Origin of the sequence: Nonomuraea sp. NPDC050691 (assembly GCF_040654455.1) — a bacterium.
GTDB lineage: Bacteria > Actinomycetota > Actinomycetes > Streptosporangiales > Streptosporangiaceae > Nonomuraea.
Genome location: NZ_JBFAIA010000052.1, coordinates 1 through 47,201, shown reverse-complemented (window position 1 = coordinate 47,201; position 47,201 = coordinate 1). Strand labels below are relative to the sequence as shown.

The 47,201-nt window shown below is 72.1% G+C and carries 32 protein-coding genes and 1 pseudogene; 12 read left to right on the top strand and 21 right to left on the bottom strand.

The features are described 5' to 3' along the window. From AB0H81_RS20550 to AB0H81_RS20515, 8 genes are all read right to left on the bottom strand, one after another. On the bottom strand, nucleotides 1–1,335 hold a 1,335-nt coding region (locus AB0H81_RS20550), incomplete at its 3' end, for a condensation domain-containing protein (protein ID WP_358376612.1). Next, entirely contained in the window at nucleotides 1,332–4,364 is a 3,033-nt protein-coding gene (locus tag AB0H81_RS20545; protein WP_358376609.1) for an amino acid adenylation domain-containing protein, read from the bottom strand. The genes AB0H81_RS20545 and AB0H81_RS20550, both read right to left, overlap by 4 nt. Continuing rightward, nucleotides 4,357–7,479 (bottom strand): amino acid adenylation domain-containing protein, encoded by a 3,123-nt coding sequence (locus AB0H81_RS20540; RefSeq protein ID WP_358376606.1) that lies wholly within the window; start codon nucleotides 7,477–7,479, stop codon nucleotides 4,357–4,359. Before AB0H81_RS20540 ends, AB0H81_RS20545 begins: the two co-directional genes overlap by 8 nt. After that, on the bottom strand, nucleotides 7,476–10,616 hold the full coding sequence (locus AB0H81_RS20535; protein ID WP_358376603.1) for an amino acid adenylation domain-containing protein: 3,141 nt from the start codon (nucleotides 10,614–10,616) through the stop codon (nucleotides 7,476–7,478). Before AB0H81_RS20535 ends, AB0H81_RS20540 begins: the two co-directional genes overlap by 4 nt. Then, nucleotides 10,609–10,806: an MbtH family NRPS accessory protein gene (locus tag AB0H81_RS20530; RefSeq protein ID WP_358376600.1), complete on the bottom strand. Its 198-nt coding sequence runs from the start codon at nucleotides 10,804–10,806 to the stop codon at nucleotides 10,609–10,611. Before AB0H81_RS20530 ends, AB0H81_RS20535 begins: the two co-directional genes overlap by 8 nt. Next, nucleotides 10,803–16,202, bottom strand: a complete 5,400-nt coding sequence (locus AB0H81_RS20525; protein WP_358376597.1) for an SDR family NAD(P)-dependent oxidoreductase — start codon at nucleotides 16,200–16,202, stop codon at nucleotides 10,803–10,805. The genes AB0H81_RS20530 and AB0H81_RS20525 overlap by 4 nt, the downstream gene beginning before the upstream one ends. Next, nucleotides 16,199–20,821, bottom strand: coding sequence for an amino acid adenylation domain-containing protein (locus AB0H81_RS20520; protein WP_358376594.1), 4,623 nt, complete (start codon nucleotides 20,819–20,821; stop codon nucleotides 16,199–16,201). The genes AB0H81_RS20525 and AB0H81_RS20520 overlap by 4 nt, the downstream gene beginning before the upstream one ends. After that, entirely contained in the window at nucleotides 20,818–22,275 is a 1,458-nt protein-coding gene (locus tag AB0H81_RS20515) for a thioesterase domain-containing protein (RefSeq protein ID WP_358376591.1), read from the bottom strand. The genes AB0H81_RS20520 and AB0H81_RS20515 overlap by 4 nt, the downstream gene beginning before the upstream one ends. A gap of 762 nt (nucleotides 22,276–23,037) precedes the next feature. On the opposite strand from AB0H81_RS20515, the gene AB0H81_RS20510 reads away from it, so the two are divergent. Then, a complete protein-coding gene (locus tag AB0H81_RS20510) occupies nucleotides 23,038–23,934 on the top strand; it encodes a serine hydrolase domain-containing protein (protein WP_358376589.1) in 897 nt (298 codons plus the stop codon). Between the two features lie 81 nt (nucleotides 23,935–24,015). Here AB0H81_RS20510 and AB0H81_RS20505 read toward each other — a convergent pair whose 3' ends face one another. After that, nucleotides 24,016–24,360, bottom strand: a complete 345-nt coding sequence (locus tag AB0H81_RS20505; protein ID WP_358376586.1) for a VOC family protein — start codon at nucleotides 24,358–24,360, stop codon at nucleotides 24,016–24,018. Between the two features lie 125 nt (nucleotides 24,361–24,485). Further along, the gene (locus AB0H81_RS20500) at nucleotides 24,486–24,911 is read right to left on the bottom strand and encodes a VOC family protein (RefSeq protein WP_358376583.1); all 426 of its coding nucleotides are present in this window, start codon (nucleotides 24,909–24,911) and stop codon (nucleotides 24,486–24,488) included. Between the two features lie 93 nt (nucleotides 24,912–25,004). Between AB0H81_RS20500 and AB0H81_RS20495 the strand changes: the two genes are divergently transcribed. The 3 genes from AB0H81_RS20495 to AB0H81_RS20485 all read left to right on the top strand — a co-directional run bounded on the left by AB0H81_RS20495 (nucleotide 25,005) and on the right by AB0H81_RS20485 (nucleotide 28,625). Beyond that, entirely contained in the window at nucleotides 25,005–25,544 is a 540-nt protein-coding gene (locus AB0H81_RS20495; protein ID WP_358376580.1) for a cupin domain-containing protein, read from the top strand. 406 nt (nucleotides 25,545–25,950) lie between these two features. Further along, nucleotides 25,951–27,195, top strand: coding sequence for an acyltransferase (locus AB0H81_RS20490; protein ID WP_358376577.1), 1,245 nt, complete (start codon nucleotides 25,951–25,953; stop codon nucleotides 27,193–27,195). A 107-nt stretch (nucleotides 27,196–27,302) separates the two neighbouring features. Then, the gene (locus AB0H81_RS20485; RefSeq protein ID WP_358376574.1) at nucleotides 27,303–28,625 is read left to right on the top strand and encodes a cellulose binding domain-containing protein; all 1,323 of its coding nucleotides are present in this window, start codon (nucleotides 27,303–27,305) and stop codon (nucleotides 28,623–28,625) included. Nucleotides 28,626–28,635: 10 nt separating this feature from the next. On the opposite strand, the gene AB0H81_RS20480 is transcribed toward AB0H81_RS20485, so the two are convergent. From AB0H81_RS20480 to AB0H81_RS20465, 4 genes are all read right to left on the bottom strand, one after another. Further along, entirely contained in the window at nucleotides 28,636–29,769 is a 1,134-nt protein-coding gene (locus tag AB0H81_RS20480) for an FAD-binding oxidoreductase (protein WP_358376571.1), read from the bottom strand. A gap of 73 nt (nucleotides 29,770–29,842) precedes the next feature. Next, nucleotides 29,843–30,607 (bottom strand): amino acid ABC transporter ATP-binding protein, encoded by a 765-nt coding sequence (locus AB0H81_RS20475; protein WP_358376568.1) that lies wholly within the window; start codon nucleotides 30,605–30,607, stop codon nucleotides 29,843–29,845. Further along, nucleotides 30,604–31,455, bottom strand: a complete 852-nt coding sequence (locus AB0H81_RS20470; RefSeq protein WP_358376565.1) for an amino acid ABC transporter permease — start codon at nucleotides 31,453–31,455, stop codon at nucleotides 30,604–30,606. Before AB0H81_RS20470 ends, AB0H81_RS20475 begins: the two co-directional genes overlap by 4 nt. Continuing rightward, nucleotides 31,452–32,339: an ABC transporter substrate-binding protein gene (locus tag AB0H81_RS20465; RefSeq protein WP_358376563.1), complete on the bottom strand. Its 888-nt coding sequence runs from the start codon at nucleotides 32,337–32,339 to the stop codon at nucleotides 31,452–31,454. The genes AB0H81_RS20470 and AB0H81_RS20465 overlap by 4 nt, the downstream gene beginning before the upstream one ends. A 231-nt stretch (nucleotides 32,340–32,570) precedes the next feature. Between AB0H81_RS20465 and AB0H81_RS20460 the strand changes: the two genes are divergently transcribed. From AB0H81_RS20460 to AB0H81_RS20445, 4 genes are all read left to right on the top strand, one after another. Continuing rightward, complete coding sequence (locus tag AB0H81_RS20460) at nucleotides 32,571–33,497, top strand: LysR family transcriptional regulator (RefSeq protein ID WP_358376560.1); 927 nt, start codon at nucleotides 32,571–32,573, stop codon at nucleotides 33,495–33,497. A 555-nt stretch (nucleotides 33,498–34,052) separates the two neighbouring features. After that, nucleotides 34,053–35,060, top strand: coding sequence for a hypothetical protein (locus AB0H81_RS20455; RefSeq protein ID WP_358376557.1), 1,008 nt, complete (start codon nucleotides 34,053–34,055; stop codon nucleotides 35,058–35,060). A 12-nt stretch (nucleotides 35,061–35,072) separates the two neighbouring features. Next, nucleotides 35,073–35,228 (top strand): hypothetical protein, encoded by a 156-nt coding sequence (locus AB0H81_RS20450; protein WP_358376555.1) that lies wholly within the window; start codon nucleotides 35,073–35,075, stop codon nucleotides 35,226–35,228. 44 nt (nucleotides 35,229–35,272) lie between these two features. Continuing rightward, the gene (locus AB0H81_RS20445) at nucleotides 35,273–36,571 is read left to right on the top strand and encodes a hypothetical protein (RefSeq protein ID WP_358376552.1); all 1,299 of its coding nucleotides are present in this window, start codon (nucleotides 35,273–35,275) and stop codon (nucleotides 36,569–36,571) included. A 6-nt stretch (nucleotides 36,572–36,577) separates the two neighbouring features. Here the strand turns inward: AB0H81_RS20445 and AB0H81_RS20440 are convergent. The 3 genes and pseudogenes from AB0H81_RS20440 to AB0H81_RS20430 all read right to left on the bottom strand — a co-directional run bounded on the left by AB0H81_RS20440 (nucleotide 36,578) and on the right by AB0H81_RS20430 (nucleotide 38,503). Continuing rightward, nucleotides 36,578–36,890, bottom strand: a pseudogene (locus AB0H81_RS20440) (FCD domain-containing protein). Nucleotides 36,891–37,002: 112 nt separating this feature from the next. Further along, entirely contained in the window at nucleotides 37,003–37,443 is a 441-nt protein-coding gene (locus AB0H81_RS20435; protein WP_358376549.1) for a hypothetical protein, read from the bottom strand. 169 nt (nucleotides 37,444–37,612) lie between these two features. Beyond that, nucleotides 37,613–38,503, bottom strand: a complete 891-nt coding sequence (locus AB0H81_RS20430) for a diacylglycerol kinase family protein (protein WP_358376546.1) — start codon at nucleotides 38,501–38,503, stop codon at nucleotides 37,613–37,615. 98 nt (nucleotides 38,504–38,601) lie between these two features. On the opposite strand from AB0H81_RS20430, the gene AB0H81_RS20425 reads away from it, so the two are divergent. Beyond that, a complete protein-coding gene (locus AB0H81_RS20425) occupies nucleotides 38,602–39,351 on the top strand; it encodes a phosphatase PAP2 family protein (protein ID WP_358376617.1) in 750 nt (249 codons plus the stop codon). Next, nucleotides 39,335–40,045, top strand: a complete 711-nt coding sequence (locus AB0H81_RS20420) for a phosphatase PAP2 family protein (RefSeq protein WP_358376543.1) — start codon at nucleotides 39,335–39,337, stop codon at nucleotides 40,043–40,045. Before AB0H81_RS20425 ends, AB0H81_RS20420 begins: the two co-directional genes overlap by 17 nt. Here the strand turns inward: AB0H81_RS20420 and AB0H81_RS20415 are convergent, their stop codons facing one another. From AB0H81_RS20415 to AB0H81_RS20405, 3 genes are all read right to left on the bottom strand, one after another. Beyond that, the gene (locus AB0H81_RS20415; RefSeq protein ID WP_358376540.1) at nucleotides 40,046–40,927 is read right to left on the bottom strand and encodes a hypothetical protein; all 882 of its coding nucleotides are present in this window, start codon (nucleotides 40,925–40,927) and stop codon (nucleotides 40,046–40,048) included. A 72-nt stretch (nucleotides 40,928–40,999) separates the two neighbouring features. Further along, nucleotides 41,000–41,893, bottom strand: a complete 894-nt coding sequence (locus tag AB0H81_RS20410; RefSeq protein ID WP_358376538.1) for a diacylglycerol kinase family protein — start codon at nucleotides 41,891–41,893, stop codon at nucleotides 41,000–41,002. Between the two features lie 77 nt (nucleotides 41,894–41,970). Then, nucleotides 41,971–44,076: a protein kinase gene (locus AB0H81_RS20405; RefSeq protein ID WP_358376535.1), complete on the bottom strand. Its 2,106-nt coding sequence runs from the start codon at nucleotides 44,074–44,076 to the stop codon at nucleotides 41,971–41,973. Nucleotides 44,077–44,275: 199 nt separating this feature from the next. Between AB0H81_RS20405 and AB0H81_RS20400 the strand changes: the two genes are divergently transcribed. Next, complete coding sequence (locus tag AB0H81_RS20400) at nucleotides 44,276–45,256, top strand: hypothetical protein (RefSeq protein ID WP_358376532.1); 981 nt, start codon at nucleotides 44,276–44,278, stop codon at nucleotides 45,254–45,256. An 86-nt stretch (nucleotides 45,257–45,342) separates the two neighbouring features. Here AB0H81_RS20400 and aztA read toward each other — a convergent pair whose 3' ends face one another. Beyond that, on the bottom strand, nucleotides 45,343–46,068 hold the full coding sequence (gene aztA / locus AB0H81_RS20395) for a zinc ABC transporter ATP-binding protein AztA (protein ID WP_358376615.1): 726 nt from the start codon (nucleotides 46,066–46,068) through the stop codon (nucleotides 45,343–45,345). A 144-nt stretch (nucleotides 46,069–46,212) separates the two neighbouring features. On the opposite strand from aztA, the gene aztB reads away from it, so the two are divergent. Continuing rightward, complete coding sequence (aztB, locus tag AB0H81_RS20390; RefSeq protein WP_358376529.1) at nucleotides 46,213–47,031, top strand: zinc ABC transporter permease AztB; 819 nt, start codon at nucleotides 46,213–46,215, stop codon at nucleotides 47,029–47,031. The last annotated feature ends 170 nt before the right edge of the window (nucleotides 47,032–47,201 follow it).

The following is a 47,201-nucleotide window of genomic DNA, read 5'->3' as shown; positions in this document are numbered from 1 at the left end:
GGCCAGCTCGCGGTAGGTCAGCCGCTCGCCCTCGAAGACCAGCGCCGTCGCCTCCGGCGTCCGCTCCGCCTGCTCGAAGACCAACTCGTGCAGGGTCCCGCCCGGATGCTCCCGGGCGGTGGAGTTCCAGAGCGCGAGCTGAGCCGCGTCCTGCGGCGAGATACCAATATGTCCTGACAAGGCGCGGAGGTAGTGATCCCGGATCTCCGCGATCTGGCAGGAGGGGAACTGCGTGGTGTCGTAGGAGATGGTCAGCGTCAGTCCCTGGCCGGGCGTCCGGACGAAGGCCGCACTGAAGGCGAAGTCGGTCTGCTCGAAGAAGTCCTGGCCCTCGATGGGCGTGGCGGCGCCGCCGTCCACGTGGAAGTCGCGGAAGTCCACGTGCGTGTCCAGCAGGCGCGCGCGACCGCTGGCCCGCTGGATCTCGAAGAGCGGGAAGTGCCGGTACGGCAGCGCCGCCACCTCCGCCTGGAAGACCCGCTGGACCAGTTCGGGAGCGTCGGCGCGCACACGCAGCGGGAGGGTGTTGAGGAACAGGCCGAGCACCTCGGCACCCGCCTCGCTCTCCGGGCGGCTGTGCGTGAGCATCCCCGTGAGGACGTCCGGGTCGCCGGTCAGCAGCGCCATGACGCGCACGTGCGCCGCGAGCAGCACCGAGCGCAGGGGCACCCGGGCGGCGGCCGCCTCCTCGGCCAGCGCTTTCGCCAGGTCGGCGGGGAGTGCCGTGGCGAGGACCTCGACCTTGCGCGGTCCGCCGGTGGGGTAGCCGGGCATCCGGGGCAACCGGCCCTCCGGTGCCTCGGCGATCGTCTCCCGCCAGAACTCCGCCGCCTCCGGACGGGCGAGCACGGCCTTCTCGGCCGCCACCAGGTCACGGAAGCGCGCCCCCGGCGGTTCCACCGGCAGCCCTGGCGTCGCATAGCGCGCCAGCAGCTCGCTGACCAGCGTCGCCACGCTCCACCCGTCGAGGATCGCGTGGTGGAAGTAGACGGTCAGCGCGAACCTGCCGGCTTCGGGCCGCACGTGGACGCGGAGCAGGGGAGCCTGCGTCCAGTCGAACGGCCCGTACTCCGGCTCGCCGCCGGAAACGGTCAGCGGGATCTCCGCGCGGTCGTGCACGAGCTGGACGGGCTCGCTGAACCCGGTCAGGTCGAAGGAGGTCCGCAGGACCTCGTGCCGCGCCGACAGCTCGTCCAACGCCCTGACCAGCGCCGCCTCGTCGAACGTGCCGCGCAGTGTGAGCGTGGTGTGGTCATGGAAGGTCACGCCGTCCAGCTCGCTGTGGTACAGCATCCCCGCCTGGAGAGCGCTGAGCGGGTAGGCGTCGATGATCATCGCGTGAGCCTCTCTCGGTCCGCCGGGCTGAGCAGGTCGAAGGCTCCCGCCGTGGATTCCGGTACGGCCTGACGCGGCCGCAGGGCGGTGGCCAGTTCAGCGACCGCCTGATGGGTGAACAGGTGCTGCAGTTCCACGCCGTAGCCCATGGCGCGCAGCCGGGCCACGACCTTGAGGCTGCTGATCGAGTCGCCGCCCACGGCGAAGAAGGTGTCGTTCCTGCCGACCCGGCCGAGGCCGAGAACCTCCTGCCAGACCTGCGCGACGGCGCGTTCCGCTTCGCCGCGTGGCGGCTCCCAAGGCTGGTCGGCCGGGCGGCTGGGGGCGGGAAGGGCGGCGCGGTCGAGCTTGCCGTTGGGAGTGACGGGCAGGCGGTCCAGCCGCACCCACGCTGTCGGGATCATGAAATCCGGCAGCAGACCGGACAGGTTGGGGATGTCGCCGACGACGTATCCGACCAGGCGGCCGTCCACGAGCTTGGCCGCCGCTCCCGTGACGCCGGGCTGTTCGCGCAGGACGGCCTCGATCTCGCCGAGCTCCACGCGCATGCCGCGGATCTTGACCTGGTGGTCGGTGCGGCCGAGGTATTCGAGTTCGCCGGAGGGCAGCCAGCGGGCCAGGTCGCCGGTTCGGTAGAGGCGTTGGCCGTTGGGTGCGGGGAGGAAGCGTTCGGCGGTCAGGCCGGGCCGGTTGAGGTAGCCGCGGGCGAGTTGGATGCCGCCGATGTAGAGCTCGCCGGGTGTGCCGATGGGGACTTCGCGCAGGTGCTCGTCGAGGACGTGGAGGGTGGTGTTGTCGACTGGTTTGCCGATGGGCACGGTCGGTTCGCCGGGGTGGCAGGGGTGCCAGGAGACGTCGACGGCGGCTTCGGTGGGCCCGTAGAGGTTGTGCAGGCCGGGGAGGTCGATGCCGGTGGGGAGGGCTTCGCCGGAGCAGATGATGCGTGGCGGGGGCTGGATGTCGTCTTCTTCGAGGAAGGCTTGGAGCATGGAGGGGACGAAGTGGGCGGTGGTGATGTTTTCGTTTTTGATGAGGTCGCGGAGGTAGGCGGTGTCGCGGTGGCCGTCGGGGCGGGCGATGACCATGGTGGCGCCGGTGATGAGGGGCCAGAAGAGTTCCCAGACCGAGACGTCGAAGGTGGTGGGGGTTTTGTGCAGGACGCGGTCTTGGGGGGTGAGCTGGAAGGTGTCCTGCATCCAGCGCAGCCGGTTGACGATGGCGCGGTGGGAGACGCCCACGCCCTTCGGCCGTCCGGTGGAGCCGGAGGTGAAGATGACGTAGGCCAGATTGTCCTCGCGCACCCGTACGACGGGCGCCGGGCCCGCATGCCTGTCCGCTGCCGTGAGCACCAGGTCGGCACCCGCGTCGGCCAGCATGCCGCGCGTCCGCTCGGCCGGATGGCCGGGATCGAGCGGCAGGTAGGCGCCGCCGGCCGCCAGCACCCCGAGCAGCACGACCGGGAGGTCCAGCCCGCGCTCCATGCAGACGCCGACCGGCTGGTCCACCCGCACGTCAAGCCCGGCCGCCACTTCGCGGGCCCGCTCGGCCAGCTCGCGGTAGGTCAGCCGCTCGCCCTCGAAGACCAGCGCCGTCGCCTCCGGCGTCCGCTCCGCCTGCTCGAAGACCAACTCGTGCAGGGACCCGCCCGGATGCTCCCGGGCGGTGGCGTTCCACCGTGAGATCTGCTCCCGCTCCTCGGCCGGCAGGATGTCCAGGCGCCCCACGGGCACGTCGGGCGCCGCCACCACAGCACGCAGGAGTGCGGCGAACCGCCGCGCCAGCCGCTCGATCGTCTCCGGCTGGAACAACTCGACGTTGTAGACGAAGCGCCCCTGCACCAGCTCACCGCGCTCGGCGGCGTAGAGCTCCAGGTCGAACCGGGTGGTCGTGCTGTCCGGCTCGAAGCCCTCGCCGCCGTCGCGATAGCTCTGCAGCGCGAACAGCACCTGTACCAGCGGCGGGCGGCTGACATCGCGTTCGGGGTCCAGCTCGGCGACCAGCTTCTCGAAGGGCAGCTCCTGGTGGTCGTAGACCTCGAGCGCCCCGTCCCGCGTACGGCGAAGCAACTCGGCGAACCCGGGATCGCCCGCCAGCCGCGCCCGCAGCGGGAGCAGGTTGACGAACAGCCCCACCATCTCCTCGAACTCCGGCCTGGTCCGCCCGGCCACCGGCGACCCCACCGCGAAGTCGGTCATGCCGGACCAGCGGGCCAGCAGCACCTGGAAGGCGGCGAGCAGCCCCATGTAGAGCGTCGCCCCCTCGGCCCGGCACAGCTCGCGGAAGGCCGCCACGTCCAGCTCCAGGTCGTGCCAGCCGCCCCGGAAGCCCTGCCGAGGCGGGCGTGGCCGGTCCAGGGGCAGCTCGAGCACCTGCAACCCGTCCAGCTCGCCGCGCCAGAACTTCAGGTCATCGGCCAGACGCGCGCCGCTCAGCCGCTCTCGCTGCCACAACGCGTAATCGCCGAAACCCAGCCGCGGTCCGCTCTCCGGTGGCGCCAGGAGTTCGCGGAGGATGAGGTCGGCCGACCAGCCGTCGGCGACGATGTGATGGACGGCGACGAGCAGCGCGTGGTCGTCGGGCGCCAGCCGCACCAGCGTGGCGCGCAGCAGCGGACCGGTCGCCAGCTCGAAGGGCAGCGCGGCGTCGGTGCTGAGCACCTGTCTGGCCGCCGCCTCCGTCGTCACGTCCACGACGCGCAGCGGGACACGTACCCGGTCTGTCACCCGCACCTCCGGCCGCCCATCGGGGCCGGCGGGGAAGGTCATGCGCAGGCTCTCGTGCCGGGCGACCACGGCGTCGAGCGCCTGCCGCAGCCGCTCGACGTCGAGCGGGCCGCGGAGCCTGGCCGACACGGGCAGCACGTAGGCGCTCGTCCCGGGGGCGAACTGCTCCATGAACCACAGCCGCTCCTGCGCGAACGACAGCGGCGGATCGCTGCCCTCGGCACGTCGCGGGATCTCCTCCGCAGCGCCCAAGCCCGCCACCGCCTTGCGGAAACGGGACTCCACGCGCGCACGCCGCTCATCCACGCTCGTCGGCCTCCTCGGCCAGGTGCTCCAGCGCCGCCGCCAGCAGGCGTGGCGTCGGGTGGGTGAAGGCCAGCTTGAGCGGCACCTCCAGTTCGGCGGCCGCGGCGATGCGGGCCGTGGTCCTGGTGGCCAGCAGCGAGTGGCCCCCGAGCTGGAAGAAGTCGTCCAGCACGCCCACCCGCTCCAGCCCCAGCACCTCGGACCAGACCATGCAGACGAGCTCCTCGGCCGCGCTGGCCGGCGGCTCGTACGCCGTGCTCAGCTGCTGGCCCGGTGCGGGCAAAGCATCCTGGTCGACCTTGCCGCCGGGGGTCAGCGGGATGCGGTCGAGCGAGACGATCGCGCCGGGCACCATGTGCGGGGGGAGCTCGGCGATGAGGTGATCGCGTAACGCGGCTCCGGCGTCGTGGACGGCGTAGGCGATCAGGCGGTCGTCGCGGACCACCACGGTGGCCTGCCGTACTGACGGGTGGGCGAGCAGCACGGATTCCACCTCGCCCGGCTCCACGCGGAAACCGCGCACCTTCACCTGCCGGTCCATGCGGCCGAGGATCTCCAGCCTGCCGTCCAGGCGGAAGCGGGCCCGATCGCCGCTGCGGTAGCGGCGCGAGCCGTCAGGGCCAGGGACGAAGCGCTCGCCCGTGAGGGCGGGCGCGCCCCGGTAACCGCGCGCCAGGCCGCTGCCGCCGATGTGGAGCTCGCCCGCGACACCGGGCGGTACCGGGAGCCCGTCGGGGGCCAGCACCTCGAGCGTGGTGCCGGGCAGGGCGACACCAACGGTCGGGCGGCGCAGCGCTTCGGCGGGGTCCATGTCGGCGGTGGCGGCGATGATCGTGGTCTCGGTGGGGCCATAGCTGTTGATCAGGCGAACGCCGGGGGGCCCGGACTCGTACCAGGTGGCCAGGGCGGGGCCCGGCAGCGGGTCGGCGCCCAGGATGAGCAGCCGGAGACCGGGCGGCCAGGCGACGTCCATGGCCAGCAGTTCCTGCCAGTACGACGTGGGCAGGTCCAGCACGGTGAGCGCGGAACCTTCCGGAGTCTTCAGGAAGTCGGGCAGCGGGTCGTCCGGGCACAGGACGAGCTCGGCGCCGGCGGCCAGGGCCGGGTAGATCTCCTCGGCGTGCGTGTCGAAGCTCGGCGAGGCGAACTGCAGGACGCGGTCGCCCGGCCCGAGCTCGTAGTGCTCCCGCATCCAGCTCACCCGCGAGGCGAGCGCTTCGCGCGGCACCTCCACGCCCTTGGGGCGTCCGGTCGAGCCCGAGGTGTAGATCACGTAGGCCAGCGAGCCCGGCACTGAGGCATGGGGCGATTCTTCTGACTCGCGTAGATCGTCCTCGTCCAGCACCAGGGCCGCGCCCGCGTCCGCCGCCATCCACCGCAGCCGCTCCGGCGGGTAAGCCGGGTCGAGCGGCAGGTAGGCGCCGCCTGCCTTGCCGACGGCGAGCATCCCGGCGATCAGCTCCACCGAGCGCCTGGCGCGCAGGCCCACGACCGTGTCCGGGCCGACTCCGGCCTTGGACAGGCGCCCCGCCAGCGCGGCGGCCATGGCGTCCAGCTCGGCGTAGGTGACCCGGCGGGTGCCGTGACTCACCGCCGGCGCGTCGGGCGCCAGCCGTACGCGCTCATGGAAGAGGTCGAGCACGTCGCGCGCGGCCGGCTGCGGCGTGTCGAGGACCGGCAGCCTGTCCTCGGGCAGAATCATCGCCGCGCGCAGCGCGGACAGCGGCGCGCCCGGGTCACCCGCGACCGTCTCCAGCACCCGCTCCCAGCGCCGCAGCAACCGCGTCGCGGTCTCCTCCTCGAACAGGTCGCTGGCGAAGGACAGCATCGCCCAGAGGGAGCCGTCGAACTGGGTGATGTCCAGCATCAGGTCGAACTTCGCCTGGGTCGCCCCCGGGTCGAACATCTCCACCTCGATGCCCGGCAGCGGAAGGGCGGAGGCCTCCTTGTCCTGGATCACGAACATCGCCTGGAACAGCGGCGTCGTGCTCAGGTCGCGGCGGATGCCGAGGTCGTTGAGCAGGCGCTCGAAGGGGATGTCCTGGTGCGCGAAGGCGTCCAGGACCGTCGCCCTGGTCCGCGCGAGCAGCGTGCGGAAGGACGGGTCGCCGGACAGATCGCCGCGCAGCACGAGCGTCTCGGGGAAGAAGCCGACGACGTCGTGGAGTTCCGGGCGATCACGACCGGCGATGACCGAGCCGACCGTGACGTCGTCCGTGCCGCAGTGCGCCGCCAGCAGGAGCTGGTAGGCGGCCAGCAGGACCATGAAGAGCGTGCCGCGCTCGTCCCTGGCCAGCTGCTCCAGGCGGGCCGTCAGCTCGGGGCCGATGCGGCGCGCGCAGTAGTCGCCACTGGGCCGGCGAACGGCCGGCCGCGGCCGATCCGTGGGCAGGTCGAGCGGCTGCACGCCGTCGAGCTGGGCCCGCCAGTAGTCCAGGGACTCCTGCGACGGCTCCCGGCCACGCTGCCAGGCCGCGTAGTCGCGGTAGTCGACCGAGGGAGCGCTCAGCGCGGCCGCGTTCCCGGTGTAGCAGGCGGCCAGCTCGGAGAAGATGATCTTCAGGGACCAGCCGTCGGCCACCAGGTGATGCAGGACCAGGCAGAGCACATGATCGGTTGCCGACAGCGTGATCAGATGCACCCGCACCAGAGGGCCCGTGGCCAGGTCGAACGGCGCATTGGTCAGCTCGGCCACGATCGCCGTGGCGCGGGCCTCGCGTTCGGACGCGGGCAGGTCCGCGAGGTCCACCAGCACCGGATCGAGCTTCAGCTCCGGCTCGACGACCTGGACCGGACTGCCCGCCACGGCGGGGAAGCGGGCCCGAAGCATCGGGTGCCGCGCCGCCACGGTGGTCAGCGCCCCGGCGAGGTCCTGGATGGACAGCTCGCCCCGCAGCCGCTGCACCATGTACATGTTGTAGGAGGCGTCGGCAGGGTCGAGCCGCTGCAGGAACCAGAGCCGCTCCTGCCCGTAGGAGAGCGGCGCCGGCGCGTCCGGATCGCTGCGCGCGGGAATGCCGGTGGGCCGCGCCTTCGGCTGCCGCTGGAGCCTGCGCTCCAGCGCCGCGCGCTGTTCCGGGCTGAGCCGGGCCAGCCGCCCTCTCACCTCACTCATCCGTCCGCGCCCTCCGCCAGCAGATCGTCCAGCTCGACGTCGCCGAGCTGGAGTTCCAGTACGGCCAGCGCGTGCTCGGCCACCGTGGTCAGCTCGAAGCAGACCTGCAGGTTCATCTCGATCCCGTACGCCTCCCGATACCGGGTGATCAGCAGGACGGCCAGCAGCGAGTGCCCGCCGAGCGCGAAGAAGTCGTCCTCGATGCCCACCCGGTCACGGCCGAGCAGCTCGCCCCAGAGCGCGCACAGCTCCTCCTCCAGCGGCGTCTCCGGCGCGACATAGGTGGTGCCCAGGTCGCTGCGGCCGGGCCCCGTGGGCGCCGGCAGCGCGGCGCGGTCGAGCTTCCCGCTCGGGCTCAGGGGGAACTCGGTGACCTGCACGAACGCCTGCGGCACCAGCGCCGGCGGCAACGTGCGGGCCAGCCCGGTCCGCATCTCGTGCGACAGCCGGCTCGCCTCGCCCGTCCAGTCCACGTAGGCCACCAGCCCGCGGCCGCCCGGCGCGTCGTCGCGCAGGGCCACAACGGCCCTGCGCACCTGGGGGTGCTCGGCCAGCGCCGCCTCGATCTCGCCCAGCTCGACTCGCCAGCCGTGCACCTTCACCTGGTCGTCGATGCGGCCGAGGAACTCCAGCTCCCCGTCGGCGCGCAGTCTGGCCAGGTCGCCCGTGGCGTACAAGCGCGCGCCCGGCGGGCCGTACGGGTCGGGGACGAAGCGTTCGGCCGTCAGCCCCGGCCGTCCCGCGTAGCCGCGGGCCACCTGGACGCCGCCGATGTGCAGGTGACCGGGTACGCCGACGGGCATCGGCTCCAGGTGCTCGTCGAGGACGTGCAGGCGGCAGCCGGGCATCGGGCGGCCGATGGGGATCACCGTCTCGCCCGGCCGGCAGGCGTGCCAGGAGACGTCGACGGCCGCCTCGGTGGGGCCGTAGAGATTGTGCAGCTCCACGCCGGGCAGGCGGTCGAAGAAGCGGGCCACCAACCTGGGGGGCAGCTCCTCGCCGCTGCACACCACGCGCCGCAGGGACGTGCACGACTCGATGTTCGCCTCCTCCAGGAAGAGGGCGAGCATGGACGGCACGAAGTGCATCGTGGTGACCGCGTGCCGCTTGATCAGGTCGCGCTGGTGGCTGGGGTCGCGGTGGCCGCCCGGCCGTACCGGGACGAGGCAGGCGCCCTGCAGCAGCGGCCAGAAGAACTCCCACACCGACACGTCGAAGCTGGTCGGGGTCTTCTGCATCACCACGTCGCCGGCCGTCAGGCCGAACGTCTCCTGCATCCAGGCGAGGCGGTTGACGATGCCGCGGTGGGTGTTGACCACGGACTTCGGCCGGCCGGTCGAGCCCGAGGTGTAGATCAGGTACGCGGCGTCGTCCGGTCCGGTGACCGGCTCGAGATCGCCGGAGTCGAGGTCGTGGTCGTCCTCCAGCAGCACCGTCCTGATCGGCCCGCCGGGTGGCAGGTGGCGCTGGGTGAGCAGCACCCGCGCGCCGCAGTCGGAGAGCATGAACTCCAGCCGGTCCTGCGGGTATTCGGGGTCCAGCGGCACGTACGCCCCGCCCGCCTTGAGGACGGCGAGGAGCGCGACGACCAGCTCGGGCGAGCGTTCCGCACGGACCGCGACAGGCTGGCCACGTTCGACGCCGATGTGCCGCAACCACCGGGCGAGCCGGTTGGCGCGGCCGTTGAGCTCGGCGTAGGTGAGCGTGACATCGCCGAAGAGCACCGCGGGAGCGTCGGGTGTCGCGGCGGCCTGGGCCTCGATCAGCGTGTGCAGGGTCCCGGGCGCGGCCTCGGGCCCGCCGGCCCCGAGGGCCAGCACCCGCTCACGCTCGTCCCCCGCGAGCACCGGGAGCGCGGAAACCGTCCGGTCGGGGTCGGCGACGGCCGACTCGACCAGAGTCCGCAGGTTCGTCTCGAAGCGTTCGATCGTCTCCGGCTCGAACAGGTCGGTGGCGTACTCCAGCCGGGTGTGCAGCTGCCCGTCGCGCATGTTGACGTCGAGCTGGATGTCCACCTTCGCGGTGCCGTTGGCGACCTGCCCTTCGTTGGTGCGGATGGCCAGGTTGAACATCACCTGATAGAGGGGCGGCACGCTCAGATCCCGGGTGGGCTGCAGGTCCTCCACGAGCCGCTCGAACGGCAGCTCCTGATGGTCCAGCGCCTCGGCCACCGTCGCCCGCACGCGGGCGGCGGCCTCACGGAAGCTGGGCGCGCCCGACAGGTCCACGCGCAGCGGCACCGCGTTGACGAACATGCCGATGACCGGCTCGGTCTCGGGCAGCAGCCGTCCCGCGACCGGCGTGCCCACCACGATGTCGTCGATCCCTGACCAGCGCGACAGCACGGCCGCGTACGCGGTGAGCATCACCGTGAACAGCGTCGTGTTGAGCTCCTTGGCCAGGCGCTCCACGCTTGCCGACAGCTCGGGGGAGTAGGCGCCGAGCTGTATCCCGCCCCGATAGGTACGGCGGGCCGGCCGCGGCCGGTCGCCCGGCAGCGCGAGGTCGGCGGGCACCCCGGCCAGTCGTTCGCGCCAGTGCGCCAGCTCGCTCTCCAGGAACTCGCCGGACAACCTGCCGCGTTGCCACACGGCGAAGTCGGCGAACTGGATCGGCAGGTCAGGCAGCTTCGGCGCCCGGTTCTCGCCGAGCGCGTCGTAACACTCCCCGACCTCGTCCATGAAGATCATGGAGGAGACGCCGTCGAAGATCGTGTGATCGAAGACGATGACCTGCCGCAGATCGTCCTCGGCCAGCTTGACATGCCTGGCACGGAACAGCGGCGCCCGCTCCATGTCGAACGGCAGGACCGCGTCCGCCTTGGCCAGGCGGGCCAGCTCCGCCTCCGCGTCGGCCCGCGGGAGGTGGGTCAGGTCCGTCTCCGTCAGCACCGTGGGCGGCGCGTCGGGGCTGACGATCTGCACGACCTGCCCGTCGCGGAACTCGAAAGTGGTGCGCAACGCCTCATGACGCCGCACCACGATGTCGATCGCCCGCTCCAGCCGGCGCGGGTCCACCGGCTGCCTGGCCGCCATCGGCATGTACATCCCGATGTTGTAGACGGCCAGGTCGGGCTCGAAGCGCGAAAGGAACCACATCCGCTCCTGGCCGGAGGACGCGGGGAAGGCATCACTCACTGTCCATCGCCTCTCGCAGGCTCTTCGGCCGCATGTCGGTCCACACCTGCTCGATGTGTTCCAGGCACTGCTCCTTGGTGCCGGAGAAGCCGGCGTCGTACCAGCCGGAGGGGTTGTCCCGGCCGGCGGGCCAGATGGAGTACTGCTCCTCGTCGTTGAGAACGACCTTGGTCTCTGCGTCTGTGCTCATGCGGAACTCCGGGGAAGGCGGGGGATGGTCTGGGTGGCGGGCCCGGTGGTGCCCGGGGTGGACCCAGAAGTGGTCGCCGCGGCGGCGTCGATCAGGGCTGCGACCCCGGCCACGGTCGGCTCCTCGAAGAGGCTGCGCATCGGCAGCCGCACCCCCAGCTCCTTCCGGATGAGGGCGATGAGCTGGACCGCGATGAGCGAGTTGCCGCCCAGCTCGAAGAAGTCGTCGTCGATGCCGATGTGGTCGCCGCCGAGCACCTCGCCCCACAGGCGGGCGATCGTGGCCTCGGCGTCGTTGCGCGGGGCGACGTAACCCTCGGCAGGCGCCTTGTCCTGCCGGTCGGCGACCGCTGCCGGATCGAGTTCGGTCTCGACGGTGTCCTGGGTCAGCGAGCCGACGCCGGCGACGAGCTCGGCCACCGTACTGGCTGCCACCACGACCTGGGGGCCGAGGGGGGCGGCGAGCAGCCGGCGCAGCGAGACGGCCCCGTCGGCCGGCCTGATGCCGCCCGCGTCGTCGGCCGCGGCGGCCGCGGCCGGGGCGGCGCGCTGGGAGTCGGCGCTGGCGACGACCCCGGCCACCACGGCATCGGTGTCGATCCGCCGGAGGACGTAGTCGGAGATCTGCACCAGCACCGTGCCGTCGGGCGCGATCAACGTGACGTCCACGACCAGCACCTCGTCGGTGTCGGTGCTGGTGATGCGCAGGTGGCTCCAGAACGCCTCGGGCAGGCTCCCGCGCACGGTGATGCGGCCGTAGCCGAGCGGCAGGTAGTGACCCTCGACCTGGATCCAGCTGAAGGTGGTGGCGGCGTCGAGCAGGGCCGGGTGCAGCCCCCAGCGGTCGAGATCGACCAGCAGCACGTCGTTGGCCTCGAACAGGCCGAGCGCCTCCTGGCTGCCGGTGTGCGTGGCGGTCAGGGTCCTGTGCCAGTGCCCGCCCAGCGTGAGCAGACCCGACAGTGGGACGCCGCCCTGCCCGTCCGCCGTGGGCACACAGCGATCCATGATCGCGCGTAGGTCCACGCGGTCGGCCGCCGGCGGGTCCACCTTGGCCGCCATGCCTCTGGCATGGGTGCGGTGTGTTCCGCCGATGATGCTCTGCACCTGGAACTCCGCGCCGTCCGCCTCCGGGGTGAAGACCACCCGTACCTCGGCGGTCGCCCCGTCGGCCACCGACAGCGGTTCGACGAACACCACGTCGCGCAGCTCGATGAGCCCGCTGCCGGGGAGCACCGCCTCGGCGGCCGTCCTGGCCAGCTCGACGTGACCGGTTCCCGGCAGCACCGGTACGTCGGCGATGCGGTGTTCGTCCAGTACCCAGTGCGTGCCCGGCGAGAGCGTGCCGCTGCACCAGTCGAGTCCTTCGCCGGCGTGCCGGGCGTCGAGGACCGGGTGGTCGATCGCCTTGATCCGGTCGCCGCGCTGCAACGCGACGAACCCGGCGGGCGCCGCGGTCTCCGCCGCCATGCCGACTTCCAGCCACCTGCCCCAGTTGACGCTGACGACCTGGGACGCGTTCCAGCCTCGTCCGGCGCGGGCGTGCGCGTCGAGGAAGTTGTTGGCCGCGCAGTAGTCGATCTGCCCGAACCCGCCCGCCACCGCGGTGATCGACGAGCAGAGCACCACGGCTTCCAGTTCCAGGTCGCCGAAGGCCTCCTGCAGCGCCAGCGTGCCGAGCACCTTGGGGCGGAGCACGGCCTCCGCCGCCTCCCTCTCCTTGATCTGGGCCATGCCGCCGCCGGGCAGGCCGGCCGCGTGGACGAGCACGTCCACCCGGCCGAAGGCGGCGAGCGTCTCGTCCCTGACCCGGCGCATGTCCGCCGGATCCGTCACGTCGGCGGCGAGGGTCAGCACCCGCGCCCCGGCGGCCTCCATCCGGCGGATCGCCTCGACGGCGCGCGCCTCGCGGGCCGAGCGCGGCGGGCCGTCGGGCAGCCCGCTCCTGGACAGCAGGACGAGGTTGACGCGGGCGCGCGCCGCCAGGTCCTCGGCCAGCGAGACGCCGATGCCGCCCAGACCGCCGGTGATCACATACACCTGGCCGTCGCGCGGCTCGCCCGGCTCGCTCGCCACCTCCACCTGCTCGTATCCGAGCAGCCACCGCTTCCCGCCGCGCAGGGCGACCGGGGCCAGCAGCCCGGCCTCGCCGGGCTCCGCCTCGCGGCCCAGCTCGGCGGCGACGCCACGCACCGCGTCAAGATCCGGCGCGTCGATGTGGCGGACACGCAGCCACGGCGTCTCCAGGGGGACGACCCGGGCGAAGGCGGCCAGCGTCGCGTGTTCCGGCCTGGTCAGATCGTCGCCGACGACGTCCATCGTGCCCGCGGTCACCAGATCGAGCTGCACACCACCCGGCGGCTGGGCCGCCGACAGCGCCTGCACGAGACCCAGGACACCGAAGAAACCGCGGTCCTGTGCCGCCCACGTCTGCTCGTCGCCGGTGAGGGCCCAGGCGTGCACGATCCGCTCGGGAATCTCGCCGACCGCTTCGAGCAGCGCGTCGTAGTCCTCCCGCACGGCCGGCCGTACCGTGAAGTGTCCGTCGAAGGCGCCGAACGCGGTGCCCGGCCGTACCTCCAGAACCTCGGCCCCGGAAGCGCGCAGCGCGTCGGCCAGCGTGGCCGAGTCCTCGTCCACGAAGGCCAGGCAGCGCGTGATCGGCGACGGCGTCGCCGGACGGGCGGGCGCCTGCTGCCAGACGGGCACGCCGTACCACTGCTCGGGCGGCAGGGGCCCGTCGGCCCGCTGCGGGCGGGCGACGCCACCGACGAAGGCGCCCTGCGGGTCGGGGTCGATCCAGGCGCGCTGCCGCTCCCACGGGTAACCCGGCAGCGAGACGCGGAAGCCGGGGGCGCCGAAGTCGTTCAGCTCGATGCCGTGGACCCAGAGCGCGCCCACGGCCTGGGAGAAGACCGCGACGTCACCGGCTCGATCGCGCGGGCCGGGCAGCGACGGCAGCGGGGCGATCGCGCCGGCGGGCAGCTGGGTGTCCGCCAGGCCGGACAGTTGCCGTCCCGGCCCGCACTCGATCATGATCCATTCGCCGTCGGCCAGGAGCGTCGAGACGCAGTCGCCGAAACGGACCGGTTCGCGCACGTGCCTGGCCCAGTAGGACGGGTCGGTGGCCTCCGCGGCGGTGATCCAGGTGCCGGTCACGTTGGACAGGAACGGCAGGCTCGGCGCGGCCGGCTCGACGGCCGCGACCAGCTCGCGGAACTCGCCGAGCATCGGCTCCATCATCGCCGAGTGGAAGGCGTGCGAGGTGCGCAGCGGGGTGCAGCCGATACCCTCCTCCTCCAGCATCTCGGCCAGTTCCCTGATCGACTCGGACGGGCCGGCCACCACGCACGTGCCGGGGCCGTTGATGGTGGCCACGGAGACGTCGTCGGGCAGCATCGGCGCGATCTCGTCGGGCATGAGCTGCACGGCCAGCATGGAGCCCGGCGGCATGCCCTGGATCAGCCGCCCGCGCGCCGCGACCAGCCGCAGTGCGTCGGGCAGGGTGAAGACGCCGGCGATGGTGGCCGCCGCGTACTCGCCGATACTGTGGCCGATCATCGCGGCCGGTTCCACGCCCAGCGAGAGCCAGAGCCTGGCCAGCGCGTACTCGACCGTGAACAGGGCGGGCTGGGTGAGCGAGGTCTGCCTCAGCGCCTCGTCCGCCTCCTCGCCGGTGGCGAAGATCTGCTCGCGCACGTCCAGGATGGCCGCGCACTCGTCGATCGCCTCGCGGAAGACCGGCTCGTTCCGGTACAGCTCCGCGGCCATGCCGCCGTACTGGGAGCCCTGACCGGAGAAGAGGAAGGCCACCTGCGGGGGGCGCTTCGGCTTGGCGCCGGCGACGATCCGCTTGGAGTCGGCCAGCGCGGCCACCGCGTCGGCCGGTGACGTGGTGACGACGGCGGCCCGGTGCTTGAGCTCGCGGCGGCCCACGCGCAGGGTGAAGGCCACGTCGGCCAGATCCGTCTCGGGGTGCGCGGCCAGGTGCGCCGCCAGCCGTTCCCGCGCGGCGGCCAGCGCCGACTCCGTCCTGGCCGACAGCTTCAGGAGGTGCGCGGGCCGCTCGCGGGGGAGCGGCGGGCGCGGCGGCGCCTCTTCCAGTACGGCGTGCGCGTTCGTGCCGCCGATGCCGAACGAGCTGATACCCGCACGGCGCGGGAAGCCGTCGGGCTCCCACTTCGTCGGCGAGGAGACGACGTAGAACGGGCTCGCCGGGAAGTCGATCTTGGGGTTGGGGCTCTTGTAGTGCAGTGTCGGCGGGATCAGCTTGTTCTCCAGCGCCAGCACCGTCTTGACCAGGCTGGGGATGCCGGCCGACTGGCCGAGGTGGCCGATGTTGCTCTTGACCGAGCCGATGCCGCACCACTGGGTGTCGGTCGTGTGCTGCGCGAACACGCTGGACAGCGCGGCCACCTCGATCGGGTCGCCGAGTGCCGTGCCGGTGCCGTGCGCCTCGACGTAGGTGACCGTGCGGGGATCCACGCCGCCCACGCCCAGCGCCTGGGCGATCACCGCGGCCTGCCCGTCCATGCTCGGCGCGGAGAAGCCCACCTTGCCCGCGCCGTCGTTGTTGATCGCGTTGCCCAGGACCACCGCGCGGATGTTGTCGCGGTCCTCGATCGCCTCGGACAGCCGCTTCAGCACGAGGACGCCGCCGCCGCTGCCCCAGATCGTGCCGCCGGCGTCGGCGTCGAAGGAGCGGGTGTGCCCGTCGGGCGAGACGATGCCGTCCTGGTCGTAGATGTACCCCTCGCCCTGCGGCAGGTCCAGCATGGCCGCGCCGGCCAGCGCCATGTCGCATTCGCCGTTGCGCAGCGCCTCGCACGCGATGTGGAACGCCACCAGCGCGGTCGAGCACGCGGTGTGCACGGTGTAGCTGGGGCCGCGCAGGTCGAGCTTGTAGGAGGTGAGGGTCGCGCAGTAGTCGACGTGGTTGCCCACCATGACCGCCAGCCACCCGGCGTTCTTGTGGGCCTGGGCGTTGCTGCGAATGTTGCGCCACTGGTAGACGTCCGCCCCGGTCCCGGCGTAGACGCCGATCTCGCCCGGATAGCGGAACGGGTCATAGCCCGCGTCCTCCAACGCCGTGTGCGACAGCTCGAGGAACATCCGATGCTGGGGATCGCGGACCTCCGCCTCCCTGATCGACATGCCGAAGAACGCCGCGTCGAAGTCCTGGTGGTCTTCCAGCACCATGGCGGCCGGCACGAAGTTCGGGTCGGCCAGCAGCCCTTCCGCCGCGCCCAGCGCCCGTTGCTCCTCCAGCGTGTACGTGGTCAGCGACTCGACGCCGTCGGCGAGGTTGCGCCAGAACTGCTGCGCGTCACCCGCTCCCGGGACCCGGCACGACAAGCCGATGATCGCGATCGGCTCAGCCGTGGGCTCGTCCGTCATGGGGTAGTCCCCTTCTCGTTGCGGTTCCTCAACCTGTCTCGTCGTACGGCCAGGCGGCGCGCCGCCCGGTCCAGCCCCGGACTGCCGCCCGCGCCATCGAGATGGGCGGCCAGTGTCCGGATCGTGGGATGCCTGAACAGCTCCACGATCGGGATCTCGCGGCCGGTCGCCGCCTTCAGCCGCGCCTGCACGGCGGCCATGGCCAGCGAGTGGCCGCCGATCTCGAAGAAGTTGTCGTCGGGGCCGAGGCGCGGCACGCCCAGCACGGCATGCCACACCTGGGCGACGGTCCTCTGCGTGGGACCGTCGAGGCGGTCGCCGGCCTTCGGTTGCTCGATCGGCCGCCCACGCAGCGCGGCGCGGTCCACCTTGCCGTTGGGCGTCAGCGGCAGCGCGGGCAGCGCCACCACCTCGGTGGGCACGGCGTGCTCGGGCAGCACGCGGCGCAGTTCCTCCAGGATTCGATGCGCCGCCAGCCCCGGTCCGGAGGGCACCACGTAGCCGGTGAGCGTGCCGCCCTCGACCCTGGCCGCGGCGGCGCGCACGTCCCGGCAGGCGGCGAGCGCCGCCTCCACCTCGCCCAGCTCGACCCGGAACCCGCGCACCTTCACCTGGTCGTCGGCGCGCCCGGCCGGGGTGATCGTGCCGTCGGGGTTGCGCCGGCCGAGGTCCCCGGTGCGGAAGCGGTCGCCGTCGAAGCGCCGGCCGGTCAGCGCCGGGTCCAGGTAGCCGGTGGCCAGGTGGCGGCTGCGGACGACCACCTCGCCGAGCTCGCCCACGCCGGCCCGCCTGCCGTCCGCCACCACGATGATCTCGCTGCCCTCGACGGGCCGCCCGATCGGCACGATCTCCGGGTACGGCTCCGTGAGCTCGTGCCACGCGTGCACCTGCGGCGTCTCGGTCGTGCCGTAGAAGGCGACCAGCCGGGCATGGGGCACGAGCTTGCGCAGCCTGCCCGCCTCGGCACCGGTGAACAGGTCGCCACCCACGCCGGCCAGCCGCACGTCGGGCAGCGTGGCGCCGGTGCCGGCCAGCATCGCCGCGAGCTGTGGCGTCAGGTGGAGGACGGTGATCGCGTGCTCGCGCAGCCAGCTGACGAGCTTGGCGGGATCGCGGGTCAGCTCCTGCTCGGGCACGAACAGCTCGGCGCCCGCCGCGGCCGGGACGAACATGTCGCGCAGCGCCGGATCGTGGGCGAGCCCGGACAGGAGCGCGAACCGATCGTGCGGCTCGACGGTGAAGGTGCGGACATACCAGGAGAGAAAATGGGCCAGCGGCCTCTCGGGGGCGACAACCGCCTTGGGAACGCCCGTGGTGCCCGAGGTCATCGAGAGATAGCCCGGCCCCGGCAACTCAACGCCGCCTTCGCGCAGCTCGATCCCGTGGTCCCGGAGAACCGCCCGGGCTCCCGCGGCGGCGATCTGCCTCTCCTGGACGGCAGGGGGATAGGCCGAGTCGATCACCACCCACCGTGCCCCGGCCGCCAGCACGCCGAGCAGGATCCCCGGCAGCTCGGGCACCCGGGAGGCGACGACGGCCACCACGGCCCCCGGCTCGACACCCGCCTCCCGAAGCGTCGCCTCGGTCCGCCGCCGCGTCCCCGCATGCGTGTCGCCGACCAGCTCCAGCAGCCCGGGCCCGTCCCAGCCCGGGAGCTCCGCGTCGGGGGAGTCGTGTCCCACCCGCCCCGTCAGCAGCTCGTCGAGCAGCTCGACGTAGCCGTCGACCAGCGCCGCCATGCGCTCGGCCGTATAGAGGTCGGGGTTGTAGACCAGCTCCAGCGCGTAACCGTCGCGCTGCTCGCTCACGTACATCGTCAGGTCGAACAGCGCCCCCGGCAGCCCGGGCCGCAACGGCTCGCTCGCACAGCCGGCCAGCTCCAGCCGGGCCTGCGCGAAGTTGTACATGTTGAACATGACCTGCGTGATCGGGTTGCGGCTCAGGTCGCGCGGCAGTCGCAGCGACTCCAGCAGCTGCCCGAGCGGCACGTCCCGGTGCCTGATCGCGGCGCCCAGCTCGGCCGCGCACGCCGTCACCTGCTCCGCGAAGTCCCCCTGGGGGCGCAGCCGCAGCGGCAGGACCTGTACGCACATCCCCACCAGCGACTCGAACGCCACGTGCGGCCGGTCGGCGTACGCCGCCCCCACCACCAGGTCGTCCCGCCCCGACAGCCTGGACAGCTGCCGGCCGAAGGCCGCCAGCAGCACCGCGTACGGCGTGGTCCCCAGTCCCGCGGCCAGCTCGGCCACCCGCTTGGCGAGCGTCGGATCCAGCGCACCCCGGCAGGAGGCGCCGTGGAAGGTCTGCGCGGGCGGCCTGGCCCCGTCCCTCGGCAGATCCAGCACCAGCGGGGCATCGCGCAGGTGCTCTCGCCACCAGCTCAGCGCCTGGCCGTCGCCGTGCCCGCGCAGCCAGCGCACGTAGTCGGCGAACCCGTGCCCTGGCACCTCGACCTGCTCGCCGCGATAGGCGACGGCCAGGTCCCGGTAGAGCACATCCTGCGACCAGCCGTCGAACACCAGGTGGTGCGCGGTCAGGCAGAGCACGTGCTCGTCCGGGCCGAGCCGGATGAGCCGCGCCCGGAACAGCGGCCCGGCGGCCAGGTCGAAACGCGCCCGCGCCTCCGCCTGCAACGCCTCGTCCAGCTCGTCGGGGGAGCGGTCGTCGATAGGCAGCGGCACCTCGCCCGGCGGCGCGACCGTCACCTCGGGGATCCCGTCGCGCGTGCCCACCCGCCAGCGCAACGCCTCGTGGACCGCCACCACGGCCGTGAGCGCGCGATGGAGCGCGGCCGTGTCGAGCGGGCCGCGGATCCGCTCGGCCATCGCGATGTTGTGCGCGGTGGACGCCGGCGCCAGCTGCTCGACGAACCACATCCGGCGTTGGGCGGGGGAGAGCGCGGCAGGGCTGCCGGTGGGCGGCGCCGCGGCGGTCTCCCGCGGGGCGCGCTCCACCAGCGCACGCAGCTCGCCGAAGGTCCTGGCCGCGTACACGTCCTCGACCGACACCGCCCGGCCCAGCTCCGCGCGCACCGAGGCCACCAGCCGCATCGCCCGCAGCGAGTGCCCGCCGCGCTGGAAGAAGTCGTCTCCGTCGTCCGGGGCGGGCGCCTCCAGCACCCGCGCCCAGATCCCGGCCAGTCCCGCGCCGCTTCCCCGCTCCGGCTGGGACCGCGCCCGGAGCGTGGCGAGGTCGACCTTGCCCGAGGCGTTGAGCGGGAGGATGGCCAGCCGTACCAGCCTGCTCGGCAACATGTACGGCGGCAGGCGTACCGCCAGATCCTCCCGCAGCTCGGCCAGGCCGGGCGCGTCCTCTGGCGTCACGTAGGCCACCAGTTCGCCCGCGAAGTCCACCACCGCCTGCAGCACACCGGGATGCGCGCGCAGCGCCGACTCCACTTCGCCGATCTCCACCCGCTGCCCCTGGACCTTCACCTGGCGGTCGAGGCGGCCCATGAACGAGATCTGGCCGTCCTCCTCCCACGCCACGTGATCGCCGGTCCGGTACAACCGCGCGCCCGGCTCCGCGGCGAACGGGTCGGGGACGAAACGCTCGGCCGTCAGCCCGGGCCGGCCGAGGTACCCGCGGCTGACCTGTGGCCCGCCGATGAACAGCTCACCCGGCACGCCGGGCGGGCACTCGTTCAGTTCCTCGTCGAGGATGTGCGCCCGGCAGCCGCTCAGCGGCCGCCCGATCGGCAGCGGCCGCTCCCACACGCCGTCGAACTCGCCGCCCACCACGCAGACGGTCGACTCGGTCGGGCCGTACCAGTTGTGGAAGCGCGCGTGCGCCGACCACCGCGCCACCTGCTCGGGCCCGGGCGGCTCGCCCGCCGTCACCACGTCCTTCAGGCACGGCAGGCGCGCCGGATCCACCAGCGGCAGCAACGCGGGCGGGATGAATCCCCACGTGACGTCGTGCGCCTCCAGGAAGCGCTGCAACCGGGCCGGGTCCACCCGGTCCTCGTCCGGTACCAGCTGCACGCAGCCGCCGGCGGTCAGCGGGGCCAGCATGTCCAGCACCGAGACGTCGAAGCCCAGCGCGGAGAAGGCGACCGAGCGGCAGCTCGCGTCCAGGCCGAAGTGCGCGGCCGTCGAGGTGGCGAAGGCGACCGCGCTGCGGTGACTGACCACCACGCCCTTGGGACGGCCGGTGGAGCCCGAGGTGTAGATGACGTAGGCCGCGTTGTCCGGCAGGGCGGCGTCGTCCGGCACGGCGCCGCTCTCCCGCGGTGCCGCGGCGCCGTCCGAAGCCGCGACGAGGGTACGGCCGCAGCCGTCCAGGAGCTCGCCGCCGCGCCCGTCCACGACGATCACCGCGATCCCGGCGTCCTCCAGCACCTCCTCCAGACGCTTGCGCGGATGACCCGGATCCAGCGGCACGTAGGCGCCGCCGGCGAGCATGACGCCCAGCACCGCCACCGGCATCAGCGGGGTGCGGCGGGCGCACAGGCCCACGCGCGTCTCCGGCCCGACGCCGAGCTCGCGGAGCCGGCCCGCCAGCGCCCGCGCCTGCTCGACCAGCTGGGCGTAGGTCAGCACGTCGTCCCATTGCCGGACCGCCGGGGCATCGGGAGTCTTCGCGGCCTGGGCCGTGATCAGACTGCTGAGGAGCGTCATCCTGCGGCCTCCACACCCTGCCGTACCAGCCGGCCTTGCCGTACCGTCTCGAAACGCAGCAGGAAGCGCGGCGCGCGGACGGCGATCGCGGCGATCGCCCGGCCCAGCGGCAGGTGCGTCACCCGCCACTCCGCCAGCCGCGCCACCTCGGGCGCCGCCTCGGGCACCCAGGTCGCGCCCGATCGCTGCCCGGCGAACCCGAACAGCGCCGGATCCACCCCCAGCCCGTCACCGGTCGCCTTCAGCACCGCTTCCTTGGCCGTCCACGTGCGCAGCGCGCTGTGCAACCGCAGCTCCTCGGGCAGCGCGGCGAACTCGTCGCGCTCCCGCTCGTCCAGAGCCCCCTCGAAGAAGGCCTGCTCGTCGGCCAGCGGGCGGAAGCGCTCGAGGTCGGCTCCGACTTCCCGGCCCGTCGCCAGCGCGACCAGCACGAGCCCGCCCGATTGGCTGAGGCTGTAGGTGAGCTCGGTCCCGGTGTACGGCTTGCCGCCGGGCCGGGTGCGCAGCTCGCCGACGCCCGGCTCTATCCCGTACTCCCTGAGCAGCCGTCGCAGCAGCACCGACCTGCCGACGAACCAGCGCCGATGGTCCTCCTGCCGGAACCTGGCCGCTCGGGCCGCCTCCCTGGGCGACAGCTCGTCCACGGCCGCGCACATCTCGGGCAGTTCCTCGAGGTCGGCCAGCCACACGTGCACCTCGTCCGCGGCCAGGCTCGGCCGGGGGCCCGCCGTGATCGTCCGCGCCACCTGATCGCCGTGCGTGGCGAGGAACAGGTGCGCGGCGTCGAGCGTGTGCAGGCGGAAGGTCGAGGAGGTGTGGCGGGCCCAGCCGAGCATGACGGGGTGGACGACCTCTCGGTCATGGGCGCCGGCGAAGGCGACGATGGGGACGTCGAGCGGCTCCTGCCTGGTGAAGCGGTAACGGTGCAGCCACTCCATGTCCGTCCGCAGGGCGGGGATGAGCATGGCCTTGACCCCGGGCTGCGTCCGTAACTCCGCGGGCGCGCCCAGCCGGTGGATCAGCTCTTCGATCAGGTCCTCGTCACCCAGGCCCGTCCACCGCCCCAGCGTCTCCTGGCGCTCCGGCGGGTGCGCGGCGCCGACGTAGAGGCATTCGGGCGCCGGCGCGCCCAGCCGCCGTAGCTCGCGGACCACCTCGAAGGCGACCCGGCCGCCCATGCTGTGCCCATAGATCGAGTACGGCGTGTGGTGGTGTGCGGCGATGGACCGTGCGATCAGCTCCGGGGACAGGGCCCCGGGTTCAGCCACCCGGCCTTCACGGCCGGGGAGCATCACCACCCGTATGTCGAAGGCTCCGTCGAACGCCTGCCTCCACGGCCAGAAGGCGGAGACGTCTCCACCGGCGTAGGGGAGGCAGTAGAGGAGCCGAGTGCCGGGCGGGCATCGCGTCAGCGAGGCGAACGGTGTCTCGGGTAACACGTGTACCTCTCGCATGGCTACGCGCAGTCCCCCCGGACAGGTCCACCGCGCCGTGCGAGGTCGTCGCGCGGGCAGCAAAAAGTATGGGTCGCTCGCCAGGGTTCGTCCTGGCGAGGATCGGTCGATGGCCTCAAGCCACGCCATTCCTATTATTTGGTCCGAAAGGCAGTCAAGAGGTGAAATTTCAACCAATGACGAAATAGAGGTTTCGGGCATCGGGATAATTCACTGCTTGTGGTCGCGCCGGCGGATGGCCAACCGCCCCAACTGCGCAGATGATCTCTGCCATCCCCTACGCCATAGGCGTTGGTCACACTGAGTGAAGATCTTGATCATCTATAGATGTCCGTAATCTGGATTTCGGTCTTAGTGTCGACAAGGCAGCTGCCCCTATTGACAAATTGAGTCGAGATCAATTCTCTATATCGGTCAGAGGGGTGGTGATCTTGCTGGCGGTGGCCTTGCGGGCTGTTGACAGCCGCCGGCCCCGAGGCGGAGATCCTGGTGCTGTGACGCGAGGTCGCGGTGCCGCGTCGCCGGCTGGCCCGTGCGGAGCCTGAGTGGGCCGATCGTGCGATACTGTCCGCGTGGCCCGGCTGTTGCCCGCCCGTCTTCGGGCACCACTATCGAGCTATGCGGATCACAGCCATTCTCGTCCTGCTCTGCGCGGTCGCGTGCAGCTCTCCCGTCCCGCGAACGTCGTCCGTGCCGCCGTCCCCGGCGTCGTCCGTGCCGCCGTCCCCTGCGCCGTCCGTACCGCCCTCCCCGGCGCCGGGCGTGCAGGCGGAGGCCGCGCGGCTGGTCGAGGCCGGGTCGTCGGGCGCGGTGGTGCACGTCAGGAAAGGCGATCAGACGTGGCAGGCGGCGGCAGGGCAGGCGGACACCGGCGTGCCGATGCGGACGGATCATCGGTTCAGGATCGCGAGCATCACCAAGACATTCACCGCGACGCTCGTTCTGCAGCAGGTCGAGGAGGGGCGGCTGACGCTCACCGACCGGGTGGACAAGCTGCTGCCCGGTGTCATCAAGACGAAGGCGACCGTGGCGGACCTGCTCAGGCACACCAGCGGCATCTCCGACTACCTGCGCGATGACCGTTTCACCAAGGACCTGCGCAACGGCGCCCACCTCCGGCACTGGCCGCCCCGAGAATTACTGAAATATGCGGACAAAGAGGGGCAGGGCTATTCCAACAGCAACTACATCCTGCTCGGCATGATCCTGGAGAAGGTGTCCGGCAAGCCGTACCGGGAACTGCTGCGCGAGCGCATCACGGGCCCGCAGGGCTTGACCGCGACCGAGCTGCCCACCGACGACCTGCCCAAGGACATCGCGCACGGACACCAGACCGAGGGGGTGGACAACGCCGATGTGGACTCGTCGATCTTCTGGGCCGCGGGCGGGCTGATCTCGACCGCGGCCGACGTGTCGAGCTTCTACCACTGGGTCTTCACCCAGGAGGTGGGCAGGCGACTGCAGGCCGGCGGCTTCGGCATCTTCGCCGAGACGCTCCGCTGCGGGCGGCGCGTGTTCAGCCATTCCGGGTGGATCTACGGCTACAGCGGGATGGCGATGAGCAGTGCGGACGGCCGGACGGAGGTGGTCGTCCAGCTGGCTTCCGGCCAACCGGGCGACGCCATCGCCGCAGCCGAACGGCTCATGTGTGCCGCATAGCATGCGAACGGCGACCGGGAAGTCCTGGTCTGCTCCAGAGCGCCGGTGGGGGGAGGTCGTCCCGGGCTCCCGGGGAGCGCGTCAATGGGTGGGTGCCTGCGCCAGCGACAGGCTGTTGCCGTCCGGGTCGAGGACTTCCACGTGGCGCACGCCGTTGCCGTAGGTCTCCACGGGCTCGTGCTCGATGCCGTGCGCGGCCAGCCGGGCCAGGATGTCGTCGAGGTCGGTCACACCGAGCGTGATCATGGTGCCGCCCACCCGTGCCGCCCGCACCTCCCGGTCGTCGATGACGATCCACGCGTTCTCACCGACCCGCCACAGGTGCTCCTCGCCGATGATCTCGTCCGCCGGCCGCCCGAAGAACGCCTCGAACCACTTCTGCGACGTCGCCCGGTCACGTACGCACACGACGCTGTACAAGTCCACTGGAGCCGCTCCTTCCCGTCGTTTCGGGAGTGAGACCACTCCCGCCCCCGAAACTCATCGGCGACCGGCTGGGCCGTCCTGGGCGGCCAGATCACGACCGCGTTCGAGCTGACTGCCGAACCCGCTCAGCGAACCGGCTGGCCGATGCCCAGCAGATTGCCCTCGCTGTCGCGGAACCAGGCGCCGCGTTCACCCCGCGCATTCTTGCTCGGGTAGTTTCCCGTGATCTCCGCGATCCCGTCCCTCGTTCGGAATCCCGGTACGTCGACCTCCTCGAACACCACGCCGCGTCGTCCGAGCCGCGACACGGCCGTCTCGATGTCGTCCACCTCCCAGGCCATCTGGGTGAAGGTGCCGGGCGAGGATCCCGTCGACTGGAACACCACGAACTCCGCGCCTCCGCACCGATACAGCAGTCCGCCCGGCCGTTCGTCGACGGGTTCCAGGCCGAGCCGCTCGGAATAGAAGCGCCGCGCCCGATCGAGGTCCTGGGCCGGAAGCCTGGTCGCCACCCGTGCACGGGAGAGGACGTCGCTGTCGTCTGCGTTCATGTCTCCACTGTGCTGTGAGCGGTGGCCGGAAGGGGGGAGGCGCCCGGCGAGCCCCTTGAAGGCGCTCTGACGCCGTCGGCCGATAATGCTCAGATGATCGACAAGCGGATGCCGGAGTCGCGCCCCCTGCTGCGCCGCCCCGAGGACGGCGAGCTGATCGACGTGGCCGGAGTGGCGCACTTCTTCCGGCTGACGGGTGAGCACACGGGCGGCCGCTTCGCGTTCGAGGAGTTCACCCTGGCGGGAGGCGTGGTGGGCGCCCGCCCGCACGTGCACCACGGGCACGACGAGTACTTCTACGTCCTGCGGGGCGACCTGACCCTGCACCACGGCGACGGGGAGGTGACGGTCGGCCCCGGGCACCTGCTCGCCGCCGTGCGCGGGACGCCGCACGGCTTCCGCAACGCCGGCACCGAGCCGGTCCATGCCCTGTGCCTCTACACGCCGGCCGGGTATGAGGGCTACTTCCGCGAGGTGCATGACGCCGTGGCGGCCGGCGCGGAGGTGACCGACGAGCTCTTGGCGGAGTTCCGCGCCCGTCACCGGACGACCTCGTTCCAGCCGCTGCCGGGCAGGCAGCACGAAAGCCGATCCGATGGCCGGGCTCAATCGGGCCAGGCGAACACGACGTAACCCATGATCGCGACGATCACCAGCATGATGAGGGCGGCGATCGCCGACCCCACGGCCGCCGCCACGCGGAGCATCTTACGCCGCCTGTCAGAAAGGCCGGGACCAAGATTGTCAGGGTGAACCACAGCCCGCACCGTAACACCCCACAAGCGGGACGGACAGCCCGCGTGCGGCCCCACGCCAACGCGACGGCCCACGGGGAGCAAGACTGGAGACCTGACGACCATGAGGGGGCTGGGGTGGGGCATCGGCCCGGGCGGGAGCCGGATCACTTACCCGCCGTGCTGCTGTGGGCTCTGGTCTGGGTCCTCGACCTCTGCCACTTCCTGCTGACCATCTGAAGGCTCGGGCGGGGACGATCGCCGCCAAGCGGCCGGTTCCCTAGCGCTTCGGTACGTTTGGCGGCATGTCGCTCGCCCCCACAGCGTCCCCTGCCGCGTCCCCCGAAGCGGTCCGGCCGGTGCCCCACAGGCTCGCCTGGCTCGACATGCTGCGCGGCGTCGGTGCGCTCGCCGTGGTCGGCGAGCACCTGGTGACCTGGGACATGCCCTGGTTACGGCCCACACAGTTCAACCTCGGCACGTACGGCGTGCTGGTGTTCTTCCTCGTCAGCGGGTACGTCATCCCGGTTTCGCTGGAGCGGGGCGGCGACGTGCGCGCCTTCTGGATCGGCCGCTTCTTCCGCCTGTACCCGCTCTATATCGCCGTGCTGGGGCTGGTGCTGGCGCTGTCGTGGTGGATCCCCGTGCGCGAGGAGGTGCCGCGTGACCTGTACGCGGTCGCCGCGCACGCCACGATGCTGCTGGACGTGGTGGGGGTCGGCGGTGTGGTCGACACCATGTGGACGTTGTCGTACGAGATGGCCTTCTACCTGATGGTGGCCGCCCTGTTCGCCGCCGGCGTCCACAGGGGACGCGGCCTCATCGCGGTGCTCGCGGGCCTGGCCGCGCTCACGGCCGGCCTCACGCTGGCCTCCGCGCCACTGACGGGCGGCGGGCCGGCGTGGGTCTCGCTCGCCGTCTTCGCCGCCGGCATGGGGTGCGTGCTCACCGGGCGGCTGACGGTCCTGGCTTCCTGCGTCCTCGGCGTGACGGCGCTGGCGCTGTTGCCTCTGAGCAGCCGTGTGCCGTGGTTCGGCCTGGCCATGCTGGCGGTGATGTTCGCCGGGACCGCGATCCACCGGTGGGAGCGCGGTTCCGGCTCGCTGTGGCCGGTGGCGCTCACGGTGCTCCTCGTGGCCTGCGCACCGGTCTGGGCGATCAGCGCGGGCTGGTGGTGGGTGCAGCCGGACGTGTGGATCAGCACGATCGTCCTGGCGGGCGTCACCTTCGCCGCCGGCATGGCGTTGCGCGGCCGGCGCGTGCCGTCCTTCCTCACCCGGCTCGGGCTGATCAGCTACTCGCTCTACCTCGTGCACCTGCCGATCCTGCTGGTGATGGTGCGGATCCTGGGGGAGCGCCGGTGGTCGCCCCTGCCCCACCAGCTCGCCACCGCGGCCGTCTTCCTGCTCGTGCTCCTGCCGGTCAGCGGGCTCACGTACCGCTGGATCGAGCGTCCCATGCAGGACCTCGGCCGGCGGCTGGCCCGGGCGTCCCGGGGGCCGGGTCCCGGCGGCGGGGTCCGGCCTGAGTCCGAGTCGGCGAGTGGCTGAAAGTTTCAGCCTTGTCGGCGGGTTTTCCCCACGCGCGCGTACCTCTGCTTGACCGGCCGGTGCCCTGCGGAGAGGTTCGTTCCGAGCCATTCTCCGTGGGGAGTCCGATGAGTGACGCCTGTCGCCGGTTTCTCGCCCTTCTGCTGCCCGGTTTCCTGGTCGCGCTGGGCGCCTTGGTGCCCTTGACGCAACAAGCCGCCGGCGCGGTCAGCGACCCGCCCGGCCCCGTGACGGGTAACGCCACCTACTTCGACGGACTCGGCGCCCCGTACGGCGGCTGCGGGGTGCCCCAGGCGAATCTCGACTCGCAGGACTTCGTCGCGCTCAACGTCTACAACACCCCCGGCGATTACGGTTTCTACCCCCGGCCGTTGACGGGCGCGAACCTCAGCAAGGCCGGGTTGTGGAACAACGGCCTGAACTGCGGCCGCTACGTGCAGGTGGAGATCGGCGATTACTGCACGGGCACCAACGACGGCGCGCAGAACCAGCCGTTCTGCCGCAACGGCTCCTGGATCTCCGACGCCTACAAGGGCGCGAAGCTGACCATGCTGGTCGCCGACAGCTGCGGCGACTCCAACGGCTGGTGCCGCGACGACCCCTACCATCTGGACCTGTCCAAGGACTCGCTCAACCGGTTCGTGAAGAACGGCGCCGCGGTCGGGGACATGTATCCCGGCCATTGGAACAACCGGCACGTCAGCTGGTCGTTCGTCCCCGCGCCCGGCTACAGCGGCGACATCGCCATCGGCTTTATGCAGGCCGCGCAGGTCTGGTGGCCCGCCATCTCCGTCTCGCACCTGGCCAACGGCATTCACGGCGTCGAGTACTTCGCCGACGGGGCGTGGCGGACGGCCCAGATGAACGGCGACATGGGCCAGTCCTACGTCATCGGCGGGACCACGTCGGGCGGCAGCCAGTTCCAGATCAGGGTGCGCGACGTCACGGACACGCTGATCAACGGCGGACGCGTGTACAGCTTCACGCTCCCGTCGGCCTGCAACCCGCGGTGCGGCACGCCGTACACCAAGGTCAGTTACACCACCTCGGACGGCTCCACCCCCACCCCCACGCCCACGCCCACCCCGACCCCAACCCCCACACCGACGACCACGCCCACGGGCGGCACCGGCGTCTCCTGCGGCGTCGACTACCAGCCCGCCAACGTCTGGCAGGGCGGCTTCACCGCCGACGTCACCGTACGGAACACGGGCACCACCACCTGGAACAACTGGACGCTCAGGTGGACCGCGCCGTCCGGCGTGACCCTGACCAACGCCTGGAACGCCACCATCACGCCGTCGGGCACCACCTGGACGGTCAGGGCGCCGAGCTGGGCCGCGAGCCTGGCGCCGGGCGCGTCGGCCACCTTCGGCTTCCAGGCCGGCGGCCCGTCCACGCCCGGCCCGGCCGACATCACCTGCTCCTAGGCCACAGGGCTCACTGTGTGGTCATGAGGGTCAGGCTCTCGTCCTTCACCGATGTCGCGACGCCGCGCGTGACGCGGTATCCGGCCAGGCCGGGACCCTCACCGTCGGTGATCTCCTGAGCCACGAGACGGCCGAGTTCGGGGGCGAGGTTGACGCCGCTGTGGGTGACGAGGTGATACAGGCCGGGCGCGTCGGGGTGCGTGCCCGCCAGCGGCAGGCCGTCCGCCGGCACGGGCCGGACGCCGAGGCGGACGCCGGCCAGCCGGGCGGTACGCAGCGCGGGAAGGACACGCTGGCCACCGGCGTGCAACCGTTCCGCCAGGGCGTCGTCGCTCTCGCCGGACAGCAGCGCGTCGACGGGCCAGGAGATGGAGCAGACCCGGTCACCGGGGGCGGGGCGCAGGTCCACCTCCGGCGTGGCCAGGATGGCGTCGAGCCGGAGATCGGGGACGGGAGTGCTCTCTCCCACCAGCCCGGGGATCCGGGTCATGGGAAGCTCGGTGCCGGCGAGCGCCGCGACGCGGTCGGCGTCCGGTCCGGTGCAGTTGACCACCCAGTCGGCTTCCCAGCGTCGCGTGCCGGTCTCGACCCCGATGACGGCGTCGCCGCGGCGGATCAGCGCGTCCGCCCGCAGGCCGTACCTGATGTCGGCGCCGAGCGTGGCGGCGCGATCGAGCAGGCGCTGGACGAACAGCGGGGCGTCGTACCACGCGCTCTGGTCGTGGATGACGAGCTCGCTCGCCGTGCACGCGGCGGGGTCGACGGCGGGGGCGAGTTCGCGCAGCTCGGACGGGTCGGCGATGCGGCAGGGATGCCCCCAGGACCTGAGGCGCACGGCCCGCTCCCTGAGTCCCCGCTGGCTCTCCTCGCTGTCACCCCACTGGATGGCGGGCATGGGGTGCCGCCACGAGGCGCCCCCGAGTTCCTCGGCCAGCGTGGCGTGCAGGGCGGCGCTGGCCCGGTTCAGCTCGTAGTAGGTGCGCGGGGTCTTCAGATGGGTGACGTCCATCGAGAAGGTCGCGCTGGAGGTTCCCGCGGCGGGGCCGCCGGCCTCGATGACGACGACCTGGGCCCCGGCGACGGCCAGGTGGTAGGCGACGGAGGCGCCGAGCACTCCGGCGCCGAGAACGATGACGCGGGACACGTGGATATCTTTCCTTCGGGGTCGGAGAACCTTGCCGAGACCTTCCGGGAATCGGAGAGCGAGGCCTTCGGGGTCAGAGAACCTTGCTGAGGAACGCCCGGGTGCGCTCGTGCCGGGGCTCGCCGAGCACGGCGCCGGGTGGCCCGGATTCCACGACGACCCCGTCGTCCATGAACGCGATGGTGTCGCACACCTCGCGGGCGAACCCCATCTCGTGGGTGACGATGATCATCGTCATGCCGTCGGCGCGCACCAGGTCGCGCATGACGTCCAGGACCTCGCCCACGAGTTCCGGGTCGAGGGCCGAGGTCGGCTCGTCGAACAGCATGAGGCCGGGCCGCATCGCCAGGGCACGGGCGATGGCGACGCGCTGCTGCTGGCCCCCGGACAGCTGGTCGGGGCGGCTGTGCGCCTTGTCGGCGAGTCCCACTCTGGCCAGCAGGGCGTGGGCGCGCTCGCGCACCTCGGCCTTCGGCTCCTTCTTGACCATGATCGGCGCCATCATGATGTTCTCGAGCGCGGTCATGTGCGGGAAGAGGTTGAAGCGCTGGAAGACCATCCCGATGTCCACCCGCTGGGCGGCGATCGCCTTGTCGGGCAGTTCGTAGGCCTTTCCGTCACGCTCCTCGTAGCCGACGAGGCGGTCGCGGAAGTAGAGGCGGCCGGCGTCGATGCGTTCGAGGTGGTTGATGCAGCGCAGGAAGGTGGACTTGCCGGACCCCGACGGGCCGATCAGGGCCAGCACGTCTCCCTCCGCCACCTCCAGGTCGATGCCCTTGAGCACGTCGAGCGATCCGTAACGCTTGTGCACGCCTTCCGCGCGGATGAGGGTCTTCATCTGCTGAACCTGCGTTCGATGTAGTGCTGCCCGGCGTTCAGGACGGTCGTGGCCACGAGGTACCAGAAGCACGCCACCGTGAGCAGGGGGACCTGCTGGAAGTTCCTGGAGTAGATGCCCTGGATCGAGGTCAGGAGCTCTGGTACGGCGATGGCGAAGACGAGGGAGGTGGTCTTGAGCATGGAGACCACCTGGTTGCCCGTCGGCGGGATGATGACCCGCATGGCCTGCGGAAGAATGATCTTGCGCAGGGTCTGGAAGCGGGTCAGGCCCAGGGCGTGGGCCGCCTCCGTCTGGCCGGGGTCGACGGAGGTGATGCCGGCCCGCACGATCTCGCCCATGTAGGCCGCCTCGTGCAGGCCGAGGCCCAGCACCGCCGCGGTGAGCTGCGTGATGATCTGGTTGGTGTCGAACTCGAAGAACGTCGGCCCCCAGGGCACGCCGAGTCCGATCTTCGGCACCACCGCGGACAGGAAGTACCAGAACAACAGCTGCACCAGCAGCGGCGTGCCGCGGAAGATCCAGATGTAGAACCCGCTCAGCGCCGACAGCAAGGGGTTGGGCGACATGCGCAGAACGGCCAGCACGGCGCCGCCCGCGACGCCGACGACCATGGCGAGCAGCGTGAGCAGCAGCGTGGTGGCGAGCCCTTGCAGGACCGCGGGGGAGAAGAGGTACTCGCCGACCACGTTCCACTGCATGCGCGGGTTGGCCAGCCATCCCTGCAGCAGGAAGATCGCCAGGAAGCCGAGGACGCCCGCGCCCACCCAGCGCCCCGGATGACGGAGCGGGACGGCCTCGATCTGCGCCTGACTCTGAGGACGTGCGGTCTGCGGGGTCGTGGTCACGACTCGCCGCCGTTGATGACGGCTTTGTCGAGGGCGCCCGGCGACATCTTCCACTTGGCCAGGATCTTGGCGTAGGAGCCGTTGTCCATCAGCTTCTGCAGCGCCTGTTGCACGGCCTTGGCCAGGTTCTGATCCTCCTTGTTGACGAGGATCCCGTACGGCAGGAAGCGGTAGGGCTCGCCGACCTGCTTCATCCGGCCGCCGGACTGTTCGGCCTGGTAGGTGATGGTGGGGGTGCCGCCGATGAAGGCGTTCGCGCGGCCGGTGGAGACGGCCTGCAGGCAGCCGACCGTGTCGGGGAACACCAGCACCTGGACCGCCGGCTTGCCCGCGTCGGTGCACTTCTTCTTCTGCTGCTCGGCGTCGTCGGCCTGGGCCGTGCCCTGCTCGACGGCCGCCGTCTTCCCGCAGAGATCGTCGAGTGACTTGATCGCCTGGGCGTCCTTGTCCTGGACCAGGAGCGAGCTGCTGGTCTTGAAGTAGTCGACGAAGGTGACCTTCTCGCGGCGTTCCGGCTTGTCGAGCATCGCCTGGATGGCCAGGTCGTACCGGCGGGCCTGCACGCCGGCGATGAGGCTGTCGAAACTGGCCTGGCTGAACGTCACCTCGACGCCGAGCACCTGGCCGACGGCCTTCATCAGTTCGGGTTCCAGGCCGACGACCGACTTGTTGTCGGTGTCGAGGAAGACCAGGGGCGGATAGTTGTGACCCGCCGCGACGTTCAGCGTGCCACTCTTCTTGATCTTGTCGGGCAGAAGGTCGTGGAGCTCCTGACTCTTCTGCTGCGCCGGGGCGGCCGCCTGGGAAGCGGCACCTCCCGAACAAGCGGTCAGGGACAGGAGTCCCGCCAGGCCGAATGCGGCGGCTGCTTGGGTGAACCGCATCGCGCAGGACACCCCCTCTCGGGCTCAGAGCTACGTTCCGTAAACACCAATATTGGGGGTCCGTTTAGAGAGGACAAGGTCAAGGAGCGTGCGCGTTGGTGCACATGCTGTTCACTCTTCCTTATCCTCCTTGTCGATCTCACCAGCCCGCCGACCCGCAGAGTCACATGCGTCACCTCATAGCGGCACGCGGTCTGGTGATGCTAGGCGCCGGACTGTTAAGTTGGATCGATGCTCACCCCGGTCCAGTTGCAGGCCATCCGTGAGGTGGTCGCCACCGGTTCGCTCAGGACCGCCGCCAAGCGCCTCGGCTTCACCCCGTCGGCCATCTCGCAGCAGGTCTCCTCGCTGGAGCGGACCCTGGGCGTCCAGCTGTTCGAGCGCCTGCCGCGCAGCATCCGGCCCACCGCGGCGGGGGCCGAGCTGGCCCGCAAGGCCGCCAGGCTGCTGGCCGATCTCGAGGCGGCGGAGGAGGAGATGCGCTCCTTCGCCACCGCCCACCGGGGCAGGCTCCGGCTCGGCAGCTTCTGGTCCGCCGGATTCCGGCTGGTGCCCGCCGTACTGGCCGAGTTCCTCCGCGACCGCCCCAACGTGGACATCCGCTACGAGGAAGGCGATCCGCACAGGACCATCCCGGCCGTGAACGAGGGGCGGCTCGACCTGGCCGTGGTCTTCGAGTACGGCATGGTGCCGCACACCTGGCCGAAGGACCTGAACATGAGGTTGATCATGGAGGAGCCGCTCTACGTGCTCGTGCCGCCCCGCCATCGGCTGGCCGCCAGGAAGCGCATCCAGTTCCGCGAACTGTCCGCCGAACGATGGATCTCCTACACCAAGGGGATGGACGCCTCACTCAACCTGTCGCACATCTGCGCGGCCAGCGGCTTCGACCCCGACGTGCTGTTCCGCACCAACGACTACAACCTGCCCTTCGAGCTCGTACGCAAGGGACTGGGGGTGGCGATCGTGCCGGAGCTGGCGATGATCGAGTCGCACGACGTGTGCGTGTTCCGGCTCGGCGACCCCTCCCAGGTCCGCCGGGTCTTCACCGTGTGCCGCGCCACCGACCCGAACCCCCTGCTCGGCCACGCGACGAACATGCTCATCAACGCCGCCGAATCCCTGCACCTGCGCACGGACCTCCCCGTCGCCGTATGAGCCCGTCCTCGCCGGTTCCGTTCTCGCCGTCACGTTCCTGACGGGCAGTGAAACCACATCGGGCCGTCGTCACCGCCGACACCCGCTCCGGCGGACCTGCCGTCCCGCGCGACTGGCCACGCAGGCCCATACGCGTTGTCGGCATTCGTCGTACATACCGGTGAACCGGTGCGCATCATCCGTCACCGCCCAGCCCCTTCGTTCGGGTGCGTTTTCTGACATTTGGAAGTGGTGCGAACCTTCCTCTGGTTACGCTTTGACCCGATCTTTGACCCCATGCGTACTCACCTGTAACACCGGGCTTCCCGGACCACCATCAGGTGCCGCAGCACCGCCTCTGCCGCCGGCCGGCACGGGCGGTCACCGAACGTATCGGAGCACGACATCAAGACAGCACATCGCCAGGACACGACCGACCGGCGCCGTCTTCCGCTCACCCGCGCGCTCGCCCGGAGTTGCGTCTCCGCCGCCGTCGCCCTCGCGTTCCTCGCCGCCGCCCTGTCCACGGGCGTCGTCACCGGCGGCGACTTACGTACGAGCGGGGCCGAGGAGGTCGTGAGCGCCATCGACGCCCGGCCCAACGACGGCTCCGGCTACTGGCCGGACTTCTCGAACACCGGCTACGCCAACACGCCGGCCAACGCCGGAGGGCTGGGCCTGGGCGCGTACCCGGGCAAGCTCACCGACCACGCGCCGGGCATGAGCGCCGACGAACCGCTGCGGCTCGAGTTCCCGGACAACAGCGTCATCTCCTACAAGCGGTTCCTCGGCCTGAAGGTGCTGATCTACGGCGACAACCTCACGTTCGTCGGCTGCCTGTTCGAGGGCACCAACCCCGATGACAACCTCGTCCAGATCTACTCGGACAACGACATCAAGTTCCTCTACTCGACGTTCAAGCCCAACTCCTACGCGATGCCTCCCGGCAACGACGGCACCGTCTCGTCGTCGCACTCCAAGCCCGGCACACCCTTCGACAAGTCCTGGCAGCTGGCCACGACGATGAAGGAGGCCGTGGCCGTCATGGACCACAACGACATCTGGGGCAACGCGGGCATGATCATGGTGACGGGTTTCCCGGGCCGCCCGTCCACCTGGACGAACAACTACATCCACGACATGGCCGACACGTCGCATGACGTCTACCACCACGACGGCATAGGCCCCCAGAGCGAGGGCGACGGCGGCCCCATGATCGTCCACCACAACACCCTGGCCTCCGTGGGGAACACCAACGCCCTGGCCCTGCAGGGCAGCGGCGTGTACGACCACATCTCGGTCACCGACAACTACGTCTCGGGCTGGGGTTACGCGCTCTCCATAGGCGTGACCGACAACGCCACGAACATCACCGTCACCGGCAACGTCTTCTCGGCCGAACTCGAGCAGCTCTACGGCTTCCTGTACGGCAACATCTGGGGCGGGTCGGCGCGCGGCTCCACCTGGCGCCGCAACCTCATCCAGGCCCGTACGGGAGACGACAACAGCCACTATTCGACGGCCGACCACGCCAGATACCTGTGGCCGACCGGTGAGACCCATGCCACCGACTACACGGGCTGAGCGCCTTCCCGCGTGACGCCCGCCTCGCTGCTCTTCGTGACCCACGCCGGCGCGAAGAGCGGCGAGGCCGCGGTCCCCGTGCTGGACGACGTGCGCCGGATCATCGGCGAGCCCCACAAGCGCGCTGCAAGAGCGGCACCACCGAGCTCCAAGACCGGCCGTTCATGATCGCATGCAGTAAGCGTCCAGAGCATCCACGAGGGGAGACAGACATGCGCTGGAGAGCACGCCATCTGACGGGGGCCGCCCTGGCGGCGATCTTAACCGTGGCGCTGTCCGCGCCCGCGGCGTCGGCAGCGGCGTACGGACCGGGACCCGCGGGCGGGCCCAAGCCCGTCGCGAAGGAGCCCACGCCGTTCGGCTACATCGACACGGCCTCGCGCGCCAGGATGATGGCGCAGGAGCCGCTGAAGAAGGCCGCCGCGAAGATCAAGGCGGTGGCCGACGCCGCCGGGAAGGACTCGGGCTTCGCCGGGTTGTCCCTCGAGGACGACCACGTCCAGGTCTGGTGGAAGGGCGAGCCGCCCCGGGAGGTGAGCGAGGCCGTCGCCCAGGCGCGCCGCCTGGCGCCGCTGCGCGTCGAGTCCGCGCCGTACTCGCTGGCGGAGCTGAAGGCCGCGGCCCGGCCGCTGCGCGAACGCATGCGCGCCACCCCCGGCGGCGCCATCCGCTCCGTCGACGTGGGGAAGGGCGGGACGGGCCTGGTCGTCGGCACCGACGGCAAGGCGGCGGAGAGCACGCTGCGCGAGTCCTACGCGGGGCTGACCGGCGGCGTGCCGATCACGTTCGAGCACGGCGACACCCCGCAGTTCCACGTCACCCGCCAGAACGACGCCGCGCCGTGGTGGGGCGGCGCGCGCATCGTCAGCGAGGACCGCGCCACCTGCTCCTCAGGCTTCCCGGTGCGGATCGGCGCCTGGGAGGGCATCCTGACCGCGGGCCACTGCGGACGTCCCGGCCAGCTCTGGAAGGACGGGGGCGGCGACACGATCGGCCGCGTCCCCGCCGACAACGGGGAGCGGGTGGGGCACGACCTGCTGCTCATCTCCGCGATGGTGACCAGGGGCGGGATGATCTACGACGGCGGCGGCGCGGGCCCCGACCCCGTCAACACGAGCGCCCAGTTCCAGAAGAACATCCGCGGGTGGGAGACCACCTGGAACGGCGAATGGCTGTGCCACTCCGGCCAGCGCAGCGGCGCGGTCTGCAACTGGGAGGTGGTCAACGACGGCACGCTGTCCTACTGCGACGAGGACCCCTTCGGGAACTGGGAGTGCTACGACGACCTGTTCGACACCCGGCAGGTCGACGGCATCGGCGGTGTCCAGCCCGGCGACAGCGGCGGCCCGGTGTTCCGGCCGTACTGGGAGACCGGTACCAGCACCGGGAGCGTGATGGCCAAGGGCATCATCTCGGGCGGTTCCGGTGACGGGCGCAGGATGGTGCTGCAGGACTTCGCGACGGCGGTCGCCGACTTCGGCCTGAGCCCCGTCATCAGCCCCTGGCTCTGACGGCCGTCACGAGGTCGAGGACGGGGGCGCCGCGAGCCGGTGCCGGATGACCTCGGCCAGGCTGGTGTCCATGTCGGGGCCGTAGAAGTCCTCGGCGAGGTCCAGGTGGCGGCGCATCGCCTCGCGGGCCTCGCCGGGGTCGCGGTCGAGGACGGCCTCCAGGATGGCCGTGTGCAGGGGCTCGCCGGCCTCCCGGACCTCGCGGTCGCTCAGGCTGCGCAGCATCAGGCCGTACGCGAGGTCCTGGATCGCGAAACATCATGTGGATCACCGGGTTGCCCGAGGCGCGGGCGATGGTCTCGTGGAAGGCGAGATCCACCCGCGCGCGGGCGTGCGCGCGGCGATCCGGGTCGCCCTCGTGGACGTCGGCTGGACCGGGCCCGTGTCGTTCGCGGCCTGCGTGCACCTCGCGCTGAGCCAGCCCAACGCGCTCATCCAGGAGAGCGTGCGCGGCTTCCGCCACACCTGGTACCCGGAGCTCGCGACCGGCCTCCCCCTGGTGGAGGACGGCCGCGTGAGGAGGCGGTCACGGGCTCCCGCAGGGCGCGGTCCAGCCCGTCGTTCTGCAGGGCCACGTACGCGACGGTGACGGGAGGGGAGCCGCCGAGCCCGTCGAAGGTCGCCGGGCCGAGCGAGTTGAACCAGCCGGTGAACACGACCCCCGACGCGGTGCCGATGACCGCGGCCGCGATCCCGGCCACCCAGACCACCACCGGCCGGCTCCTCCCGGACGCGGCGGGCTCGGCGGCGGCCGAAGGCTCAGCCGCGGCCGGAGGTCCTGCGGCGGCCGGAGGTCCAGCGGCCGCCGGGGGCCCGGCCGCCGGTGGCGCCTTGCCCGCCTTGCCCCGCTTGCTGCCGCGCGCTCTTGCCACGAGGGATCCTCCAGGCACGGACATGGCGGCGGCGCCGGACCGCGAAGGGAGGCGGAGGGGCTCGCCGCGTGGCTTGAGGCGAACGTACCTCGCGGAGGCGCCGACCGGACCCCGAAATCACGGGCGTGTGCGACGTCCGATGTCACCTCGGCGGCCACCGGGCGCGGGCTCAGGTCTGTTCGCGGGCCGGCAGGCAGAGGGTGAGGGCTCCCGGCACGGCCTTGGCCTTGATGCGGGTGGTGGGCTCGCGTTCGCCGCCGTCCAGCTCGTACGTCAGGGGCGTCCCGAACCGGGCGGACACCTTCCTGGCCCGGGTGATCCGGACGAACGGCGACTCGTCGGAACGGCCCGCGGCCATCTTGCCGAGCACCCGGGCCCACTGGATCGGTCCCTTGGCCGTGGAGACGCCCACCTCCAGCCAGCCGTCGTCCGGCCGGGCGTCGTCGAAGGCGTCGACGCCGCCGGCGATCGTGCTCACGTTGCCCAGCAGCAGGCAGCTCGCCTTCCCCTCGAACCAGGTCGTGCCGTCGACCTTGATCTTCATCGGCACCAGCGGCCCGCCGACGTGCCGGACCGCCGCCTTCACGTAGCTCAGCTTGCCGAGCCGCCTCTTGGCCTGCCCGTCGGCGTCGGCGATCATCTCGGCCTCGAACCCGGCGCCCGCCATCACCGCGAAGTGCTCGCCGTTGAGCACCCCTAGATCCAGCTTCTCGCGGCGGCCGTGGAAGCCGATCCGCACCGACTCCTCCAGGTCTATGGGGATGCCGAGGTTGTTCGCGAACAGGTTCGCGGTGCCCGCCGGGAGGATCGCCATCGGCACGCCGGAGCCGGCCATCGCGTCGGCGCAGCGTTGCACCATGCCGTCCCCGCCCCAGACGAACACCAGCTCGGCGCCCTGCTTGAGCGCCTTGCGGACCTGCTTCGGCGCCTTCCTGCTCTTGGGCACCTCGTACCAGAGCAGCTCGCCGACGTTCTGTTCGGTGATCAGCACGCGGAGCCGGTCAAGGCCCGCGCCCAGGGTCTTCTTGCGGTGCGCGACGACCGCCACGGTGGGAGACATGGCACCGGCACTACCCGCGCCGCGGCCCTTCAGGCAGGAATCATCGGCCGCCTCCGGGGTAGCCGACCGCGCACGCGCATCGAGAAAGGGCCGTGACCATGGTGCTTCAACAGCGGAGGGCTCGAGTCGAAGGTGACCGCCGCCTGGGGCTGCGCCTGACGCTGGCCAGCCTCGCGGTGGCGCTCGTCATGATCCCGTTCAGCCTCCTGCTCGTCGTGGCCAAGATGCCGGTCAACGGGCTGGACGCGGGAGTCGCCGAACGGCTGCACGCGTACGCGCTGGCCCATCCCGGCGTGACCAGGGTGCTCATCGTGTGGACGGACCTGTTCGGGCCGTGGCCGTGGCGGATCGCGGTGATCGCGTACGCCGCCTGGCTGCTGTACAAGGGGGCGCCGAGGCTGGCCGCCTGGGCGGTCACCACCGTGACCGTGGGCGGGCTGCTCGGCCTCGCGCTGAAGATCGTCGTGGCCCGGGCCAGGCCGCACCTTCCCGACCCCGTCGCGCTCGCCCCCGGCGACTCCTTCCCGTCGGGCCACGCGGTCAACGTGACGCTCGGCGCGGGGGTGATCGTCCTGCTCCTCCTGCCCCATCTGACCCGCTGGGGGAAGGTGGTGGCCTGGGCGGTCGCCTGGTTCCTCGTGCTGTCGGTCGGCTACACCAGGATCGCGCTCGGCGTGCACTGGGTGAGCGACGTGGTCGCCGGGATCGTGCTGGGAGCCGCGGTGGTCGCCGCCACCGCGGCGGGATTCGAGACGTGGCGGCGTGAGCAGGGCCGCAGGGCCGCCTCGCCGCTGGCCGAGGGAGTGGAACCCGAACACGTGAAGGTGAGCCATGTCCAGAAGAACTGAGCACGTGAAGTACTACGCGCTGACGATTTTACTGCCGCTGCTCCTCATGGCCGGCGTGACGTACGGCGTGGGCGAGCTGATCCTCGCCTGGCCCACCGGCGAGGCCGGGGTCAGCCGGGCCCTGGCCGCCGACCGCACCTCGTTGTGGAACTCGCTCACCGATTTCGGCAGCAGCCTGTCGGACACGCCGTACATCGTGGCGCTCACCGCGATCGCCGCGATCGTCTTCCGGCTGGCGTACGGGCGCTGGCGCGAGTCGGTCTTCCTCATCGTGGCCGTCTGGAGCCAGTCGCTCGTCTTCCTGGCCGTCACCGAGGTGGTCGGGCGGCACCGGCCGCCGGTGGAGCACCTCGACCCGGCCCCGCCGACCTCGAGCTTCCCGTCGGGGCACGTCAGCGCCGCCGTCGCGTTCTACTGCGGGGTCGCGCTCGTCCTCGCCACGCACATCCGCAACCGGGCGCTCCAGGTGGTGGTCTGGACGATCGGGATCGCCGCCCCGCTCGCCGTCGCCTTCTCCCGCCTGTACCGCGGCATGCACTTCCTCACCGACATCACCTGGGGGTTGCTGCTCGGCGCCGTCTGCGTCGTGGTGGCCGCCCGCGCGATCCTGCACCGGCGCGAGCGACCGGCCGAGGCGCGGTCCTCGCGGTCCTCGAGGCTCCGGCCGGGCGCCCAGTCGTCCATGACGCCGTAGTCAGTCGTCCATCACGCCGTAGGCGGACGCCCGGAAGGTGAAGGAGGCCCAGGAACGGTAGGGCCGCCACGCCTCGGCCAGCCTCCGGTACGCGGACGGGGGCGCGTCCTCCGGCAGGCCGTACGCCTCGCGCAGGATCGCGAACAGGCGCGGCTCGTCGCCCGGGAACGCGTCGGGCGCGCCCGCCCCGCGGATCAGGATCAGACCGGCCGAGAACGGCCCGATGCCAGGCAGGGCGCGCAACTCGGCCAGGGCGTCCTCCGGCGCGAGCGAGCGCAGGTGCGCGGTGGTCAGGACGCCGTCGAGCGCGGCCCGGGCCAGCCCGCGCACCCACTCCTCCTTCTGCGCGGGCAGGCCCAGGCCGCCGGCGTCCACCAGCGTCATGGGCGGCGGGAACGCCGTGCACGGCCGGCCGTCCACGGTGACCGTCGCGCCGTACCGTTCGGCGACGCGCTGCTTGATGCGGGACGCGATCAGCATGGACGAGCGTTGCACGATCACCGCCCAGCACGCCGCCTCCCACGGGCTCCAGAAGCACACCGGCCGCAGGCCGGGACGGCGGCGCTGCAGGTCGCCGAGCACCGGGTCGTCCTCGCCGAGCCCGGCGAACCCGGTGCCGTCCACGTCGAGCGAGAGGATGCGGGCCACCTCGCCCCGGATCGCCGGGCCCGCCGGCCGCGTCGTGGCGACGGCGACGCCGTCCGGCGCGCCCGTCACGCTCACGCCGATCGGCAGCCAGTCGGCCTCCGCGCAGTAGGCGAAGCGCAGCGTCCGCCCGTCGGAGGGCAGCGCGCTGGTGGCCGGCCAGTCCTCGACGAAACGCAGGGAGGCGGCGAAGTCGAACGGGCCCTCGGCGGTGAGCCCGAAACCGTGCGTGGTCATGCGCGCATGGTACGAGGCCCCGCCGACCGTTTCCGACGTGCGGCGGGGCGGGGGCAGGACCGGCGACGGGGGTCAGGAGCGGCGGCGGGGCAGCGCCAGGCGCCAGGCGTGGGGGAGGACGGTCCAGGTGCGGGAGGAGTACGGGCCGGCCAGCTCGCCGTCCGCGTTGACGTGCACCGAGGGTCCGGACAGCCGCACGCGACGACCCCGGACGGTCACCACGTCCGTCCGGCTGGTGTGCCGTCCCAGCTTCAGCAGCAGGCCGTAGCGCAGGCGGCGCAGCGGGCCCGTGGAGAAGGACACCATCACGTCGGCGAGCCGGTCGTCCGCGCTGGCGCCGGGCGTGATGGGAGTGCCGCCGCCGATGGTGCGGCCGTTGCCGACGCCGACCATGAGCACGCGCCGGCGCCCGTCCGCGACCACCTGGCCGTCCACCTCCACCCGCAGCGGCACGCCGCGCGTGCGCACGCCGGCGATCACGCTGCCGGCGGCGTAGGCGAAGCGGCGCAGGAACGGCTTGAGCGGCCGGGCCGTCCGGGCGGCCTCGACCCCGATCCCGGCGTGCACCGCGTTGACCACGACGCCGCCGTCGTCGTCGCGGAGCAGGTCCAGCGCGTGCGGCTCCCCGGTGGCCGCCACCCGGGCCGCCTCCACGGGGTCGAGCGGCAGCCCGAGCCCCCGGGCCAGGTCGTTGCCGGTGCCCAGCGGCACCAGCCCGACCGTGCGGGACCCCAGCTCCCCGCGTTCGGCCAGCGCCTCCACCAGGCAGTGCAGCGACCCGTCGCCGCCGAGCACCACGGGGTCGCGCCCGGGATGCTCTCCCAGCAGGGCGGGCAGCTCGGACGGGTCCTTGATCCGGGCCTCCACGGTGTCGGCGTGCCGGGTCAGCTCGGACAGGACCTCGGACAGCACGTCCTCGTCCGTGCCTCCGGCCGAGGAGTTGACGATGGCCACCAGTCGGCGCACGAGTGCTCCCTTCTCACCCGCGCCGTCTACCCCGATCCGGCTCCGTGAGTCCCATGAGCGCCGTACTCCGGAGCGGGTCAGGCCGGTCCGATGTTCCAGGTGCGGAGCGTGCGGTCCTCGGTGACGCCCGTCACCACAGGGAGGCCCGCCGCCTCGGACAGGGTGGCGGTGAGGATCGCGCCGCCCGGTCCAGGCCCCAGCGTGCCGACGACGTCGCCGTCGTCCAGGTTCCAGACGCGGACGAGGACGTCGTCACCCGCCCCGGTGTGCACGGCGACCGCTATGGGGGCCTCGCCGGAGCGGCCCGTGGCGAGCGCGGCCACGCCCCGGTCGTCGGGGCTGCTCTCGCTGAAGTCCCACTTCTTGCGGCGCTTGCCGCTCGCCAGGTCGTACACGCGGAGGGTGGCGTCCAGGTGGGTGGAGACCAGGACGGGCTTGCCGCCGATCTCGGCGCAGGCCAGCCGCTCGACGCCGCCGATCTCCCCGGTGGTGAACGTGCGCGTCACCTTGCCGTCCGACAGCCGCCGCACCCGGATCCGGTTGTTGCCGTCGCCGGTGACCAGCACGTCCTGCCCGCCGAGCGTGCCGAAGGCCAGGGCGTCGACCCCCTGGAAGTGGTCGGTGACCGCGGGGCCGATCTGCTTGCCGGTGGTGACGTCCCACAGGCGGACGACGCTGTGGAGGTCACGGAGGCTGTCGTACTTCTGCGACACCGCGACCACCCGGCCGCCGGCGACCGCTACGCCGATGATCGGGTCGGTGGCGCGGTGCGAGGCCAGGCTCTCGCCCGTCGAGCTCCATAACCGCATCCGGCCGTCGCCGTGGCCGGAGAGCACCACGGGCGCGCCGTCGCGCTCGCCGCAGGCCACGGCGGTCACCGAGGCGCCGCCGTCGCCGAGGCGGGTGGCGGCCGGCTGCCCGGTGTTCCAGGCGAGCACGATCCCCTTGTCGGTGCCGCAGGCGACGAAGGGGCCGGAGGCGGCGAGCGCGGTCGCGGCGCCCCAGCCGCGGGTGAGGGCGACGGGCTCGGTGAGAGGCGTGCCGAACGGCTGGTCCGTGGGCGTCGCGGACGGCGTCGCGCTGGGGGAGGGCGTCCCGGTGGGGGCGGGGGAGCGGTCGCTCACCTGGCGGGTGGGCTCGTCGCGGCGTCCGAGCAGGGCGAACGCGGAGACCGCCGCGGCGGCCGTGACCGCCGCGCCGCCGATCAGGGCCCGCCGGCTGAACGTCCTGGGCCGGCTCGGGGAGGTCGGCGCCTCCCGGATGTCCGCGGGCCGGATGTCCGCGGGCCGGACCTCCGCGGGCCGGACCTCCGCGGGCCGGACCTCCGCGGGCCGGACCTCCGCGGGCGGCGGAACGGGGACGCCCGGCGCCGCCGGTCCCGCACGGCCGATCAGCCGTTGCAGCAGCGCGGCGGGCGTGGGCCGGGCGGCGGGGTCCTTGGCCAGGCACTCCTGGATCGGTCCCACCAGGTGCGGCGGCACGCCGGTCAGGTCGGGCGTCCCACTCAGGACCTGGTTGAGGATGGCCGGCACCGTCTCCCCGCGGAACGGCGGGCGCCCGGTGGCGGCGAACACCATCGTGCCCGCCCAGGCGAAGACGTCCGACGCCGGCCCGATCCGCTCGCCCCTGAACTGCTCCGGCGACATGTACGCCGGGGTGCCGACGGGGCCGGAGGCCATGGTGGTGGCGTCCAGCGCCTTGGCGATGCCGAAGTCGATGACGATCGGGCCCTCGGGGCCCATCAGCACGTTGCCCGGCTTGAAGTCGCGGTGCACGATGCCCGCCTCATGGATCGCGGCCAGCGCCGTCAGCGTCGAGATGGCGAGCCGGTCGAGCACGCCCGCGGTCCGCGGGCCCTTCTCACGGACGACCGCCTGCAGGGTGTCGCCGGCGACGTACTCACTCACGATGTACGGCCGGCCGTCGAACGTCCCGACGTCGAGCACGGCCGCCGTGCAGAAGGCCGCCACCCGGCGCGCCGCCTCCACCTCGCGCAGGAAACCCTTCGTCACGTCGGCGTCCTGGCTGAGATGGCTGTGGACGACCTTGATCGCGACGTCGCCGTCGTCGTCGCGCACGCCCCGGTAGACGATGCCCTGGCCGCCCGAGCCGAGGACTCCAGCGATCCGGTACGGGCCGATCCGCTCGGGATCCCCCGGCCGGAGCGGGCGTGAAGCCGGCATCCCGCTCCCTTCCCGTCCTTCCCGATGTACGCGGCCCTGTGCGGGCGATCCACACCCTAGAGCCGCACGCCCTCCCCCCGGAAGGCGGGGGCACCCGCCCCCCGAGGTGGTGCCACGCTCCGGCATGAGGCACTATGGAGAGAAGTGACCGGACGGCGCCCCATTCCCCGCGCCCCACCTCGACCCCGGCTCCCACCCCATGCTTGACGACTTCACGCATACCCATCACAAGTCGCCGGCCCTGACCCGCGACAACCTCATGAACCCTCACGAGTCGCCGGTTCTCACCTGCGGCGGCCCCATGACGCACGGCTCCATGACGCACGGCTGCATGCCACATGGCCCTGCCGCGCACAGCCCCATGCCGCACAGCCCCATGCCGCACGGGCTCGTCACGCACGGTCCCGGCTCGCCGGCGCTGACCCGCGACGACCCCATGGCGATGCCCCTCACCTATCCCGGCCTGCTCCCACAGGGGCCGGGCGTGCTGGCCGACCGCCGTTTCCTGCCGCTGACCGGACGCGACGGCGACTGGCACGTGGAGGGCTCGCCCATCGACACGTGGCTGGCCGCCCGCGGAGCGGCGCCGATGCGGTCGCGGCACGCCGTGGTCGCCGTGGGGTCCAACGCCGCGCCGGCGCAGCTCCACCGCAAGTTCACGCGCCACCGGGTGCCCGCGGTCGTGCCCCTCACCCGGGTGCGGGTACGCGGCCTCGCTCCGGGCGTCTCCGCGCACATCAGCAGGTTCGGGTACATCCCGGCCGCCCCGGTGGCGGTGCCGGGGGTGTCGGAGCTGTTCGTGTCCTGGGTGGACGGTGAGCAGCTCGCCGCGCTCGACCGGACCGAGCCCAACTACCGGCGGCGGGTCCTCGATCCCGGCGCTCACCCCGTGACCTTCGACGGGCCTGACCGGCCGGCCGGTGCAGGGCAGATCGCCTGTCACGTGTACGAGGGCCTGCACGGCTGCCTCGCGGACGAGTCGGGGCGGCCGGTGCGCCTGACGTCGCAGCGGCGGCTCATCGGCGCGCTGCTCGGGGCGTCGGCCGAGCTGGCGAGGGTGTGCGGCGGCACGCCGGAGGAGTTCGTGGTCCGGGTACGCGACCCGCGGGTTCGCGAGACCGCCCAGAGGCTGCTGCGCCGCGGACCACGCGTCCCGGGCACGACCCGCCTCGCCGCCTGACGTCCCACACGAGGGCTCTCAGTACCGCGGTACTCCCGGGACGGCCGTACTCCCGGGACGGCCGTACTCCCAGCACCCCCGCACTCTCAGGATCGCCCGAGCGTTCCTGTCTGCCGGGACTCCTGGGGGCGCTGGTCGAGCACCAGGGCGGGTGGGCCCTCGGCGACGAGGTGGCCGCCGTCGAGGAGCAGGCAGTGGCCGGCGTCGCGTGCCGCCGCCGGATCGTGCGTCGCCTGCACCACGGTGACGCCGTCGCCGCTCGCCCGGTCGAGGGCCGCCGCGACGTCCCGCCGCGCCTCGGCGTCAAGGCCCGTCGCGGGCTCGTCCAGCAGGAGCAGATCGGGCTCCTGCGCCAGCCCCTGCGCGAGCAGCGCCCGCTGCCGCTGCCCGCCCGACAGGGCGCCCAGCCGCTGACCGGCCAGGCCGAGGACGCCGAGCCGGTCCATGCAGTCGTCGACGACCGCCCAGTCGTGGCGTGACAGCCGCCGCCACGGCCCCCGGTGCGCCCATCGGCCCATGGCCACGGTGTCCCGGACGGTGATCGGCAGGGCGTCGGAGACCGCGCTCCGCTGCACCACGAACGCCGGCCGCCGGACCCGCCCCAGCACCGCGCCGGACGCGGGCCGCAGCACACCGGCGAGGACGGCGAGCAGCGTGGACTTCCCCGAGCCGTTCGGCCCCACCACCGCCGTGACGGCCCCACCCGGGACACGCGCGCTGACCCCGTCGAGCACCCGCCGCCGCCCGTATCCCGCGCTCAACCCCCGGATCTCCAGGCCGCCCCGGGGCAGCCCGCTCGCCGCCGCACCCATGAACGGCCCGCTCCCGCACGACCCGCTTTCCGCCGCCACCACGTACGGCCCGCTCGCCGGCCCGCCCCCGCACGACCTGTCCGGTTCCGTCATGTCGCCTCCTACTTGAAACTGATAACGGTTTTCATTGTAGAGTCCTCAGTCATGGATTGGTTGATCGCCCCCTTCGAGGTCTCCTTCGTCCGGCAGGCGTTGTGGGCCGGGGTCCTCGTCTCCCTCGTCTGCGCCCTGGCCGGCACCTGGGTCGTGCTGCGCGGCATGGCGTTCCTCGGGGATGCGATGTCGCACGGGATGCTCCCCGGCGTGGCCCTCGCCTCCCTGGCCGGGATCAGCCCGCTCGCCGGCGCCGCGGTCAGCGCGGGCGTCATGGCGGCCGGCGTCACGGCCGTGAGCCGCTCGTCCCGGCTGTCGCACGACACGAGCATCGGCCTGCTCTTCGCCGGCATGCTCTCCCTGGGAGTGATCGTCGTCTCCCGGTCGGACTCGTTCGCGGTGGACCTGACGGGATTCCTGTTCGGGGACGTGCTGGCCGTACGGGACCGGGATCTCGCCTTGCTGGGCGTGGCGCTGCTCGTCGCGGGCCTGGTCTGCGCCGCGGGGCACCGGATGTTCGTCGCGCTGGCCTTCGATCCCCGCAAGGCCGCCACGCTGGGGATGCGGCCCCGGCTCGCGCACGCCCTGCTGGTGGGCCTGGTGACGCTCGCCCTGGTCGCGTCGTTCCACGTCGCGGGCACGCTGCTCGTGTTCGGGCTGCTCGTCGCGCCGCCGGCCGCGATGGCGCTGTGGGCGCGCCGGATACCGGCCATCATGCTGGGCGCGGGGCTGATCGGCACGGCCGCGACGGTGGCCGGGCTGGTGGTGTCCTGGCACCTCGGCACCGCCGCGGGCGCCACCATCGCCGCCGTCGCGGTGTCGCTGTTCTTCGCGTCGGCGCTGCTCTCGCCCGTACGGAGATCCGCGTGAGCGCCACCATGCGGGCGGCCGTCGCAGGAGTGGTCGCGCTGGCCGTTCCCGCCGCTCTGGCCGGTTGCGCGGCCGGTGACGCCCGGACTCCGGCAGCCGGCGGCGCCCGGACGGCGGCCGAGCCCGTGCCGCACGGCCGCGTCGCGGGCGCGGAGGAGACCGCCGAGGCG

Coding starts and splice junctions, on each gene's coding strand:
- AB0H81_RS20540 (WP_358376606.1), bottom strand. CDS start 7,479: ATGAGTGAGGTGAGAGGGCGGCTGGCCCGGCTCAGCCCGGAACAGCGC.
- AB0H81_RS20530 (WP_358376600.1), bottom strand. CDS start 10,806: ATGAGCACAGACGCAGAGACCAAGGTCGTTCTCAACGACGAGGAGCAG.
- AB0H81_RS20525 (WP_358376597.1), bottom strand. CDS start 16,202: ATGACGGACGAGCCCACGGCTGAGCCGATCGCGATCATCGGCTTGTCG.
- AB0H81_RS20520 (WP_358376594.1), bottom strand. CDS start 20,821: ATGACGCTCCTCAGCAGTCTGATCACGGCCCAGGCCGCGAAGACTCCC.
- AB0H81_RS20515 (WP_358376591.1), bottom strand. CDS start 22,275: ATGCGAGAGGTACACGTGTTACCCGAGACACCGTTCGCCTCGCTGACG.
- AB0H81_RS20500 (WP_358376583.1), bottom strand. CDS start 24,911: ATGAACGCAGACGACAGCGACGTCCTCTCCCGTGCACGGGTGGCGACC.
- AB0H81_RS20495 (WP_358376580.1), top strand. CDS start 25,005: ATGATCGACAAGCGGATGCCGGAGTCGCGCCCCCTGCTGCGCCGCCCC.
- AB0H81_RS20490 (WP_358376577.1), top strand. CDS start 25,951: ATGTCGCTCGCCCCCACAGCGTCCCCTGCCGCGTCCCCCGAAGCGGTC.
- AB0H81_RS20485 (WP_358376574.1), top strand. CDS start 27,303: ATGAGTGACGCCTGTCGCCGGTTTCTCGCCCTTCTGCTGCCCGGTTTC.
- AB0H81_RS20475 (WP_358376568.1), bottom strand. CDS start 30,607: ATGAAGACCCTCATCCGCGCGGAAGGCGTGCACAAGCGTTACGGATCG.
- AB0H81_RS20465 (WP_358376563.1), bottom strand. CDS start 32,339: ATGCGGTTCACCCAAGCAGCCGCCGCATTCGGCCTGGCGGGACTCCTG.
- AB0H81_RS20460 (WP_358376560.1), top strand. CDS start 32,571: ATGCTCACCCCGGTCCAGTTGCAGGCCATCCGTGAGGTGGTCGCCACC.
- AB0H81_RS20445 (WP_358376552.1), top strand. CDS start 35,273: ATGCGCTGGAGAGCACGCCATCTGACGGGGGCCGCCCTGGCGGCGATC.
- AB0H81_RS20430 (WP_358376546.1), bottom strand. CDS start 38,503: ATGTCTCCCACCGTGGCGGTCGTCGCGCACCGCAAGAAGACCCTGGGC.
- AB0H81_RS20425 (WP_358376617.1), top strand. CDS start 38,602: ATGGTGCTTCAACAGCGGAGGGCTCGAGTCGAAGGTGACCGCCGCCTG.
- AB0H81_RS20420 (WP_358376543.1), top strand. CDS start 39,335: ATGTCCAGAAGAACTGAGCACGTGAAGTACTACGCGCTGACGATTTTA.
- AB0H81_RS20415 (WP_358376540.1), bottom strand. CDS start 40,927: ATGACCACGCACGGTTTCGGGCTCACCGCCGAGGGCCCGTTCGACTTC.
- AB0H81_RS20405 (WP_358376535.1), bottom strand. CDS start 44,076: ATGCCGGCTTCACGCCCGCTCCGGCCGGGGGATCCCGAGCGGATCGGC.
- AB0H81_RS20400 (WP_358376532.1), top strand. CDS start 44,276: ATGCTTGACGACTTCACGCATACCCATCACAAGTCGCCGGCCCTGACC.
- aztA (WP_358376615.1), bottom strand. CDS start 46,068: ATGGGTGCGGCGGCGAGCGGGCTGCCCCGGGGCGGCCTGGAGATCCGG.
- aztB (WP_358376529.1), top strand. CDS start 46,213: ATGGATTGGTTGATCGCCCCCTTCGAGGTCTCCTTCGTCCGGCAGGCG.